Source organism: Salinispirillum marinum (assembly GCF_042650105.1).
GTDB lineage: Bacteria > Pseudomonadota > Gammaproteobacteria > Pseudomonadales > Natronospirillaceae > Salinispirillum > Salinispirillum marinum.
Genome location: NZ_JBHSAL010000001.1, coordinates 1,029,933 through 1,086,726, shown reverse-complemented (window position 1 = coordinate 1,086,726; position 56,794 = coordinate 1,029,933). Strand labels below are relative to the sequence as shown.

Here is a 56,794-nt window from a genome sequence, read left to right as displayed (position 1 = left end):
GCCACCACGGGCGGCTTCGACAGCTTTAACCGCTATGCGCGTCGGGGTGAGTCCGTTATTGGTGCCGATGGCTTGTACGATACCTTAATGACCACCAGCAGCGATGAAATCAGTGTGTACTATGGCCTGATCGCGGAATTCATCGAGTATCCTACGGATTATTCTTGGGTGAGTTTTCACATCAACCCGGCGGCTCGTTTCCATGACGGCACCCCGATTACCGCGCAGGATGTGGTGTTCAGTTTTAACAAATTCTTTGAGCAAGGCGTACCGCAGTACCGCTCCTATTATGAAGGGGTCACCGATGTAACGGCCGTATCCGACCAACAGGTGATGTTTCGCTTTGCGGAGCCGAACAAAGACTACGTTTCCAGCCTGGCCAGCACGGTCGTACTGCCGCGCCATTTCTGGGCCGAGCGAGATTTGGGCGAACCCTTAACCGAACCGCCGTTATCGAGCGGCCCGTACCGCATCAGTGATTACGCCATGGGCCAATACGTCACCTACGAGCGGGTGACGGACTACTGGGCCGCGGATCTGCCGGTGCGTAAAGGCACCAATAATTTTGATACCTTCCGCTACGACTATTACCGCGACAGCACCGTAGCGTTAGAAGCCTTTAAAGCCGGTGAATACGATTTCCGGCAGGAAAATGTCGCCAAACAGTGGGCCGAAGACTATGTTGGCCCGGCCTTAACTCGCGGCGACATTAAAATGGAAGAACTGCCGCATGAAATTCCGCAAGGCATGCAGGCCTTCTTGTTCAATACCCAAAACCCCCTGTTCCAGGATCGTCGAGTACGCCAAGCCATCAATCTGGCGATGGATTTTCAGTGGCTCAATCAGAACATCTTTTATGGCGCCTATTCTCGCAACTACAGTTACTTCCAAAACACCGAATACGAAGCCAGTGGCCTACCCTCCGAACAGGAGTTGGCGATACTCGAGCCCTATCGTGACCAACTGCCGCCCGAAGTGTTTGGTGAAGCCTATCGGCCGAACGTCACCGATGGCTCCGGCACCTTGCGCAGTGAAACGCGGCAAGCCTTGGGTCTATTGCGCGAAGCCGGATGGGAGCTACGCGACCAACGTTTGGTGAACAGCGAAACCGGCGAGCCGTTTGAATTTGAATTGCTGCTTTATACACCGACCTTTGAGCGGGTGGCCTTGCCCTTACAGCGTAATTTGGAGCGTATGGGCATCACCATGACCATTCGGGTGATCGACACCGCACAGTATTTGAATCGTACCCGCGAGTTTGACTTCGATATGGCGATGGGTGGCTACAGTGCAAATGCCTACCCGGCTTCGGGTATGCGCATTGCGTGGCGCTCGGATTTCATTGATTCCTCGTGGAACCGTGCCGGTGTGCAAGACCCGGTGATTGATGCCCTGATCGACGGCATTGTGGAAAATCAGGAAAACGAAGAAATGCTCAAAGCTTACGGTCATGCGTTTGACCGGGTGGCGATGTGGAATTTCTACGTCATTCCCAATTGGTACAATGATTCCTTCTGGATAGCGACCTGGGACAAATTCGATCGCCCCGCCATACGGCCTAAATACGCCATCGGAACGGAAACCTGGTGGCAGGACAACGAAAAAGCGGCCCGGTTGCGTCGCTGATGTGCCGGTATCGGGTGAGCAGCATAGGAGCGCGGTAACCGGATGGGCGCCTATATTGTCCGGCGTTTGTTGTTGGTGATCCCCACGCTGCTGGCGATCATCACGTTGAACTTCGCTATCATCCAAATCGCCCCCGGTGGCCCGGTTGATCAGGCCATTGCGGGTATGATGGGGATGGATTTTTTCAACGCCACTGACCGTTTTTCTGGCGGTGGTTCCGAAGTGCAACAAGCCACCACGCCCAGTGATGAACAAGGCACTCGCACGTCGCGCGGCGCACGCGGCCTGGACCCGGCGGTGATCGCTGAAATCGAGGCACAATTCGGTTTCGACAAACCCTTCTGGCAACGTTACGGCATTATGTTGAAGGATTACCTGACCTTTGACTTCGGTGACAGCTTGTTTCGTGCTCGTAACGTGATTGAGTTGATTGTGGAGCGCCTACCTGTATCAATTTCGTTAGGGCTCTGGTCGACGCTCATCATCTACATCGTATGCATTCCCCTCGGCATTGCTAAGGCCGTGCGTCACCATTCCAAGTTTGATGTGTGGACCACCTGGGTGGTGCTGGTGGGTTATGCCATTCCAGGGTTCTTGTTCGCAATCCTGCTGATCATCCTGTTTGCCGGCGGCTCGTACTGGAATATCTTCCCGTTGCGCGGTCTGGTTTCCATCAACTTTGCCGACCTGCTGTGGTACGAAAAAATCCTCGACTATTTCTGGCACCTGACGCTGCCTGTGCTGGCTATGGTTATCGGAGGCTTTGCCACCCTGACCATGCTGACCAAGAATTCCTTTCTCGATGAAATCAACAAACAGTATGTGATGACTGCGCGGGCCAAGGGTGCCACTGAGAAGCGCATCCTTTATCGGCATGTCTTCCGTAACGGCATGTTGATCATCATTGCCGGGTTCCCCGCCGCCTTCATCAGTGTGTTTTTCACCGGCTCCTTGCTGATTGAAGTCATCTTCTCGCTCGATGGTTTGGGCTTATTGGGGTATGAAGCTACATTGCAGCGTGACTATCCGGTGATGTTTGGCACCCTGTATATGTTTGGTTTGATGGGTTTGCTGATGGGCATCATCAGTGACCTCGCCTACACCTGGGTCGATCCTCGTATCGACTTCGAAGCGAGGTAAGCGGTATGGCCATGACCCCGATCAATCAGGAACGCTTGCGTCGTTTTCGCGCCAACCGCCGCGGTTATATCAGCCTTTGGCTGTTCAGTATCTTGTTTGGTATCAGCCTGTTTTCCGACTTCATCGCCAACGAATCGCCCATTATGGTGCGCTATCAAGGCGAGATGTTCTTCCCCGTCTTCAAGAGCTATTCCGAGTTGGATTTCGGGGGCGATTTCGACGTAACGGCGGATTACCGTGACCCCTTCATCGCCGACCTGATTGAAGCCGAGGGCTGGATGCTGTGGCCGCCCATCCGTTTCAACTACCGCACCATCAACTACGATTTACCGCGCCCCGCACCTGCCCCGCCGTCCGCCGAAAACTGGTTGGGCACAGACGACCAAGGCCGCGATGTGCTGGCACGCTTGCTGTACGGCACGCGTATTTCTATTTTGTTTGGCTTCACCCTCACTGTGCTGACCTCCATTGTGGGCATTGCCGTGGGGGCGTTGATGGGTTTTTACGGTGGCAAGATCGACCTCTTTGGCCAACGCGTGCTGGAAATCTGGTCGAGTCTGCCAACGCTGTTCATCCTCATCATCATTGCCAGCATCGTACAGCCCACGTTCTGGATATTGATGGGTATCTTGTTGCTGTTTGGCTGGATGGGCTTGGTGGGGCTGGTGCGTGCCGAAACGCTGCGGGTACGCAATTTCGAATATGTGCTGGCGGCCCGGGCCATGGGGTTGTCTGACCGTCGCATCGTGTTTCGGCATATTTTGCCGAATGCCCTGGTTGCTACCATTACCTTTCTGCCGTTTATTCTTTCGGGTTCTGTTACGACGCTCAGCGGCCTCGATTTCTTGGGGTTTGGTTTGCCGCCCGGCTCGCCGTCTTTAGGTGAGATGATCAACCAAGGTAAAAACAACATTCGCGCCCCGTGGGTTGGCGTGTCCGTGTTCGTGACGCTGGGTGTCATGTTGATTCTATTAACCTTCATCGGTGAAGCGGTGCGCGACGCCCTTGACCCGCGCCGCACCCGCTAAGGAAGCCCATGACAGACCTTCTATCCATTCGTAATCTCAGTATCGCCTTTGAACAGGGTGGCGAACGGCAGCGGGTTATTCACGAGGTGAACCTCAACATCCAGCGCGGAGAAACCCTGGCGCTGGTGGGGGAAAGTGGCTCCGGGAAGTCCGTCACTGCACACAGCATTGTGCGCCTGTTATCCAGCCCGCCCGCGTTTTATGAAAGTGGTGAGATTCATTTCCAAGGCCAAGAACTGCTGCACGCACCGGAAGCAGAGCTGCGTTTTCTGCGCGGCCATAAAATCAGCATGATCTTCCAAGAACCCATGACCAGCCTGAACCCGTTGCACAGCATTGAAAAGCAACTGGCCGAAGCGCTTTGGTTACACAGTGGCGGCGCGTGGAAAACTGCCCGCGCCCAAGCGCGCCCCAAAGTGTTGGAATGGCTGAACAAAGTGGGCCTGCGCGACGTCGAAAAACGCTTAAACAGCCTGCCGCACGAACTCAGCGGCGGTGAACGCCAACGCGTGATGATCGCCATGGCGTTGATCAACGAACCTGAACTGTTGATCGCCGACGAACCCACCACCGCGCTCGACGTCACCATTCAAGCGCAGGTGTTGGACTTGATTCAGCAACTGCAACGCGAACTCGGCATGGCCGTGCTGTTTATCACGCACGACTTGGGTATCGTGCGTCGCGTGGCGGACCGCGTTGCCATCATGCAGCAAGGGCGCATTGTGGAAACCGGCGACACCGAAGCCGTGTTCGAGCAACCGCAGCACGACTATACTCGTAAGCTTCTCAACGCCGTACCGTCAGGAACGCCCAGCCCAGTGCCAGCGGATGCACCGCTGATACTGCACACCGAACCGTTAAAAGTCTGGTTCCCGATGACGCGGGGCGTGTTTAAGCGTGTTTACGACCATGTGAAAGCGGTAGACGACGTACCCTTGCAGATTCGCGCCGGGGAAACGCTCGGCATCGTGGGCGAAAGCGGCTCCGGCAAAACCACCTTGGGCCGCGCCCTATTGAAGCTGGTGCCCAGCATAGGCGACATTCACTTGGTTGAAGGCGACGCCGAAACCGTCAACCTGCAAACACTGAACCACAAACACATGCGGCCCTTGCGCCGTAACCTGCAAATTATCTTTCAAGACCCGTTCGGCAGCCTGTCACCCCGCATGTCCGTAGGGCAGATCATCGCCGAAGGGTTAACCATTCATGAACAGCTCAGCGCCGACGACATAGACCAGCGCGTGATCGCCGCCCTGCAAGACGTACGGCTCGACCCTGCCACCCGCCACCGCTACCCGCATGAATTCTCCGGCGGACAACGCCAACGCATCGCCATCGCCCGCGCCTTGATCCTCAACCCCAAACTGCTGGTGCTGGACGAACCCACCTCCGCCCTCGACCGCACCGTGCAAATGGACATCATCGACCTACTGCGCCGCCTGCAACAAGAACGCCAGTTGGCCTACATATTCGTCAGCCATGACCTCGCCGTGGTCAAAGCTCTCAGCCACCGCATGATGATCATGTGCGCTGGAAAAGTGGTGGAAACAGGTAAGACAGAAGATGTGTTCAACAACCCGCAGCATGCATATACCCGGCAGCTTATTGCATCGATTGTGTAAGGAGTGGGTAGTAGAGAGAGGGGCGGTTAGCTAACCCGAATGACCACAGCTTTTTGCTTGTGCATGTGGAATTTTCTGCTGCGTGGGCAATATCGCAATTTCCCGACGTTAGTGTTGATCGTAATGACCACCAATAGCGAAGATATAAATGGATTTGTCATCGAATCGATATATTAAACGATCTTTCTGTGATATCCGCTTAGACCATAGGCCAGATAGGTTGTGTTTTAGAGGTTCAGGCTTTCCTGTACCTGTAGCAGGGTCGTTTGAACGCAACTTTTCCTTGAGCAATTTGCGCAAGGCCTTATGTAATTGTTTGTCCTTCTCGCGCATAGTCTCATACGCTTCCCAGGTGTTGCCTTCAAATACCAGTGATCTCATTCATCTGCTCTTCGGTTGGTATATAGCCTTCACTCCGGTTGTGGGTTTCAAGAGAGCTGGCAATCTGCTGCATGAGGCTCTGGTTTTGGAGAACATGTAGCGTTTCTTGCTCTCGCTCCCAGTCCTCGGCGCTCATAACAACAAAAGCCTCGCCCGCTCTACGAGTTACCTTGAGCGGTTCATGCCTGCTAACCACTTGTTCTACAACGCTTTTAAGGTTGTCTCTAAATTTGTTTACACTGATTGTATCCATAACGGCACCTTTATGTACGGATTATCCGTACAAGCTTACGATAAAAGCCTTAACAAGGCCAAGCACGGCGACGCCTTTTCTGTTGCGGTTCGACTTCGCCGTGGTCAAAGCCCTCAGCCACCGCAGGATGATCATGCGCGCCGGCAAAGTGATGGAAATGGGTAAGACAAAAGATGTGTTCAACAACCCGCAACATGCTTATACCCAGCAGCTTTTCGCTTGCGCGTGCGCGTTTTTCTGCTAAGTTCAATTGAGTTGATGCGTGTTTTTCTGGTGGTAACACGAAAATTCGCAAGAAAAACAAGCACTTGGGAATAATCCGCCCGTGTTTATGCGCACAGTGTCATGACGGCTAAATATGTTTACGCGCATGCGCGTTTTTCTAGGTGGAGCAGGCATGGAATTCAAAAAAATGCATTTATTATCAATGGGTTGCCGGGTTTTTGGGCTTTTGGCTTGCCAGAAAAACGTGCATGCGCAGAAATAAACTGTTAAGTTTTCGAGGAGAGAAGAAATGTCGCAAAGGTTATTATCCGGAGCTTTTCTCTTCTGGATTTTGATTCCCTCAGCTTTCGCTCTCACTGGAAACGAGTATCGTAACCTCGGTGATACAGAACGGTCTGCATGGGTCACGGGAGTCGCTGACGGTCTACTCACGGAACAGTTGATCCGTACAGGTGAGCAACCAGCACTTGCCAGATGCTTGGCGCAGTACACAACCAATCAAATTGTGGCTATTTTCGATAAGCATTTGGGCGAGAACCCTGAAAGCTGGAATCATCCGGCAGCGCTCTCTTTCAGGTTTAAATTTCATGGCCTCTGCAACATAGAGGACTAGAACTTAACCAGGTGGTCAATGGGACGCCTACTGCGCTGCGCTCCGTAGCCGCCCGTTACCACGGCGTTATATGCTAAAAGGTCGAACCTATGGGAAGCCTTAAAGAATCCTATTTAGAGTCAGACGAAGGCCGTCAGGAAAACTTGGCTGACGCTCTCGGCATATCTTGGGATGAGCTTTCGCAACTGGATTATACGGTAACGGAAAATATTTCAAATGAAGGGTTGCTATACGGTTACTTCATAACATTTAGTAGTAACTGCAGCGCAGAAATTCTGTCTAAAATAGCTGGCATTAGCAAATCCAGAACAATAAGTCTCTCTCCATGGATATTTGAAAGGAGCTATGAAGACCAGTACGCACTCGGTGCGATCGCGCAGAATATAGATCATCGTGCAAGTTTTTCAAATGAAATGGAATCGTCGGTTCGACTCCAAAATCTACAAATTGATGACCATGCGACAAGGCAGTTATTACTTCGCCAGACATTTATCTCGATTATTGGTGCGCTTGAAACTTTTCTTTCTGATACTTTCATTTCTAAAACACTTTCATCTGAGCACTACCTTCAACAGTTTGTCAGAAACCATCCGGAGTTCAAACAGCAAAAGATAAGTATCAGTGAGATTTACGATGTGTCAGTAAAAATTCAGGAGCGAGCCAAGACTGTCATGGTCAACACCATTTATCATAAACTACCTACTGTTAGAGAAATGTATACAGGTACATTCTCAATTGATTTTCCAAATATTTCAAATCTTCAGAAGTATATTCTTGTTCGCCACGATTTGGTTCACCGGAACGGGAAAACCACTGAAGGACGCTTAGTAAATGTCAACGACAAGCTTATTGATGAGCTAAGGAATAACGCGGTAACTTTTGTTGAAGAATTAACGAATAAGTTAGAGAGAGATTTTGACGATGATTTGCCTTTCTAGCTGCTTTACATATAACAATCCGCAGCAATCGCTCCCGTTGGTCGCTGGGACAGCCAAAACGCTGCGCTTATTTGGCCGCCCTTGTGCGGGGCGTTGAGGCTGTAAAAAAACTTCAGCCCTGTAGTCTCATGTATGTAAGGAAACAGGTTACGGGGCCCCGCCATGCCAAGTTCGTGCACTATGACTACAATCAGATATCAATGGCGGCTATAGCCGCTGCTGCGCTGCTGTATAACCGCTTAATGGTTTCAATAGTTATGTTTCTTTACCGCACCTGTTAACTGGTGCTATTAATGGCACCAATTCGTTGGCTAGGCAATCATTATGCAGGTGAAATTTTCCGAGGATGTCGTTCCTCTATCAGACCTTAAAATCAATCCCGGAAAGGTGGTTGGTCGAGCACAAGAAACGCATCGCCCAATCCTGCTTACCAGCCGTGGCCGCGGCATAGCTGTTGTGCAGGGGCTCGAGGATTATGAGAGAACTGCCGAGGAATTGCGGTTTGTAAAGGCGGTGGCACAGGGGCTTATGGATGTTCGCGAGGGCAACACCATATCGTTGGAGGACGCCAAGAAAACGTTGGGCATCAAGTAAATGGAATTACGCATCGCACAGTCCGCTATTGAGGACTTACAAGCAGTTCAGGAGTATTACAAAGAGCAGGATGTGCCACCTATCAGTGATGATTTCGTGGCTGCTATCCTAGAGCACTGTGAAATGCTTCAAATCCACCCTGATACTGACCGAGTTGTTCCTGAATTCAACATGGATCATATTCGCGAATTGATTCACGTGCCGTTTCGAGTTGTCTATCTCAGGCAGGCTAAAGAGGTTGTGCTCATACGAGTCTGGCGGAGTGAGAGGAAGCTCAAATTGCCAGCAAACGAAACATAACCATGCTATACCTGCGAAAGTATGTGTGCCGCCAAGAAAAGCCCGAATTCTAGAGTGAATAGGTGAGGAACGTATATGCTAGAACTAAGACCAAACTGTGAGTGCTGTGACAAAGATCTGCCACCAGAATCTTTGGAGGCGGTGATTTGCACGTTTGAATGCACGTTCTGTGTGAGCTGTGCTGAAACGGTACTGGACGGTCACTGCCCCAACTGTGGTGGTAACCTGGTGCAGCGCCCGATTCGACCGGCAGCTTTGTTAAAGAATAATCCGGCCTCTACCAAACGAGTTTTAAAGGAAAACGGCTGTGTAGCAGGTAGTGCGTAACAACACGCATCAGGCTCGGTTGATCAAAAACGGTTCTCTGAGCCTGGCATTAACGACATATTGGTGTCAGCACAGCCATTGGGTGCATTCTGTTGTGGCACTCAGGGTATAAACTGTGGTCAGTATTAGGAAGGAGCCGACCAATGAATGATTTCCCCACCACCGATACGCTTTACCATCACATCAGCGAGTTAGTGCAACAGGCACGTCAGCAAATCCAGCGCAGCGTCAACACTGCCATGGTGCACACCTACTGGCACATTGGCCGTTTGATTATCGAGCATGAACAGCAAGGCGACAGCCGCGCTGCTTACGGTAGACAACAGCTTGAGCAGCTATCCATCCGCCTGACTGGCGAATTTGGTAAAGGGTTTGATGCCCGTAACTTGCGTAATATGCGAGCATTTTATCAATGCTTCCCAATTTGGAACGCAGTGCGTCCCGAATTGAGTTGGACACACTACCGCGTGTTACTGCGGGTAGAAAATTCTGATGCTCGGGCATGGTATATGGACGAAGCCGCTGGTCAGCACTGGAGTAGTCGCGCCCTAGAACGCCAGATCGGCACCCTGTATTACGAACGCCTACTATCCAGCCGTGAAAAAGATCCAGTCGCCGCCGAGGCACAAGAGAAAACCCCACCATCGGCCTGATTTTATGCAGCGAACACAACCACACCGTCGCCCAGTATTCCGTGCTTAAAGACAGCCAACAACTGTTTGCCTCGAAATACCTCACCGTACTGCCCAGTGAGGAAGAACTGCAGCGCGAACTTGAGCGTGAACGGCGTATAATCGAACAACGAATAGAAGAACAGCGGGGCCGGTATTGTGGCTAAAGAACGTAGTAACAGCTTCAACAGACACCAGACTAAATACGAAGGTTAATGCCAACCATAGCCTATCCAGTATCGTTACAAACCTGATACAAAATGTAACCGATTACAGTTAATCGGCTATTTTTCCTCAGAAAACAGCCACTTACTACCCGCTTACTGCTTCAAAGAAACCAGTCCATGCGATAATTTGCGTATTTTACGTACACATCAGCTTGACCAGTCCTATTTTTATGAATACTCTCCTGTAACCGGTTACATAACAATAAAACAAAACACAGTAAGTCGGTTTTTTTAGCCCAGCATGTAACCGCTTACAGTAGGACAAACACCATGGCCACCATCAAAGAAGTTTCACGCCTTGCCAATGTTTCTGTTGCCACCGTATCGCGCGTGGTGAACGGCAATAAATGGGTGGCGGAAGAAACGCAAGAGCGGGTTCGGGCGGCCATGGCGCAGTTGGATTACACACCGAATAACGCCGCGCGTGCGCTGGCCACCAACAAAACCGACACCATTGGTATGGTGGTGGGCGATTTAAGCGGCCCCTTTTATGGCGACTTGATGTATCAGGTGGAACAAGAAGTACGTGCCTTGGGTAAGCACCTGATCGTCACCAGTGGCCACGGCAACTGGGACGACGAGAACGACGCCATTGAATTCCTGCTGCAACGTCAGGTTGATGCCTTAATTCTGCATGTAGACGCCATCAGTGACGAGGAACTGTTCACCTTAAGCCAGCGCACGGACTGCCCTATTGTGTTGGTGAACCGCTTCGTCCCCGAGCTGGCGGCGCAGTGCATTCATCTGGACAACGAGTTGGGCGGCCGCCTGTTGACCGAGTATTTGATTGCCCAAGGGCACCGCAACATCGCCTGCATTACCGGGCCGTTGTACAAGTCCGACAGCCGCGACCGTTTGCAAGGTTATCGCCAAGCGTTGGACAACGCTGGTATTGCCTACCGTGCCGAGCTGGTGGTGGAAGGTGATTACACCGAACCCGGCGGTAGCTTGGCGATGGAACGTCTATTGCGCCGCGATCAGCCAATGACGGCGGTCTTGTGCAGCAATGATTTGATGGCCTATGGCGCTATTCGCTTGGCCAAAAGCCAGGGCATTGCGGTGCCCAAGCAGCTCTCGGTGGCGGGGTACGACAACATTGTGATGTCTGCTTACATTGAACCGGGCCTCACCACCATGCATGTACCCATCGGACAAATGGGTGTGCAGGCCGGGCAGTTGGCAGTGGCATTGGCCGAAAAACGACCGCATGCCACACAACACCATTTTGATCCGTCGTTGGTCGTTCGGGAGTCTGTCAGTCCCCAAAAATGACCCATGACGTGCACTACGTTACGCAAGACCCATAAGCAAGACCGTAAAACGAAAACCATAAAAACGATAAAAACAACATGTAAACTGGAGGCATTCCATGAAACTGAAACACACCGCTGGCCTTGCGCTGGCTTCGTTCGCCCTCTCCGCTGGCGCGTTAGCCGCCGAATTGCGCATTGATGGCTTCCCGGACTACGACAGTCAACTGAACCGTATTTTGCCCGCTTTTGAAGCGGCAACGGGTCATTCCGTTGAGCAACTGATGAACAACCACGGCGACCACCACAACAAAATCGCGACCAATCTGGCCACTGGCCAAGGGGCCGGTGATGTGGTGCTGATCGACGTGGGCTTCGTCGGTTCATTTGTTGACCAAGGTGGCTTTGTTGACCTGACCGACCGCTTCGCCCCACACGCCAGTAACTACGCGGAATACGCCGTAGCACAAGGCAAGGGTGGTGATGGCCGTCAGTACGCTGTGCCGGTGGATTTGGGACCCGGCGTCATGTATTTCCGCCGCGACTATATGGAAGACTTGGGCTACAACCTGAGCGATGTGATGGCCTCGTGGGACAGCTACATTGACTACGGTAAAGAGCTGAAAGAAAAACACGGTGTTTTGTTGATCGGTAACGCCGCTGCCATTGCCGCCGCGTACATCAACTTTAACGTTGAACCCGGTAACGGCCTGTATTTTGATGCCGACGGCAATTCGATTGTCACCAGTGATCGCTTTGTACGCGCCTTCGAGTTGGCGAAAGAAGTCCGTGATGCCGGTTTAGACGGCAACATCAGCGAGTGGACGGAAGATTGGTACACCGGTTTCCGTGAAGGAACCTTTGCAACGCAAATGTCCGGTGCTTGGTTGTTGGGCCACTTGCAAAACTGGATGGCACCAGAAACGGCTGGTAACTGGGGTGTAAGCCACCTGCCGGGCGGAATCTACGGTTCTTGGGGTGGTTCTTTCCTGGGTATTCCTAAGCAGTCCAGCAACCCGGAAGCAGCTTGGAGCCTGATCGAACACATGATCAGCGCCGAAAACCAACTGGCCGGGTTCAAAAACATTGCCGCCTTCCCTGCCCATACTGGCACCTATGACGACGCCAGCTTCGATGAGCCCATCGAGTTCTTGCGCGGTCAGCAAGCTCGTCTGATGTTTGCGGAAATTGCCGAAAACGTCACGGCGGTTGAACCGCACAAAGGTGACTTGATTGCCCAATCGTTGGTTATTCAAACCGCGCTTGAGCAAGTGTTGAACGATGGTATGCCCATCGCCACTGCGTTACGCAACGCCGACGCGCAGATTCGCCGCCGCGTCCGCTAAGCCATAGAAAAGGCCATTCACTCCGCCGGTACATTCTGCCGGTGGTGGTCGGTGAATGGCCTGTTCCAGTATCGAATTCTTCGTTTATTTTCTCAGGATCTGGTCATGAGTAATCCCCTGACAATCCAATCCGCCACGGTACAGCCGAAGGCAACCAAACGGGAAACCACGTCGGACAAGCTCAAGCGCTTTGGCAGCAAGAGCACGCCCTACTGGTTTGTGTCGCCCTACATCATCATCTTTGGCGTGTTTGGGGTGTTCCCGATCTTTTTTATGGTGTTTCTGTCATTTCACCACTGGAATCCGGTCGCGGGGCTGAGTTCTATGCGCTGGGTCGGGCTGGAAAACTACGCGCTGGCCTTAACGGACCCGACGTTGTGGCAGTCGCTGTGGAATACCTTTGTCATGGCGATTTTATCGGGTGTACCCCAGCATGCGGTGGCCTTGCCGATGGCCTATCTCTTGGTGTCTTTGGGTGCACGGGCACGCCACTGGCTGACCACGGCTTACTTTTTACCGTACATCACGTCCACCATTGCGGTGTCGATGATTTTCTTCGTGATGTATTCGCCGCAAAGCGGCTTGATCAACCATTTATTGAGTGGGCTGGCCAACGGTGCGCTTACCGAATGGGCCTTCGGTTGGATCAATAACTTTATGCCCATTGCTTGGCTGCAAGAAAACGTGCTGATCCGTTACTCCATTTCTTTTGTGGTATTTTGGAAGTATGTGGGCTTTAACATCGTGATCTACACCGCCGGTCTGGCGACCATTTCCAATGATCTCTACGAAGCGGCGAAAATAGATGGCGCGTCGTCTTGGCAGCGCTTCCGCTACATCGCCATTCCGCTGATGCGGCCGTTCATCTTCTTTGCGGTTACGCTCACCATCATCGGTAACATGAACCTGTTTGAAGAGCCTTACGTGCTGACGCGTGGGCTGCAGACCGCTGCGACCAATGGCATGACGATCTCGAACTACCTGTATCGAGTGGCGTGGGAATGGCTCGATATGGGTTCAGCGGCCGCAATTTCCTGGGTGCTGTTTGTCATCGTGGGCACCCTGACCGGCATCTATTTCTGGCTGTTCGGTCGCAAAGGCTTGGAGGGTAATTAAATGCTACGCATACTTGAAAACGAACACTACCAGCGTGGCATAGACCTCAGCCTGAAGCTGATTTTATGGCTGGTGTTGCTGATGGGCGTGGTGATCACGGTGTTCCCGTTCATCTGGTCGGGAATTTTGTCCACCCATGACCGCACCACCATGTTCAGCACCACGCTGACCATCGCCTTCAGCGATCAGTTGGTGAACAATTACCGCCAACTGCAAGAAATCATGCCGTTCTGGAACGCCATGTACAACAGCTTGAAAGTGGCCGGTTTGGGCACGCTGTTTTCCTTGATGTTTTGCAGCATGGTAGGCTACGCCTTAGCGGTGTTCCGCTTTCGTGGCCGGAATGTGCTGTTCACGGTCATGATTTGCTCGATGATGATTCCGCCGGTACTGACGTTGATCCCCTATTTTATGGTGATCAACGCCATCGGCTTAACCAATACCCATATCGCGGTTTGGTTGCCCTTCACCATCAGCCCCTTTGGTATCTTTTTGATTCGCCAATACGTAGTGGCGTCGATCCCGCGTGACTTGCTGGAAGCGGCTAAACTGGACGGTGCTGGCGAGTTCAGAATTTACTGGAGCGTGGTACTGCCCTTGTTGCGCCCCGGTTTGGCTACACTGGCCATCGTGCAGTTCGTGATGTTATGGAATAATTTTTTACATCCGCTGGTCATCTTGAACAGTCAGGATATGCAGGTCATCACCCAAGCCTTGCGCAGCGTGCAAAGCATTCCCAACACGCCTTGGGGTGCCGTGATGTTAGGCACTACACTGTCTATTGTGCCCTTGCTGATTATCTATCTGTTGTCGAGCAAGCAAATGATTTCTGGCCTTACGTCGGGTGCGGTGAAATAACCGCACTTGGCCTGACCGCTATTCAACCCTTGGAGTATTTATGAGCTTTAACATTCCTGCCGATTCACCCATCCGCCAACCGTCATTTGTCTACGGTGTCGCTACCGCAGCCTTTCAAATAGAAGGCGATATTCACACCGATGGTCGGGTCGATAGCATCTGGGATGTGTTCTGCCGCGAGCCAGGCCGTGTGCTGAACGCCGACAACGGCGAACCCGCATGCCAGCATTATCGCCTGTGGGAACAGGATTTAGACCTACTGAAAGACCTGGGTGTTGACGCTTATCGTCTGTCCATCGCCTGGCCGCGTATCGTCCCTGCACGTGGTGAAGTGAATGAATTGGGCCTAGCGTTTTACGAGCGCCTGATTGATGGCTTAATCACACGGGGAATTAAGCCAGTGGTTACCCTGTACCACTGGGATTTACCTTACTATTTAGAAGAAAAAGGCGGCTGGTTAAATCGGGAAACGGCCTACGCGTTTGCGGAATACGCCGAAGTAGTGGTTGGCCGTTTAGGCAACAAAGTCACCCACTGGGCGACCTTCAATGAGCCGTTCTGTAGCTCTTTTCTGAGTTATCAGATTGGCGTACATGCCCCCGGCTACCAAGAACCAGCGTGGGCGTACACGGCGGCGCATCACCTATTGCTGGCGCACGGCTTAGCCTTGCCCATCATGCGCGGTCTGGCACCGGAAAGTGAACACGGAATTGTGTTGAACTTCACCCCGGCATACCCCGCTACCGACAGTGCAGCAGACCAAGCGGCGGCCGACCGGACCGACATCATTGATACCCATTGGTTTATCTGCCCGTTGTTGACCGGGGAATACTACGCCGGATACTTCGACCAGCACCCTGAACTCAAACCGGTGATTTTCCCCGGCGATATGGCGTTGATCAGCCAAACCGTCGACTTCATTGGCGTGAACTTCTACACCCGCCATGTCGTGCGTGACCACAACGACGCGTCAGAATTTGTGCCGCAAACCGGCGCCGAGCACACGCACATTGGCTGGGAAGTCTACCCCGAAGCGTTAACGTATCTGTTGGTCAAGCTGCACCAAACCTACGCCAACCTGCCGCCGATGTTTATTACTGAAAATGGTATGGCGGGCGATGATCACCTAACCGCCGACGGAAAGGTGAACGACGAACAGCGCGTACGCTACTATGAACGCCACCTGACAGCGGTGGGCGAAGCGATGAAACAAGGCGTCGACATGCGTGGCTACTTTGCCTGGAGCCTGATGGACAACTTTGAATGGGCATTTGGCTACAGCCAGCGGTTCGGCTTGGTGTATGTGGATTACGACACTCAAGAACGCACCGTTAAACGCAGCGGTGAACTGTATAAGGCCTGGATTGCGGAACAGCGCGGGCGGTAGTTCAAAACGGGTGAGCCTTTGCGGCTCACCCAAACTTTTTAGCTGTTAAAAGCCGTACTCAAGAACCGCGAGACCTTATGCCTCAATTGGCGCCAACGAAAACCCGAACACACTCCCTTTATCACGGCGACGGTAAAACACCTCTCCGCCGTGCAATTTAGCGACTTCGGAGACCAGATACAGCCCAATGCCTAAGCCGCTGATGTGCGTGTGTGCCTGGGCATTGGCGGCTCGAAAGAAACGCTCGAACAACCTGGGTTCACTCGCCGGGTCTACGCCTATGCCTTCATCCAGTACGGCAAATTGAATGGCGTTGCCATTGCCTGAAACCTGCAGGGTTACGGTGCCGCCTTCGGGCGAGTACTTGATCGCATTGTCGATCAGGTTTAACAGAGCTAACACCAGCCAGCGTGGGTCTCCGTCTATGTTGAGTTGGTGAAGTTGGTTATCCACCACCAAGCGGTGCCGGTCGGTCGTTAAGGCTAAGCTTGCGACATCGTGCAATAGCGCATCCATTTCAATGGTTTCATGTTGTAGCGGTTGGGTCAGTTGGCTCAGGCGATTTTCCGCTAGGGCGTTGTCCACCAGATTATTCAGCCGCGCTACCGCCACACGGGCCCGTTGTAGGCGTGGTGTAAGTGCAGCCTGTTGATCGGCGAGTTGCAATTGCATATTCGATAAGGCGGTTTCCAGTACGGCCAATGGCGTACGCAGTTCATGTGCCATGAGGTTGTAGAACCGCCGCATATCGGCCGTGCGTTCTTGTTCAACGAGCAGTTGTTGTTCGTCTTCGCGCAGTTTCAACAGCACGACCAGTACGGTAAAGGGAACTTGCAACATGGCGCTCAACGGCCATAGGTGGGTGGTCCAGAAATTCAGTGGCAGATACCCCAAATTGCGTAAGGCTTGCAGCAGTACCGCCAGCATGCCCGGTACAAAGGTGATCAATAGCAGCAGTGCGCGGTTTGGTTGCACCCGGATCATCGCAATGCAGGTCGTTATGGTCAGCAGCAACACGCTGAGCGCATACAGCATAAACATTGGAGCCAGCGTAGGGTACGAACCAAACGCGCTGGTTAGAAACCCGATCGCGGCGATAGCGATACAAAGATCAAACACCCGTGCCAGCCAAGGAAGCAATGAACCAATTTGTAAATAGCTGCGCACAAACAACAATAAAAACCCAGCCACAGAAAAGCTCGCTGTGCCCATGGTGTAGTCGGTTAATTTCGGGTGTTCGGGAAAGAGGTATTGCAGGTCAAAGCCATTCAGCGTGAAGATTACCCAGCCAAAACACAGTAAATAGGCGGCCACACTGTAAAAGGTGCCTTGTTGGGTCCAGAGTCCACTGAGTAAGCTGACCATAACGGCCAACACCACCAAACCGAAGACTACGCCATAAAACAAACTGGTGTTGAGTTGGGAGGTATAGAGCGCATCGGGTTGCCAGAGTTCAGCGTTTAGGGTGAGTGCACTGGTGGTCTGTATCCGCAGCAATAGGTCTATGCCGGTACTGGGAACCACCAGTGGGAAGATGATGGATCGACTTTCCAGCGGTCGTTGGTTGATGGCGACGTGGTCACCGGAAGCAAGCTGCTCTACGCGGTCATCGTCGTGTCGTATATACAGCGTTACTTGGTCTAGAAACGTCGGGTTTACCTGCAACCAGATGTCTTCTTCATTGCTTGCTGTTAACGAGAAACGCACCCACAAAGCGCCCGAGCGGTAGCCTAAACTCAGGCCCTGTGTTGCCGTTTGCCACGCCATGTCGTCGATGCCATTTGGCATGGGTGTATCGGTAGCCCACACCGCATCGGCATTTAACAGGCCGGTGGCATCGTACCGCCACTGGGCATGCGGTAACACCGATAGCCCGCGTTCCGATGTGATCTGTGACACATCAATGGCCACTTGTGCATTGAGGCTGCCAGCAAACGCCGATACCATAAGCAACAAGAAACAACAGCGAAATATGGACATGCCCCGCATTTTAGTCATTGAAGATCACCCGGACCTGCGCATTGAAATGGTCGATTATCTGAAATTCCTTGGCTTTGATACCACAGGTGCAGATTCCATCGCCAGTATGAATGCAGCGCTGAGCAAGCAGTGTTTCGATGTGGTGCTGTTGGATTTAGGCTTGCCAGACGGGGATGCGATGACCGAAATTGCCCCGCTGCGGGCGAAATTGGGCTTGGCCATTGGCATTATTATTGTGTCAGCGCGCGGTAGTGCAGACGAGCGCGTGCAGGGATTGGCCGCCGGCGCCGACCATTATTTGGTGAAGCCAGTACATTTGCCGGAGCTTTCGACCTTAATTGAGCGCCTATGCGAGCGTTTGCCACCGGAATCCGAGGGCTGGGTGTTGCGTAAAAGTCTGCATGAATTGCAGGCACCTAATGGCCAAACCGTCAGCCTGACCGGGGGCGAGTTTACCTTGGTCTTAGAATTAGCACAGGCGGAAGAAGAACTCAGCCGGGAACATTTATGCCGCCGTTTGCAGCCCGGTGGCGCGGTGACGGATACGCGGAAATTGGATACCTATTTCAGCCGATTGCGCAGTAAAATCCGTCAGCAATCGGCGATGGAACTGCCCATTCATGCGTTTCGCAATCGTGGCTATGCCTTGAGTGAACCGGTAAAAATTGTCCGTTAATGCCGTAAAGTCGAAGGCATTGCTTTACCATGGCGACATTCTGTTAATTCTGTGTGGATGATGACCCTCTTGCGACCTCTGATGTTACTCTTTGCCGCTTGTCTGAGTGCCGTTGCGGCGGCCCAACAATGGCAAAACCTGACCCTGTATAACCCGGCTGACGAACGCTTGTTTTGGGAAAGCCCTTCCATTGAGCAGGCTACCGACTTCACATTATTGGGTTATCAAGGTTATGACGCCTTCAGTCAATATGCGCGGCGTAGTCTGTTTACCAACAATGCGCTGGCACCCGCCCTGCTTGATGTTGGCATGTGGCTGTTTGTGTTGCCTGAGCCAAAACGCTGGATGCAAAACAGATGGCAGCAGGAATGGTTGCGCGACCAAGGCATTGCAAGCCGTTCGGAAGCCTACTATTACTGGTCGGAAGACCCCACCCGCAAAGCCTATGTTTATGGCGTCAGTGATGCGGCGTTGGCTGATGTTAAGGCGCATGACCCGGTGACCATGGTGCGCTTAAGCACCGCACGTTATGAGTCATCGTTTGTGCTGGGGCGGCAATACGCCGAAGACAGCTTTTTCAATCATGCGCAACCGCGCTACCGTTTGGCCAAGGCGCATAATGTGCTGTTTGACCTGTTCAATCTATATCAGTGCCGTGAAAACGGGCGTGATGACTTGCCGCAAAGCGAACCCGAGTTGCAACAGGATATTGTGGGTTATGAGTGCCGCAGTTGGGTGTATGACCTGCATCGCCCCGATGCCAACTATATTGAGCGGCCGCAACGTTATTTGCGTTGGGATGATTTAAGCCAAGACGAACAAGACTACCTGAACCAAGCCTTCTGGTTCAGTTGGTTGAATGTGGTCGATGGTCATCTATTGGCCGAGGTGCAGGAAGCCGAACAAAACCGGCTGAGCTTTCAACCCACTCCTTTCGGGCGCAGTTTCGGCTGGCATCATTTGCGCTATCAACGCGGTTTGAAAATGGCGTGGGAATTTTACCTGCACCAGAATCGTGAACGCAGTTTACCGGCGCTCAGTATCAGCATCATCGACAACCCCGCATTGGGTGGGTTGTTAACCTTGCGCGGGCATGGCTGGCAACAGCCGGACGACTTGCGGTTCGACAGCACGAGCGCCAACGAAGGCTGGGCGCTGGAAGCGAGTTTCAGCCGTGTGCTATTTGGGCCGCTGCGGGCACAAGCCGACTGGCACTACAAAACCGCCGGTTGGATGCCGGGCGTGCCGTCGCTTGATGAAGGGCATGCGTGGCAGTTCGGAATCGACGTACGCTTGTTTCAATAGGCTACTAGTAGAGCATCACCCGATCGGCCTGCATACGATACCCGGCCGTGCCTAAGTCATCGTCGTAGCGGGCGACATCGAACGCACCTTCGATGATCACCGGGTCATACAGACTGGGCAGTTCAAAGCCGTCGGCAATTTCCACATACACCATCTGATTGGCCGGCGGCGGCGGGGTATGAATACAGGCCCCAAAATAAGGCACCAATAGAAAGCTGTAAACCTTTTCGCCATCAAATTCTAGCGGCACAGCAAAGCCTGGCAAACGGCCTTTAACGCCTTGCAACGCTGGCTCGGCAGGCACTTCGGCCAAAAGCGATTGTAAGTCCCGATAGAGGCGCTGCGCTTCCGGATCGGCGTCGTCCAGCTCGGTGATGTCGTAAGATTCAAGATCAATGGCTTCCATGATGGGGTCAAAGGTAAAACCCGCTGGAATCAATTCATCCCAATCCATTTCTAAATAGGTGTCACCGGCGGGTAGAACATTACTTTTTTCCGTTACCGGCGCATCAATCACCGGCGCGATGGCCTGAGTGCTAGGCTCGATCGTTAATTCATCCGGGCGTAAATTGCCACCCGGTACGCCCTGCGCTTGCAGGGCACTGCCCGATACTACGCCAGAAGCACGCTCCGCTTCAGGGTCCGCACAGCCTGCCAAAAACACCAGCACAGAACACGAAAGTGCCATGGACCTTGCCGCCATCATGATATTTCGGTAGGTCGTCGGTGGGTACATGTGGCTCATCTAAGCTCTCCGAAAATGTGTCGTCATAGCAATATTTTAAAGACCACCGCCAGGTCAGGGAGTTCCCCGGCACGCCGTAAAGGCTGCTACCAGGTTGTCCATAAGCTGCAGGTAGTGGTCGGGTCCAGGTGTTATGTTCAGGCCGGTAGCGTCCAGTCGGGCAATGGGTACATCGAAGCCATCGGCCACCGTTTGCACCAAGCGTTCGGAATACTGCGCTTCGGCAAATAAGCAGCCAAAGGTGCCTTGCTGCAAACCGGTACGCATATCGTTGAGCGTGCGTAAGCCCGGCAATTGTTCCGGATTCAAGGTAACTGACCCAGCGTAGGGCAAATCAAACGCGCGGTCAAAATACTGGTAGCCATCATGAAACACCACATACGGTAGGGTAACGTCGGCCAGCGCATCAGCCCACTTTTGTTGGCGCGCGGCCAGCCGGGTCATGGCCGCTTGTGCGTTGGCTTGGTAGGTTGTGGCATTGGCAGGGTCGATCTCGGCGAGACGCTTTGCAATATATTGCAACGCCCGTTGCGCATTGTCGGGATGCAACCATAGGTGCGGGTCAACATCGTCGCCCTCGTGGCTATGCCCGTGGTCTTGAAATCGCGCAAGATGATCCGCTTGCCCGGCGTGACTATCTTTTGCGGTAAACACCGTACCGGCCGTACGATATTCATAGTGAATCAACGCTACTTGCTCGCTGGTCAAGCGCCACTGTCGATCTTCGGGTACGCGACGCAACAAACTCACCAAGCCGGTTTCTAACTGTGGCCCAAGCCAGATCACCCAGTCGGCATCCAATACCAAGGCGCGTTGCGAAGGGCGCAGCAAACTGTTGTGGGGGTCTTGCTGGGCTGACAACAGCAATTCGGGTTGCCAAAGGTCGCCACTGACTTGGCTCACCCAACTGTGTAGAGGTGCAATACTGACCACGACCTTCGGTGTGGCATGGGACGGCACCGCTAGCGCCGCCAAACTACTCAGCAGCAGCGGCAGGACAAGCATGTGGCGGGTAAACAAGTGGCGTAAAACGTGGGTCATGATTCCTCAATGGTTCATCAACAACATAGACCGCTTATACGGTAAGAACTTGGCAGTCGGCACAACGTCCACTGACTTCCAAGGTGGTGTGTTCAATCACAAAGCGGCGTTCAGCGGCTTCTTTACGCAGTGCGTCCAAGGGCAGATGCTTCGTATTCACTTCATTGACGGCGCCACAGCCTCGGCATACAAAGAACGCCGCGTCATGCCGATGGGGGAAGTCCGAACACACCTTAAAAGCGTTTTGCGAATCAATACGATGCACGGAGCCCGTTTTCAGCAAGAACTCCAAGGCACGATAAACCGTCGGTGGTTTGGCTTGCGGCATGCGTTGCTGCAAGAGATCCAGCAATTGGTAGGCGGTAACGGCTTGCGCTTGGTCCGCTAGGATTTCCAGCACCAATTGCCGGGTCGGGGTAAAGCGTTCACCCTGTTCGGCGCACCACTGCGATACTTTTTCAACGGTGTTCATAGACGGCCTGCAAGACAATTCGAGCTGGGTAGCCAAGGGGCCGACCCACAAAGTTTTGTTATATTATCACATTAAAAAACCCGTCGTCGCCTGTTGAGCGATGACGGGTTGGCAAGCAGGTCAGTGTGTGGGTTTCTTTGTTCGGGTGTTTGTCAGCAATGTGGACGCATTTTAGGTCGGGTCTACCAAACCTTGCGCCATCATGTGCAGTGCAGACAGCGACGGTATAAAGAAATATTCACCGCCCCGCGTTTCCACAAAACGGGGTATCTGTGTGCAAAAATGCGGTGGCCGATGCGCGTTGGGAATCATCATATGGCCGTTGCCAAAACCCGCGTCATTCATGGGTTGGTTACCTATTACCGGGTCGCGTTCATTGCCCAGCTTGAAGTCATTGCCGTAGTTTATCCACTGCTGTTGCACAAACTCAAACTGCCGTTCGATGTTGGCGTTCAGGGCCATGAACACAATGCCATGTTCGTCAGCGTCGGTGGTATCGGTGGGGCTGGTGCCATAGGGTAGGCCGCGCCGGAGTAAACGCCGCCGATTTACCAGCGCGCCCTTGGTTTGGAACGCACCGTCGTTGCCGAATTCCAAAGCGCCACGCGGGTTGGCTCGCCGGACATGAGCACCGACCGGGCAGCCGCTGCCAGAAAGGTCATTTTCGTAATTAAACCCCGTCAGCTTTTGCCGGAGCGCTGCGTATTCGGCTTCTAACTCCGCTTTCTTTGCCGGGTTGTCGGCTGTTTTTAGCGCTGCACGTACGGAAACCAACCGAGCAGAAAACGCATCGGCGTCGGCCTTGGTAGGAAACTCGGCCAGCGGTGCGCCATTGTGCCAACGCCCGACCATCTTGGCTTCGAGCTTTTCTTGCCCTGCAGGGAAGTTTTTTCCGGCCGTTGCGGTATAGCGCCGCCAGGTCGCGACGTTTTGGTGCAGCTTGCGGTACACCATGAAAGTACCATTGCGAGCCAAGGTGCTGGGTACCGGCGCTGCGGGATATTCGTACGCTTCATCACGATACCCTAGGACAAACTCGCCGGTTTCCAGTGGCTCCCAACCGGCCACGGTGGAAGGGTCTTCGCGTGTCGGTTTACCACCACCAATAACATGTACTGCGGGGCTGCCACAGCCTTTAAAGTAGGGGTCGGAAATGCCATCCACAAAACCGAAATGTTCTTTCGGCGTGACCTTGCCCTGCTCCGTTAACGCTCCGGCTTCTTGCCAGGGTAACAGGGTACCGTCACTGCTACGGTGGCCATTACGTACCACCACGGCGCCTTGCGTATGCTCAACATGGGACAGCAGCCAGTCGGTGCGCTGCGCCAGTGCGTCGCGGTTCCGAGCATTGATGGAAAGCCACGCATGCACCGGGCCATCTTGCCAGATGGGATCCCAGTGTTCGGGGGCAGAGGGGCCGTCATCACCCAATATATCCACCCGAGCTTTCATGCCCATTTGAAATTCTTCCGGAAACGCCGACAACGCCTTGCGCGGCAAACCGAGGGCTTTCAAGCCTTGATAGGTGAGCGCAATATTGAGCGTGGTTTCCGGCAATGGCACGGGCGCGGGTTCGCCCGGATCGGGCCAGGGTGCTGCCGTGGTCAGATGGGGTAACAGGCTGCCGAGCCAGCGCTGGGCGGCCAGGGTATCGGTAAATACTACAAAAAAATACCGCGCTACGGGGTAGCCATAGCGACCATAGCCTTTGGTGACATTGCCTTGAATGTCGTTCAGATCAAGATAGCTCATGAGTTTCATCCTTGTGTTGTGTCGGGGTGACCACACGGTTCAAACGGCTAGCACCGGGACGCCATGTTGGCCCTTCAAGTGCAGCGGGTTGATGCGCGTCGCACCAAGCCTGAAAGGCGGTCTGCAGCGCCGCACCGGACATGCCTTGATGCGTCATCACAAACTGGGTGAAGGTTTGGCGCAAATACAGGGCTTTTAATTGTTCGGCTAACGGGTCGCCTGTTGAACCATTGAAGAAGAAGCCGGTGGGCACTGCACAGCGCTCGGCGTATGCCGCCCACGTTGAGGCCGACACCACACTGTCAAAATCCCAAGCATGGGCATAGAGCTGGCGCAGGGTTGCTTCCATGTGTTGCCACTGCGACTGCAACCAGCCATGGCGTGGGCCATGAAACTGGGCAATGGTGACGAGATAGCGGTTAGCAAGATGGTCCTCGGCAGCCGGTTTTCCTTGATAGGCCACATCGTCCAACAAATACCAGCGTGCCAGATAGGTATTGGGCACCGCAGCCCAGGGGCTACGATGGTTAGTTTTCAGGGCTTGAAGTTGACGTCGAACGGCAAACGCATGGCTACAGCCTTCGCTGTTGATGCCTTCTTTAATGGGGGTGAACAGAATGAGATTAGTTGCGCCTTGGGCATGATCAGCCATGGTGATACGCTCCTTCGACGGTATTGCGCCCTGCCCGCCGCCATTGTCGTTCCAAGCGTTTGCGTTCCTGTACGGCCTGACTTGCTAATGAGACTATCGGTGTTTCCGCGACCAGGCCCAAGTCTTCTTGGCACTCGGTCAGCATCTTTTCATACAAAGCGGTGAATTCTTCCGCTGTGGCCGTTTTGGCCTGCTCCGCTAGGGTGATAATGCGCGGCTTTAAACGGCAGGCCGCTTTCACATCGTTACTGGCGGCAAGGGGATAGGCGCTGTAGTAGTGGTCGGTCCAAATTTGGTTGTGCAAAATGTATTCGTGAAAGGGGGTGCGGGGTACAGATTTGGGGTAGCCAATGTTCTTGTACCAGAGCAAATCCAAACCGGAGGGTATGGCCGTGGAAAACGAATCCACGTATTGCTCCCAGCTGCCATTAAAGTTGCTAAAAAACAGATAGTAGCTGTAGGTCAGTCTTTCGCGAGGCTGCTCGGCGTGTAACACCGGAAAATGCTTACGACCGAGGACAGCCCAACCGGCATAATGGATCAGTGAGAGGGTGATTAAACCGCGTAACTTACTGCTGAATAGACGCGTACCGGCCAACCAGTGAATGGCCCGCGTTACCCAGGTTTGCATGGGTTTCAGCGGCGTGATCACATTCATGGCATAAGCCTTCCCAGCGATGTTTGACATGTAACACTCCTTTTATTGTGCGCTAAATTTAAACGTTGAACTCCACTCTAAGGTGCACAGGAAAAGCCTCATCGCTGCGCAACATTTCTCCAGCCGCTCTGCGTAATCCTGACTGTTGCAACACGGGCAACAAGAGCGCGGCCATTTGAATATCGTTAATGTATTGCCCAAAGCAGGCGTGCAGACCCAAGCCGTAATCAAGGAAAATATGGTTGGGTCGATTGGGGTCGAATTTTGCGGGCGACTTCACCACTCGGCGGTCCCACATGGCTGACTGGGTCACGGCCAACACACGCTGTCCGGCTTTGATGGTTTTCTTACGCCATGCACTGGATCGTAAGGTTAAGTCATGCCGCGCCACACGATAGATGCCCGGCGCAAAGGGGTTGTGTCGTAACGCCTCGCGGAGAATGCGGTTGAGCCGGGGCAGGTCTTCATCCATTGCCGCACCTTGGGCCAAGGCCAACGCTTCGGGGTGGCTAAGCAAGAAGTCCAACGCCAAGGCGACGCTTTTGGCTGTGGGCGTAATGGCGCCCACCAAAATACCCATGATGTTGTTGCGAATAGCATCCGGCGCTAAATTAGGTTGCCCGGCCAGATGCAGGCTGAGGAGGCGGCCAATCACATCATCGTTTAACTGACGTTGCCGCAACCGCTGTTCAATGAGGCTATCGAGGTAGGCGCGCAGCAGCGTGGCATCTTGAATGGCTTGCCGTTCTTTGTCGGCGGAAATTCCCGGCACAAACAAATAATGAAACAGGCTGTGTGACCAATCACTCAGTTGCTGCGCATCCATCCCCAAAAGGCCAAGGTAATGGATCATCAGTCGCGCGGGCACTAATCGGGCGAGGTCGGCTACAGCGTCCAGCTCGCCGTTAGCGGTATTCACCACTTGATGACTGTTTTGTAGCACAAAAGGACGAATACGCTGGTCTAAATCTTCGCGGCGCATCGCCAGACGCATTTGCGCGATATCACTTTCATAGCGCGGCGAATTGCGCATGCCGAGGAAGAATTGGCCGTTATTGGTTACCACACTGACGCGGCGTTGGTAAGGCACATCGAAATCGTCATGCCGCCGCAATACTTCTTCGACATCCTGAAAACGCGTCACCATCACGATACCCTGCCGAGTCGTGAACGCTGGGCTAAAGGTACGCAAAAGGGCAAACCACCAATGTTGACGGCGCAATTTGTACGGATTGCTGGGGCCGCTGAAAGAGGCAGGCATATCTGCTGGGTCCAGAACCGTTGTATTCATGTGACGGGCTACTCCTTGACCACTAACGGGCATCTTATTGAATCAGCAAGGCATGAAAACCAAAAAGCGCTATGCCACTGTCCTTAACGGTTCACTCTAGCGCCATTTTCGACATTCGACAATCAAGAGCGGACACTTTTTGACCAAAGTCTATATTTGAACAGAGATATAGAGTCACCGTAGGGGTGGTTCACGAACCGCCCGCCTGAGCACTACTCGCGGGTCAAAAATTGGAGTAAGGTATCGCGCATTGTCCATGTCCTAACCAGCGCCCATGACAGACCAAGCACACACAACCGACACAGCATTCTCCGACCGCTTACGTGACCTCATCGGAACGCAGACCACCAGCGCCTTCGCACGCAAAGTTGGCCTGAGCGAAAGCCTGATCCGCAAATACCTCGCCGGTTCCGAACCCAGCCTCAGCAAAGCGAACCAAATTGCCCAGCGCGCCAATGTCTCGTTGGAATGGCTCGCCACCGGGCATGGCTACCTGTATCGGCAAGCCGAAGTGGTGGATTTAAAAGCGCTGGATATGGCGATGACCGCCACGCGGGATATATTGCATTTAGACACACTGTCTACCGACAGCGAACAACAAATGAAAGTCATGGTCGCCATCTACCAACATCTGCGCGCCACCAAACGCCCCGATGGGTACTTGGAACCCCGCGAGGCACTCAAGTTTGGGGAGTATGTGGCGACGGATTGTGATGAACCTGAATAAGCGTGACACCCAAGCTAGGCTTGGTTCAGGCCAAGCTCCCGTTGTAGCTTTTTCGTTAACCCCAAAGACACCAAACGGTAGGACTCCTTAAGGTAGTATTCAAGCAACTCGTGGGCGTCTTCTGGCACATCGTATTGCTGAATCCACTTCATACCCCGCGAAGCCAGATAAGGGGCAGGCCGGTATCCCGGTTCATCGCGCAAGATCTCGAAATCTAACTCCGACGTTTTAAACGAAAAAGCAGGCTTGTCCGTTTTCCCCCAACCGCCAATGGCAAATACTTTTCCGCCCACCTTCCACACATGAGCGCCACCCCACTGCACAACGTAAGTTGTGGCCGGAAGCGAACGGCAAAAATCATTGTATTCATCGAATGTCATGGCGGGCTCTTTCTTTTTTGATGAAAGCGGTCGACACAACGCTCCGTGGCGGAGTTAAGGCATTGCGGTCGACTTTAACGGAGTATGGCCTAATCTCCGATCTCAAGTAAACGTCAAAGTATTTGGTAAGCCTTCCTCTCTTCTCTGGGCGATCGCCCAAACTTTCTGCCGTATTCTCTCGAAAACTGCGCAGAGCTCTCGTAGCCAACGCCAAAGGCTATTTCAGACACTCTGACATTTGTCGTTTGCAGGTCGTCTCGTGCGCGTAACAGACGAAGATCTTTCTGATATTGAAGAGGGGTAGTTCCGGTAACGGCTTTGAAGTGTTCGAAAAAAGCTGAATTACTCATGCCAACCTGCTGTGCTAATGCTCCCACATCTAGCATTTTGGTCAAATGGGTCTGAATTTCTTGGGTTGCCTGAAAAATGCGACTGGCTGAACTTTCATGCCACATCAATTTTTGCAGCATGTCGGCATGCGGTCCTATCAAAAGGCGAGCATGAATTTCTCGTTTGGTGATGGGTGCGAGAAGTCTTCGCTCCTCTTTGTTAGACGACTGTTGGAGATAACGCGATAACGCATCTTGCATCCCGGCCGACTCATCCCACAAGGAGATTGAAAATCGGGCCGGATTAACTTGTTGGGACGTTGGCCGTAAATCCGATGCAAACGACCGCAAAATCTCAAAGTCGACAGGAAAAACAAGTGCAATGTATGGCTCTAAGCGCGTTGCTTCCGTGATCCGAGATATGATCGGTAGCGCGTGGCTGACAATAAGATACTGTCCAGTCCGAACGGTTATTCGTTTTGTATTGGTCCCGACTTCCTTTGCCCCCTGCAGTACGAGGCAAATCAAAGGTTGGTATTCATTGGCTTCCAGGTGAGATGGTCGCTCATGGCGTAGCAAATAAATTCCGCTTGGCTCATGAAGATAACCGCCATTGTGAATGTTCGCTTTATCAAGGAATGCGCCGACACAATTTAATAGCTTGGGATCAGTCACTGCGTACCTTCTGTTTTCTTGTTAACCATGTCAGTAGCTTAAAGGATATATATTAAAAATATACTTCGCTGGACTATTAGGCAAATATATTGGACTTATTATCAATAATATATTGAGTGTAGAGACTAACATGGTATTTGCACGACGATTTTCTTCTCGTCTCTCATTTAGGTAGAAAATATGAAAAACGTATTGATCACAGGTGTCGCAGGAGGGTTCGGGAAGCCCACTGCTCTGGCGCTCTTAGAAAAAGGCTACTCAGTAGCAGGCAGCGTTCGCAGTCGCAATGGCCGCAACGCGACAACCATTGCCGAGCTCGAAGCATCGGGAGTTAAGATCGTTGAATTTGACGTAACTGATAGTGCCAGCACTGAACTGGGTGTTCGCAAGGCGATAGATCAACTGGGTGGACTAGATGTTCTTTTTAACAATGCAGGTATTGGCGCTTATGGTATCCAAGAGCTTATGTCAGTTGAAGATATGATGCATGTTTTCGATGTGAATGTTTTGGGCGTTCAGCGGGTCATGCGGGCAGCGTTGCCGCATCTTAGAGCACAAGGTCGAGGCACGGTAATCTACACATCAAGTTTGATCGGTAGGATTGCAACGCCGTTTTACGGAACTTATTCAGCATCGAAATGGGCATTGGAGGCAATCGTTGAATGTTATCGAACGGAGCTTTCAGGCTTTGGCATTGAATCCTGTATCCTAGAACCTGGTGCGATGCCAACCGCATTTTTTGATGGTATGGTGACACCAAAAGACGAGGCGCGAGAGTCAGAATACGGAACGTTTGCTGAGTTGCCTGCCGTGTCTAAAACAGGGTTGGCCGAATTGCTAAAAGCAACATCTGAACAGCGCCCAGAACGAATTGCAGAGACGGTGGTAAACCTTCTTGGAAAACCGTTTGGTGACAAGCCGTTTCGTACGGTTGTTGACTATGTTGGCGTAGGCCCAGAGATCGAACGATACAATGCGGTTCTCCACGACGTAACCCGCAAGGTTTTAACCAACTTTGGCATGGAACAGATGCTTAACTTAAATTCCGAGGCGGGAATATCATGAAAACGATTCTTATAACGGGCGCTTCCTCGGGTATTGGGAAGGTGACGGCTCAGTATTTTCAAGCCAAGGGTTGGAATGTCGTCGCAACGATGCGAAATGTAGCAGGAGAAAAAGACTTAACAGAGCTGAACCATACGTTAGTTACTCGACTGGATGTTACAGATGAAGACTCAATACATGCAGCTATTGCCGAGGGCATTTCTAAATTTGGTAAAATTGATGCTCTCCTGAACAACGCTGGCTATGGCGCTTATGGTGCACTTGAAGCGTTTTCAATGGAGCGTATAAGGCGGCAATTTGACACCAATGTCATCGGCTTACTCAGCGTGACAAAGGCTATTCTGCCCCATATGCGAGAAAACCGCTCCGGGACCATCATTAACATTTCTTCTATTGGTGGACAGGTCACATTCCCATTGGGATCCCTTTACCACGGTACCAAGTTTGCTGTCGAAGGTATATCCGAAGCACTCCACTACGAACTTGAACCTCTCGGTATAACGGTAAAGATTGTTGAGCCTGGTATGATTAAAACGGATTTCGGAGGCCGATCTTTTGACTTTGCGATTGACGAAAATCTACCAGAGTATGCACCCACTATTGAATCCATGGGGCGACTGTTTGGTCAACTTGCGAATAACCCTTCTGAACCCGAAGTGGTTGCTAAGGTGATTTGGGCTGCCGCCAACGACACCAGTGATAGGCTGCGCCTTCATGCAGGTCTGGATGCAGAGTATCTGCTGGACAAAAGGAAACTGCAGAGTGATGCTGAATTCATAAGCGGGATTAAAGACCTTATGAAAAGCTGAAGTGTTTTATATTGAAAATTGTGACCTGTGGAGAGGGCTGACCCTTGATACCTCTTTAATGCTGTGGGCCAGCGACCTGCTTACGGTTTAGGTTATTGGTATTGGAGAAACCGGTTTTTGACACTTTTATTCACTCGCTTAACGCTGAACGTTCGACAGGACTTCGTCACAACCCGCGTCCAGTCCAGACCGATTGCCCGCTGATCGGATAGGACGAGCGCGGGTTTAGATTTCCGCCTGCGCGGAAATGACGAGATGTATGACGGGTCGGTCGTGCCCGACCCCTACAAACAACAGACGAGTATTTAAACCATCATCGCTTGCTTAACCGCCTCAGCATCCATACTGCTTCGGTCGCCGCTCAATACGATCTCGCCCCTATCCATCACCGCCCAGTCGTCGGCGAGGGCGTGGGCGAAGTCGAAGTACTGTTCCACCAGCAATATCGCCATGTCGCCTTGGCGGCGCAGGTGTTCAATAACGGCTTGGATGTCTTTGATGATGGAAGGCTGAATGCCTTCGGTGGGTTCGTCCAATATCAACAGTTTGGGGCGGGTGACTAGGGCGCGGGCAATGGCGAGTTGCTGCTGTTGGCCGCCGCTGAGGTCGCCGCCGCGTCGTTTTAGCATGGTGCGCAGTACGGGAAAAAGGTCGTAAATTTCGCCGGGTACGGAGCGCTGTTCGCGGGGTAGTACGGCAAAGCCGGTTTGTAGGTTTTCTAAAACGGTGAGCTGGCTGAAGATTTCGCGCCCTTGTGGTACATAGGCGATGCCGCGTTGCGCCCGCGCTTGCGGCGGTAGGCGGGTGATGTCTTCGCCTTGCCAGGTGATCTGCCCGGCGGAGGGTAAGTGACGCCCTGAAATAGCGCGCAATAAGGAGGTTTTACCCACGCCGTTGCGGCCCAGTAAACAGGTGACGCGGCCAACCTGTGCGGTAATGCCCACGCCGTACAGGGCTTGGCTGGCGCCGTAGCGCAGTTCAATGTTGGTGGCGGCCAATGCGGTGCTGGTGTCCATGTGCTACCTCCCTAGGTAAACGTCGATAACCTGTTGATTTTGTTGCACGGTGTCCAGCGAGCCTTCCGCCAACACGCGGCCTTCGTGCAGTACGGTGACCTTGGTGTTCAGGGCGCGAATGAAGTCCATGTCGTGCTCAACTACCACCACGGTGCGCGTTTTATTGATTTCTTTCAGCAGTTCGGCGGTGCGCATGGTTTCTTCGTCGGTCATCCCGGCGGCGGGTTCGTCCACCAGCAGCAATTTAGGTTCACTGATCAGCAACATGCCGATTTCGAGCCATTGCTTTTGTCCGTGCGAGAGTGCGCCCGATTGGTTGTCGCGTTGGTCGGTTAGGCGAATCAGCTCCAATATCTCGTCGATGCGCGCTTGTTCGTCGGCATTCAACCGATGCGTCAGCGCGGCAAATACGCCGCGTTTTCCGGCTAGGGCGAGTTCGAGGTTTTCAAACACGGTCAGCGGTTCAATCACCGTGGGTTTTTGGAATTTGCGGCCAATGCCCAAGTTGGCAATGGTGGCTTCGTCGTGCTTGGTCAAATCGACCGTTTGGTTGAACACCACCGTGCCGGAATCCGGGCGGGTTTTGCCGGTGATGACGTCCATCATGGTGGTTTTACCCGCGCCGTTGGGGCCGATAATGGCGCGCATTTCGCCGGGCTTCACCAGTAACGACAGGCTGTTCAAGGCTTTAAAGCCGTCAAAGCTCACCGACACGCCGTCGACGTACAGCAGGTAGTCTTGCGCAATGTGTTTTGGGTTCATGAGCGCTCCGTAACAGTCTGAGGCAATGACTCGGGTTCATCCACTAGCGGTTTTTGGCGCAGCCTCCAGCGCTGGTGCAGCGCGCGTTTGTGAAGTGAGCGAATCAGGCCCATCAACCCTTGCGGGAAGAACAGCGTGGAGACCACAAACAAGCCGCCGAGGAAAAACAGCCACACTTCGGGCAAGGCGCTGGTAAACCAGGTTTTGGCGTAGTTAACTACCATGGCACCGAGCGCGGCGCCGATCAACGAACCGCGCCCACCCACAGCCACCCACACCACAATTTCAATGCTTTTCAGCGGTGCGAATTCGCCGGGGTTGATGATGCCGACTTGCGGGACATAGAGCGCGCCTGCCAAACCCGCCAGCACAGCGGACACCACGAAGATAAACAGCTTGTAGTGCTCCACCCGGTAGCCGATGAAGCGCGCTTTGCTTTCGGCATCGCGGATCGACACCAGCACGCGGCCCAGTTTGGATTCGGTGATGAAGCGCCCGATCATAAAGCTCACCAGCAACAGCAGGGTGGTGAGCACAAAGAGCGTGACGCGCAAACCCTGCCCTTGTACGGAATAACCCAGCATGTCTTTAAAGTCGGTCAGCCCGTTGTTGCCACCAAAACCCAGTTCGTTCATAAAGAACGCCAGCATCAGCGCATACACCAAGGCTTGCGTGATGATGGACAGATACACGCCCGTCACCCGCGAACGAAACGCCAGCCAGCCAAACACATAGGCCAAGAGCGCGGGCACCACCATGGCCATCAACAAGGCAAACCAGAACATGTCGAAGCCGTACCAGAACCACGGCAGCTTTTCCCAACTGAGAAACACCATGAAGTCGGGTAAGTCAGGGTTGCCATAAACGCCACGGTCGCCGATTTGGCGCATCAAATACATGCCCATGGCGTAACCGCCCAAGCCGAAAAATGCACCGTGGCCAAGGCTCAAAATACCGCAGTAGCCCCACACCAAGTCCAGCGCCACGGCCAATACGGCGTAGCACAGGTACTTGCCGAGCAACGAGACGGTGTAAGTCGGCACGTGCAGAAAATGCCCTTCCGGCACCAGCAGGTTCAAAATCGGCACGATGATGGCAACAGCCAGCAAGCTGATCAGCATGCTGCGGCCAGCGGCGTCGCGCACCGAGGGGAAAAACAAATATCTAAGTGAATGCATGGCTTATCCCTCCACCGCACGGCCTTTCAGCGCGAACAACCCGCGCGGCCGTTTTTGAATAAACAGGATCACACCGATCAGCAGCACAATTTTGGCTAGTACCGCGCCCGTATAGGGCTCGATCAGCTTATTCGCTACGCCCAGACTCAACGCCGCGACCAGCGTACCCCACAAATTACCGACGCCGCCGAACACCACGACCAAGAACGAATCAATGATGTAGGCTTGGCCCAAATTCGGCCCCACATTGGTGAGCTGGCTCAAGGCCACTCCGGCGATACCGGCCACGCCTGAGCCTAACCCAAAGGTCAGTGCATCTACCCAGCCGCTGCGAATACCCATGGAATTGGCCATGGCGCGGTTTTGCGTCACGGCACGCATTTGCAGGCCAAAACGGGTATGGCGCAACACGAACAGCAAGCTGAGGAACACCATGATGGCGAAAATCACGATAAATAGCCGGTTATAGGTGATGGAGAACGCGCCATTAATCACCCATGAACCGCTCATCCACGACGGATTCGCCACCGCCTGATTCAACGGGCCAAAAATGCTGCGTACCGCTTGTTGCAGAATAAGGCTGATGCCGAAGGTGGCGAGCAGGGTTTCCAGCGGACGGCCATACAGAAAACGAATGATGCCACGTTCCATCAATACGCCCACGGCTCCCGCCACTAAGAACGCCAGCGGCACCGCTACCAGCAAGGAGTAGTCGAGACTGACCGGCAGGAACTTTTGCACCACAAAGGTAGTGTAGGCACCCAGCATCATCATTTCGCCGTGCGCCATGTTGATCACCCCCATCACACCGAAGGTGATGGCGAGCCCGATTGCGGCCAGCAGTAATACCGAGCCTAAGCTCAAACCAAAAAATACGTTGTCCATTTGGCGGAAGAAGCGCACACGCCCTTCGATTTTCTCCAGCACTTGCTCAACTTCAGCGCGCACTTGCGGGTCGGTTTCCGCAGCGGCGAGCTTGCTGGTCAGCGCATTGCGCACGTCGCTGTTGAGGGAGTCTTGCAGGGTGTTTAACGCGGCCAACTGCACCGGCACTGTGCCGTAGTTGAAGTCCAGCAAGGCGATGTTATGCAACAGTTCGCGCCGCACGGCTTCATTGGTTTCCGTTTCCAGTGCGGTTTCGATGAGCGCCCGGTTTTCGGGGTCAGCGGCACGCAGTAAACGTTGTGCGGCGTCTAAGCGCTGTGCATTACTGCCGGTGCTGAGGCGCATCGCGCCAAGCGTCACGCCTAAGGTTTGGCGTAAGGCGTTGTTTACCGAAACGGAGCGCACAGCGCGGCGGCCTAAGCCTTCTGTTACCTCACCGTTAAGGACATCGGTGACGGTGATACCGTCGTCGGTGGATTCGGCGAATACCACGCGATCAGGACTGCGCACGAAATACAGCTCGCCGTCATTCCACGCATTGAGAATATCCAACGCGCGGTCGTCACCCGACTGGGCCAACTCAGGCACAAGGCGTGCTTTTTCCGGAAAACCGGCTTCGATCAAGCGCAGCACTTGCGCTTCGAAGTCGTTGGCGTTTGCCGCCATGCTGGTTAACAGCACAGCCAGCAAAGATAATATTTTGGTCCAGCGTTTCATGATGGTCCTTTGATCAGATGTCATTAGCTTTGCGACTTATCAACGCGGGGTAAATTGGCTTCTGACTAAGGGGTTCCGTGGGGACGCTGTAAACCCGTCCATGGGCGCTCGGTTGCGGCCGTCCAGGCCGCAAACGCCCCACTTCACCCCTTAGTCAGAAGCCAATTTACCGCCGCTACACCCATGACAACCAGCTAATCAACTGGCTACGACGGGCGTGATGAGATGATCAATGGAGGAGAAAGGAGTTAGAAGCGTATGCGCCCCACTCTACCCATACCCCAACCTTCAGCCCACCGTCCGCGCTACCCATAAATTTGATGGGAGGTGAACGGCGTTGCCGAGCAACGCGAGGGGATGAGGGGGTGCGGGGCGTATGTGCCCCGGACGGGCACATCCGAGCGCCCATGGATGGGTTTACAGCGTCCCCAAACCCCCTCATCCCCTCGGGTTGCTTTTGTTACTACTCGTAGTTCTGACCAGAACACACGCTGGTTTCGATGTTGTAGTTACCGCATGAAATCGGCGCTGACCAATCCGCTACGATCTTCGCGCTTTCTGGCAAGAAGTTCGTCCATGCATCACCGATCACACCGCCCGCGGTTTGCCACACGGTCTGGAACTGACCATCCGCCTGAATCTCACCGATCAACACCGGCTTCGTCAGGTGGTGGTTGGTGTTCATCACCGCATAACCGCCTGTCAGGTTAGGCACCACAATGCCGTACATTGCCTCGCGTACCGCATCCACGTCGGTCGTACCGGCTTTTTCCACCGCTTCCGCCCACATGCTGAAACCGATGTAGGTCGCTTCCATCGGGTCGTTGGTCACCCGGTCTTCATCACCAATGAAATCCCACCAGCTTTCAATGAACTCGTCATTGGCATTACTTTCCGCGCTCATGAAATAGTTCCATGCCGCCAAGTGACCGACCAGCGGAGAGGTATCGAAACCGCTCAGTTCTTCTTCACCTACAGAGAACGCGATGACCGGAATGTCTTCTGCCGACACGCCCTGGTTACCCAGCTCGATGTAGAACGGCACGTTGGCGTCACCGTTGATGGTCGACACTACGGCGGTTTTCTTGCCGGTCGACCCGAAGGTGCGAATATCCGACACAATGGTCTGCCAGTCTGAATGACTGAATGGCGTGTAGTTGATCATGATGTCTTCGGGGGCTACGCCACGCGCTAAGAGGTAGCTTTCCAGAATACGGTTGGTGGTACGCGGGTAAACGTAGTCTGTACCGGCTAAAACAAAGCGTTCTACACCCAGCTCATCCATCAAATAGTCCACGGCGGGGATGGCTTGCTGGTTCGGTGCCGCGCCGGTGTAGAAGATGTTTTTCGAGCTTTCTTCACCTTCGTATTGCACGGGGTAGAACATCAAGCCGTTCAGTTCTTCGATGACGGGCAGCACAGACTTACGGGATACGGAAGTCCAAGCGCCGAAGATGACATCGACTTCTTGGCGTTCCAGCAGGTCACGAGTGAGTTCAGCAAAGCGTGGCCAGTCGGAGGCTGGGTCTACGACCACGGCTTCGAGCTGTTTGCCCAACAAGCCGCCAGCGGCGTTTTGTTGTTCGACCATCATCAAGACGGTGTCTTTCAGGGTGGTTTCAGAAATGGCCATGGTGCCAGACAAGCTGTGCAGTACGCCGACCTTGATGGTATCAGCGAGTGCAACAGCACTGCCGGAAGCCAATGCGATGGACGCGCCCAGTGTGGCGAGGTGTTTGAATGTCGGTTTCATAAAGCGTTTCTCCCTTGCGGTGTAATTTTATTGAGTCATTGAGTAGTGCACCCACTCTGGACTGCTGCCCGAATCATTAACTTCCTGTTCGGGTTCTTTATTAGTTTCTTCTCTTGGCTCCGATGAGTGGTTTGGGTGCCTCCGGCGCTCCACGGCAGGCCGGGAGTCGCGCCTTGAGGCACCCAAACCACTCATCGAAGCAATCCAACTTCTCCAAAAAGTGATCCTGAACGAGCAACAAGGTGGTACAGACACAACCACAGTTGGACTTGTTGATGCTCGTTCGGGATGGCCGCCGGGGTATGCCTAAAGGCGTGACTTTCGGCCTGCCGTGGAGCGCCGTAGGCATACCCCGGAGAGGCCATCCGGTCGAAAATACCCATCAACGTGCGACCACCCGCGCTTGATGCAGCATATGCACCGTAATCTTCTGCACTTCGGCTTTACTGACCGCGATGTGCGTTTTTAACAAATGCGCGGCGGTGTCTTCGCGGCGCTGCACAATGGCGCGCAAAATCGCGGCATGTTCGTTGTAAGTCGCGTCTATTCGATGCGTTTTCGTGAAATCTAAGCGACGAATAATGCGCAAACGCTCGGTCAGTTCTTCATGAATGCGCGTCATTTCCGTGTTACCCGTCGCGGCCACCAACTGGTTATGAAAGCGCTCGTCCAAGCCGGATACCGTCGGCCCGTCGGTTAAGCGCTCGGCTTCGGGCACCAACCAGATCGCTTTCAGCTCGTCAAACAACGGATTCGCGCCAGTTTGTTCACACAAGCGACGCACGGCGGCGGTTTCCAGCACAATGCGCACGTCGTACAGTTCTTCGAAATACTGGAAGTCGAAGGGTTTAACCTGCCAGCCGCTGCGAAACAACACATCCACGTAGCCATCGCGCTGCAAACGTACCAACGCTTCCCGAATGGGCGTGCGGCTGACGTTTAAGCGCGCGGCCAGTTCGTTTTCACTGAAGCGGTCGCCGGGCAAGAGGCGGAAGTCGAAGATGTCATTCTTCAACTCCGCGTAGACGCGGTCCGCAACGTTTTCGCGGCGCGGCTTTTCCGCTTCAGGGCGCACCAATTGCATCAGGCGTCTACCTCGCCCAACGCCAGAATGCTCGCCAGCGGATCACCCGCGTTAATCTGCCGCCCCGGTGCGCAATGCATGGCGCTGACGGTTCCAGCGACCGGCGCATGCACGGGGAATTCCATTTTCATGGCTTCTACGATCAACAACGGATCGCCTGCGGCGACGGTGTCGCCCGGTTGCACCAGACATTTCCAGATATTCCCGGCGATGTCGGCGGTGACCAATTCGCCTTCGTGGTCAGTCACATCCGGTGGGGCGTCTTGTGCCGCTAAGGTTTCCAGCGCTTGCGCTTCTGATACCTTCCAGTGCGCAACTTCTTTTTCATAAGCGATCTGTTGCTTGGCCCGAAACTCGGCAATATCAGCTGCATGTTCGGCTAAAAAGGCCTGATGCGTGGCGAAATCGAAGGTTTCTTCCTCGATCACGATGCGGTGACGACCGGCGCGGAAATCGGCGCGCAACTGCGTCAATTCGTCTTCGGTCACCGGGTAGTACTGCACTTGGTCAAAAAAGCGCAGTAGCCACGGTTCACCGGCGGCGAACTGTTGGTTTTTCAAGTACTTGTTCCAAATCGGCAGGGTACGCCCGACCAACTGATAGCCACCGGGTGAGTCCATGCCATAGATGCACATGTACACGCCGCCGATGCCGACGGTGCCTTCCGCAGTAAAGGTCCGCGCCGGGTTGTATTTTGAGGTGAGCAAGCGATGGCGCGGGTCGAGCGGAACGGCACAGGGCGCACCCAAGTACACGTCACCCAAGCCCAGCACCATGTAACGCGCTTGGTACAACACCTCGCGCACTTGCTTGCGGCTGTCGAGGCCATTAATACGCTGCATAAAATCGACGTTATTAGGCAACCACGGTGCGGTGTCACGCACTGACTGACGGTATTTGTCCACCGCATCCAACGTCGCGCTGTCCTCGAATGCCATGGGCAGATGCACCACGCGACTACGCACTTTAAGCTGATCGCTCGGTGGTAACTGGTCTTCCAAATTCAGCAGAAAATCGACCAGTTGGTCTTGCGGGAAGGTCAGGGCGTCATACCGTAATTGCAGCGAGCGCACGCCGGGGGACAGCTCAAACAAGCCTTGCGGTTTGTCCGAATTTATCGCGTCCATAAGCGCATGAATGCGCATTCTGACACTAATATCGAGGACGTTCGGGCCATATTCCAGCAAGATGTATTGGTCACCCGCTTGTCGATAGCTGACCGATGGGCGTGTGGCGGTTTCCGGTAAATAGGCCAACAAGGTGGCGGAAAGGTCGTCGCGTGCCGACATATCGGGCGCTATTAACGGCACCTCTACCGGCGCGGCCAACGTCTGGATAGCCAGCACTTGACGGTGCTGTAGTGATACCGCCGTGGGGTAGTCGATGGGCACGAAGCGGATGGTGTCACCCGGCTTCACCTGACCTACCTTCCACAATTCAGCTTTGGCGATGGTCACCGGGCAGACGAAGCCGCCCAAGCTCGGGCCGTCTTTGGTCAGAATAACCGGCAGGTCGCCAGTGAAATTGATGCTGCCAATGGCGTATTCACAGTCATGAATGTTCGACGGGTGCAGCCCGGCTTCGCCGCCATCGGTGCGGGTAAATTCGGGCTTAGGGCCGTTCAAACGAATGCCCAAGCGGTTCGAGTTGTAGTGCACCTCGAAATCGCTGCCGAAAAAGGTATCCATGGACGCTTGCGAGAAGAAATCCGGCGCGCCGTGCGGACCATAAAGCACGCCAATTTCCCAATGTGTGTCGTAACTTGGAATCAGGGCCGGGTCGGCTGCCATTGGGGCGCTGATGGGTTGCGGTGTGGTGCAGGCGGGCAATTCCGCTTGCGATACGGGCAGCATGTCGCCCGCCCGCAGTGGGCGACCACCATGGCCACCGAACTGACCCAAGGCGAAGGTCGACCGGCTGCCCAGATATTCCGGCACATCAAAACCGCCGCGCACGGCCAAATACGTCCGGCAGCCGCTGTGAGCTTTACCAATGATCAGCGTTTGCCCGGCTTTAACGTCAATCGGTGTCCAGAATGCCACTGGCTCGTCGTCCAGCATGGCCGATGTCGGCGCGCCGGTTAAGGCGATGGTCGCGTCTTGATGAAAGCGCAAGGTGGGCGCAATGATGGTGCATTCCAAACCGGCGGCGTCGGCGTGGTTACCCACAATGCGGTTGGCGAGCTGAAACGCGAAATCGTCCATCGGGCCAGACGGCGGCACGCCGATGTCCCAGTAACCCACGCGACCGGGATAATCCTGCACCGTGGTGTAGGTGCCGGGCTGCAATACTTCGATCACATGCGGCTGGAATACAAAGGATTCCAACGCCCGCGTAGACACATCACCCACCCGAAATTCCGGTGTGCTGATGACTTGGCGCAAATAGTCCAAGTTGGTGGCAATGCCACTTAAACGGGTTTCGTTCAACGCCGCCTGCATTTTTTCTAAGGCTTCTGCGCGGTCACGGCCGTGGACAATGACCTTGGCGATCATCGGGTCATAATGCGGTGATACCTCGCTGCCGGTCTCGACCCAGGTGTCGACGCGCGCCAAATCCAACGGCCAATGCACGTCCGTCAATTCACCGGGTGAAGGCTGAAAGCCTTTTACCGGGTCTTCCGCGTAAATCCGTACTTCCATCGAAGCGCCTTGTGGCACGGGCAGATTGTTAAAATCTGGCGTTTGACCTGCCGCGATCTGTAACATCCACGCGACCAAATCCAGCCCGGTCACCTGTTCGGTTACGGGGTGTTCTACCTGTAAGCGGGTGTTCACTTCCAGAAAGAAGAAGTCGTCGCGCTGGGCGTCATAAATGAATTCGACCGTACCGGCGGAGCGATAATTCACGCTTTCGCCGAGGCGTACTGCGCAGTCCAACATGGCTTGCCGCGTTTCAGCAGGCAAATTCGGTGCAGGCGTTTCTTCGACAACTTTTTGGTTGCGACGTTGCAATGAGCAGTCGCGTTCACCCAGCGCTACAACATGACCGTTACCGTCACCAAACATCTGTACTTCGACATGGCGCGCTTGGGCGATAAAGCGCTCCAAAAACACACCACTGTCATTAAAGAAACTTTGCCCGAGGCGCTGTACAGAAACGAAGGCTTCGCGCAGGGCGGTTTCATCTTCACAGCGCGTTAGGCCGATACCGCCGCCACCAGCGGTGCTTTTGAGCATGACGGGATAGCCGAGTTTTTCCGCCGCAACAAGGGCATCTTCCAGCGATGCCAGCAAACCGGTACCGGGCGCCAAGGGCACGCCAGCCGCTTCGGCGATTTCACGCGCGGAGTGTTTGAGCCCAAACTGGCGCATTTGCAGGGGTGTTGGCCCCACAAAGACAATGCCTTCGGCTTCGCAGGCTTCGGCAAAATCCGCATTCTCGGAGAGGAATCCATAACCGGGAATAATGGCCGTGGCTCCAATGCTTTTAGCAGCAGCCAGTATTTTACCCACATCCAAATAGCTGTCCGCCGGGCTATTTCCACCTAAGGCGATGGCTTCATCTGCCAGTTCGACATGCAGGCTATTGCGGTCGGCATCGGAATAAACGGCAACGCTGCCAATGCCCATTTCCTTCAATGTGCGAATAATCCGCACGGCGATCTCGCCGCGATTGGCGATTAATACTTTATTCAATACATTAGATTTCATGCGGGTTTAACCTCCATTTTCACTACCCAAATAACGTCATCTCGCAATGGTTTGGAGCGAAGGGTTGCCCTTCCGCGGGACGCCGTGAACCAATTATCAGGCGCATCCATACGCCTGACCCTTCGGGCTCCCTTCGGTCGTGCAAATTCGTTCCAGACGAATTTGTCCATGGAGGCTCGATGCGCACGTCCTGTGCGCACACGCCCGCTCCAAGCCAACCCTGCGCTCCAAACCGATAGCCCGTGCCTTACAAGAGCTATCGGGGCGTTGTCGCTGATTGAAGTTTGACTTGATGAAAGGTATTGACTGCTTAGGGTGGGGTCAGCTGCAAAGGGGGCGTATGCGGCCCGGACGGCCGCATCCGAGCCAGCAGGGATGCTTTCACGGCGTCCCCCGTGGAGCTGACCCCACCCTAAGCGGTTAATGCCGATCGATGGTCGAAATGGTGAGCCGCCATTGGTGGGTCCACGGCGTCCCCCGAGGAGCCCAGTGCTCTGCTCGACGGCACCGCCGGACTTCATCGAAAAGGAGGAGTTCATGCTTTTGCCTTCTCGGCTGCTTTCTCAGCCAAATAGGCCCGCCAGCCGCCGAAATCGGTGATGTCGGTGGCATCTGCTAAGGCCCAGCCTTCGCAGATGAAGCCTTTGACGGTGCGGCCATCGGCGAGGGTGAGTGAGCCGATGCCCAAGGGTGCGGGAATGAGGCCGACGAACGAGCCGAAATGCTCGATGGGCATGTCCCATAGCTCCACGATGATCGACTTGCCCGAGCCATCAGTCACATGCTGCAAGCCGGGCTTTGGTGGCGTGGTGTTTGCCAGCGCGAACAAACGATAAGAAGGCGCCGTGAGAGTTTCTTCCACCAGTACCGCTTGACGCTCGGTGAGCTGGCTGTTTAACGGCATGCCCGTTAAGTGAGCACCCACGACGGCCACACGTAAATAGCCGGGCGCGACCTCGGGTGAGATCGGCGTAGAGGCCGGGACCGATTGATTGGTCGCGCCCAGCGTAAGCGTTTGCGTCGCCAGCCATTGCTGGGCCAATGTTTGCAATGCTTTGTCGTGCCAGGCCCGACCAATCAGCGTCACGCCGAAGGGTAGGCCATCGCTGCGGAAACCGGCCGGTATGGCAAGGGCGCACATATCGGCCAAGTTGACGAAATTCGTGTAGGTGCCTAATTCACTGTTGCGGTTTACCGGCTCTTCCAGCAAATCGGCCAAGGTAGGAAAGGTTGGCGCCGACGGTACTAACAAGCCCGATAGCGGCGCCATTATCTGCTCTATTGTGCGACGTAACTCGGCGCGCCGGTATTCTGCTTTAAACGCGTCGGTGGCGCTGAATTTCTTCGCCTGCTCGATAATGCCGCGTACCACCGGGTTCATTTCTGACCCATGGTCACGCATGAAAATCTCGACCGCCGCATGGCGTTCAGCCACCCATGGGCCATCGTACAACAGTGCTGCCAGTTCGCTGAACGGCGAGAAATCAATCGGCACCAGCTCCACATCCAAATCAGACCACTGTGCCAAGGTGCTTTCCCATGCATCTGCGCTTACGGAGTCGCCATAAAACTGTGGGCTTGCGGGAATGCCCAAACGCGGGCCCTGGCTAAAAGAATTAGGGCGTGCCGTGGGCGCTTGCCGACTGTAGGCTTCAGCAGCGTCATACTGCGCGGCTAGTTCAAACACCATGCTGGCATCGTCCAGCGTTAGCGCAAAAATCGACACCACATCCAATGACCGACATGCCGGGACCACGCCGCGAATGCTCATGGCGCCGCACGTGCCTTTCAAACCGATGATGTTGTTCAAGCTGGCGGGAACACGGCCCGAACCAGCAGTGTCCGTGCCCAAAGAAAAAGGTACGAGGCCCCGGGCGACTGTAGAGGCCGAGCCAGAACTGGAGCCGCCGCTGATGTATTCCGGCTTGAAGCTGTTAGGCACTGCGCCATAGGGTGAGCGGGTGCCCACTAACCCGGTGGCAAATTGATCGAGGTTGGTTTTACCCACCACAATGGCCCCGGCGGCTTTTAATAAGGCCACGGTGTGCGCATCGGCTTTCGGTTTATACGCATAGGCTGGGCAGGCGGCAGTGGTCGGAAACCCGGCCACGTCGATGTTGTCTTTTACAGCGAAAGGCACACCATAAAGCGGTAAGCGGGATATATCGCCACTGCTTTGTTCCAGCTTCAACGCCAGTTCGACCAGTTGCTGTGATAGTTGGTCAGGCGTGGCAATGCTGATCCACGCCGGGTCTTGCGGATCTAAATGGCCGACCAACGCGGAGAGTAAGTGGTCCGGCGTGGTCCCGTTGTGATAAGCCGATTGCCATTGTGGCAATGTCCAGGCGAGCGTGGTTAGCATAGTGAAGAAAGTTCCATACCATCTTGTATACAAGTGGGTATAGCAGGCGCTGTGCCAAGAATTCATGGCGGTAAAAAATAGGAAGAATTACGAGGTATTTCAGTGGGTTATGAAAATTACTAAGCCATGAGCACAGGCTGATACACAGCGAGGCATGCACCAGCATGAAGCCACTTGGCCTTCATGTGGTGCGTTTTCAGTGGGGATTAAGCACGCCAAAGGTATTTACCCACCTGTGCCAACCGAGGGAATTCATCACGTGCGCGATGTCCTGTGCCAGAGGCGCTCGCAGTACCATGGGTTCGCCGGTAGTCGGGTGGTCGAGTGACATTTCAGTAGCGGCCAATAGAAGGCGTTGTACGCCGAAGGCCTTGCCGAAGAAATGATTGTGGGTGCTTTTGCCGTGTTTGGCATCACCAATAATGGGGTGGCGAAGGTGTTTCATGTGACGGCGCAACTGGTGTTTACGGCCCGTGCGTGGGTGCAGTTGTACCAGGGCATAACGGCTGGTGGGGTAACGATCCACGGCCACGGGTAATTCCACGGTGGCGAGCCGGGTGAAATCGGTCACGGCGTCGCGCATTTTGAGTTCACCACCACGATAGCGCGGGTCGTCGGCCATATCACGCAACGCATAATCAACCGTGCCTTGGTCATCTGGCCAGCCACGCACGATGGCGATATAGGTTTTGCGCAGGTTATGCGCCATCATATCCTGCCCCAGGCGAGAGGCAATGTCCGGATTGCGCGCAAAAATGAGCAGCCCGGAGGTCGGGCGGTCCAAGCGATGAATGGGGTAAACATGCTCACCGCCGTTCAGGGTGCGCGCATATTGCAGGGCAAATTCGGTTTCGTGCTTATCAATCGGGCTACGGTGCACAAGCAGCCCGGAAGGTTTGTGCACCACCAATAAGGCATCGTCTTGGTACAGAATATGTAACGGGTTGTGGTTGGTTGCAATTGGCTCGTTTGGGTGTTGCGTCAATGCGTTTCGCCTTTCAATACAGTCATCTTCATTTGATTACGCCCGGCAGCTTTGGCTTTATACAAGGCTTGGTCGGCCAATGGGCCAAAATTCATCAACCGTCGCTCATGTCTAACTTAAATTTGAGCGTGCGTTCCTGAATGCCCATTATGCTACCACCAGCGCCAAAGTTCGGGTCGAGGGTGCCAGCCAGTCGACGATTCAACGTCGCTTCTCCTCTGCAACTGTCAAACGGATCTTCGTCGGCAAAGTGGCTATGCAGGTTTAGGTTGTAACTACCTGAATCCGGGATTCCTCGTGTAAATACGATGAGAGAGCTGCTACTGCCTTGCCTACAGGTTAGCGTATAACTCAACTGCATTGTCGATCTTGGTTGGCTTGGTTCCCAGTGTATGGGTATTTTGTCTTTGTAATTATAGGTCTGGTTTTGTTCAGAGGTGATGTTGAACGGTTCGGGCAGTGCCGTCGTAGAGGAGGGTGCACTGGTATCTTCCTCCCGATTAAAGCTCACTACAAATTCCGTGTTGTGATAAACCTCGGGTACTTTAGCTAGATAATATACGGAAAACAGATCAGTGTGTTTGGAAAGTCTATAACTCCTGCCATTCGCACGCACGGACAAAGTGTCACCTGAAGATAGCTCTATGTTGGTGCCACCAAACCCGCTACCCGCACGTAATGTTACTTTAACATCTGCGCTACCACCCCAGGCTCCTTTTGTGACTACTGTCATGGTGGCCGCTATGCCTTTTGTTTTTATATTTTCCGACTCTGTCTGAGCCAAGCACCCTTGAAGGGTCGCGAGAAGGAACAGCAAAGCAATACATAACGTCCGTGTTAAAGTCATAATTTGTCCATTTATGATTAAATGTGTGATCAGTGTAACGGCTGTATCAGCGCAAAGAAAATGCCTTTCAATGATTTTTCAAATGTACTTATTAAATTTATGACTCGCCTTTCAATACAGTCATCTTCATTTGATTACGCCCGGCAGCTTTGGCTTTATACAAGGCTTGGTCAGCCAACGAAATCAGGTCGTCACGCCGTGTTTTAATGGCGGGTAAGGCAACCAATAGACCAATGCTCATGGTCAACGGGCCAGCCACGTCCGGGTGCTCATGCGGTAAAGCAATGTCGCGCAGTCGGCGCAACGCTCGATTGGACGATTGTATGGCTTCTGCTTCATCGTTGTGTGGCAGAATGATCGCAAATTCTTCGCCGCCATAGCGTGCCACCAATTCACCGCTGCGTTGGAATTCCTGACTCAACACCTGTGCGACTTGGCGCAGTGCATCGTCACCGGCCAAATGGCCATGATGATCGTTATACAATTTAAAATGATCAATATCGACCAGCAAAAGCGACAGCGGATAACCTTGCCGCACCGCGCGTTGCAGTTCTTTTTGTAAGGTTTGATCAAAAGCCCGGCGGTTGAACACACCGGTCAAACCGTCCAGCATGGCTAATTGCTCCAGTTCCTGATTGGCTTGCAATAGATTCTGCTGCGTTTGGTTGAGCGATTGTCGGTAAGCTAAATTTTGCAGGGCGTGTACGATCATCTCACCGACCAATTTTAGGCGTCGGATATCGTGTGTTAACCAATGATGCGTCCGATGTACGCGGTCGAACCCGATAAAACCAATGAGTTCATTGGCGTATTCCAGCCCTACACACAGAACGGCTTGTATGTCCTCGCGTTCAAATTCATTGCGCTCCAAGACGGCTTCAGGCGGTAAGTGGCTTACATCGTCAATCGCCACGATCCGCTGCTCGCGCAAATGACGAAAGAACCAGGGCAGCGAGCGTTCGGACAGGCCTTGTAAATCCTCTTTGTGCGATGAAATACCACCACGCACCCATTCATGCGTATTGCTGCATGAGTGGTCATTATGAAATTGAAACAGATACGACCGGTCGACGCCGCTGTATTCGCCCAGTACGGCCAGTGCCGCCTGAATCTGTTCGTCGATATCGTCGGCATCAACGTGAATCAGCCGGGCGGAAACCTTTGCTAACACTTCATCAAAACTGGTGGCGCTTACCCCATCGACCGCCAAATTGACTGGGGCAATAACGACGGTCATGATGCTGGGCACACCATCAATGGTAGCTTGCGCGTAGGCCGTGATATCCAGCAAAACGTCGGTATCTTCACGCTGCAAAACATAGCGTGTGGTGCGCAGGGTGCGCCCCTGTAAGGCAGTGAGCAGTGGGTTCAGGGTAATGGGTAGCAGACGTTCGTCATGGCGCCATTGCAAGCGCGCACAGTCATCGTACCAACGGCTGCCCAAGCCATGATGGACGCGCAGTAATTCACGCGCGGCGGTATTCATGTTAACAGCATCGGTGCTCATATCGCGCCATAGGACGCCAACCGGTAATCCGGCTAGGATTGCGCTACCACATGAATCGTCCATACCCCCTCCGTATTGGCCAGGACACTGACTGAGCATGATGCTTAATCGGTGACAGAATACTGTCGAACTGGTCAGTCAACTTCAGTAAAGCAGATTTTGTGCCGATGTGCAGGATTTTGTCTCCCAAGGTGCTTGTTCCGCCCACTTTGTCCGGTGGTACGCGCTACATAATCCAACCCGCCACCTTGGCCTGCGCGCGCAGCCAGTGCCGTAACATGGCAATGCCTGGTTCGTGCTGGCGATGGGTTTTGCAGGCAAAGTGAAAAACATCGCCGGTGATCAGGGCATGAAATGGCAGCTTAACAAGATCGGTATCTTGCGCCGGCTGGAACATATAGTCGTTGGTGAGCACTATGCCTTGATGATGGCGGGCGGCTTCCAGTGCTAACAGCATGTGGCTGAAATGCTGTAGTCGGGCTTGTTCGGGAAGGGTTTCCCCGGCGGCGGCGAACCATCGACGCCAGTCTTCGCTGCGCTGGCCATAAATACTGTGCACCGACAGCAAAGGATAATGCTGCAAAATATGCGGGCTGATACCTTGCGCATCGTCCGACCAGTCAAATTGCGCCCAATCATCTTGCATGCGTTGCCATAGAGTGCGGCTACAAACGGCAAACAATTGTTCAGTGTAGAGGGCTTCGGTGGTGAACCCGCGGCTGTCCGGCAGTAAGGTAATGAAACAGTCGGCCACGCGGTCAGTCAGTTGTGGCGCTTCGTTCATCATTTCTAACGCGAGGTCGAGCGTGGGGTGTTGCCGTTGTAAATCCGGCAGCCGAGGAATGAGCCAACGCACGGCAAAGGAGCTGAAAAGTGCCAAACGGACAGACAGCGTTTCTTGTCCCTGTACTTCTACTGTGGCGCGCTGAATTTGCGCCAGCGCCGGTGCAATGGCTTCATAGTACGCATAGCCGACGTCGCTTAATTCCAAGTAGCGGCCTAAGCGGCGAAACAGGGTTTCGCCGAGAAAGTCTTCGAGCAGTCGGATTTGGTGGCTGACGGCGCTCTGGCTGATGTGCAGTTCATCGGCAGCCTGTGAAAAGCTGTTGAGGCGCGCGACGGTTTCAAACGTTGCCATGGCTTTCAATGGGGGGTATTTCATTATCTAAAAATCTAATAATCATTAATTAAAGATCATTATACACAATAGTGAGTCAGGGCTAAGGTAGGGCTTTAAGGTTTGTGGGGCCTAGGGCGATATGAGAGGACATACGGTAGGCAGCGCGATTGCGCTGTTGGTTATTGGGAATGCCCTGGCCGTGGTGTCGGATGCGTTGATCAAATGGCAGGGTACTGACTTACCCATCTTTCAGTTTATTTTTGTGCGTATGTTGATCACGTTAGGCTTGCTGCTACCCCTCATTCAGCACGTCGATCACCGGCGCTTGTTCGCCGGATGGCCATTGCATGTGTTGCGTTCGCACATGGGCTTTTTTGGTATCTATTGCATGATTGTGGCCCTGACCACGTTGCCTCTGGCCACGGCCAATGCGCTGTTCTATGTTGCGCCGATTTTGGTCATGGTATTTTCCGTATTGGTGTTTGGTGAACGCTTACGAGGCATCAGTCTGTTTGCGGTGATCAGCGGATTTGTGGGTATTGCGGTGATCTTGCGCCCCGTTGAACTGACGTGGGGCGCATTGAGTGCCTTAGGCGTCGCTTTGTCGTTGGCATTGACCGTGGTGTTGGTGCGCAAACTGCCCACGCATCAAACCATGGTGCATACGCTATTTATGACGCAGCTGCTGGGCTTGCCGACCGCCGGAGTGCTGGCGTGGTTGGAGGGTGCACCGTGGCAGGCCGATATACTCTTTACGGCCTTTGGCTCGGCGTTCTTTATTCTGGCCTATAACATGACGGTTCTACTGGCCTACCGCCATGTGCCTGCCAGCGAAGTCACCAGTGCCGAATACACGGGTTTGCTGTCCGCGTTACTGGCGGGCTGGTGGTGGTTTCAGGAAGTACCGGACCTCTGGTTCGTGTTGGGTTCAACGCTGATCATTGGGCCACTCGTCCTAATTAGCGTGCTGGAAAAACGGCGGACTCGTGTGCCAATCCGCACTGCCGGTATCAATCCGTAGGACGAGATTGCGTTCTGCGCAGAGGGTCAGTCAAGGCTGGAAAAATACCGCACACAGTTCTTACCGGCTCGTTTCGCTAGGTACATGGCTTGGTCCGCATGTCGAAGCAAGGTTTCAGCCGTACTGCCATCGGCGGGGAATAGCGTTACGCCCATGCTGGTGGATACTTGCGTACTTTGGTCTTGTATGTTCACCGGCTCACCAACGGTGGCGAGGATACGTGCCAAGGTTTGTTCGATTTCGGCTTCATTGTGTAATTCGCCTAGCAGCAAGACAAACTCATCACCCCCTAAGCGCGCTAAGGTATCTTCTTGGCGAATGCAGGCGGCCATGCGTTCAGCCAGCACCGTCAACATATGGTCTCCGGCGTCATGGCCAAAGTCGTCGTTCACGGCTTTGAAGCCGTCCAAATCCATCATAACCACGGCCAGCAAGGTGTTTTGGCGTTGGCTACGTGCAATGGCTTGTTGCAGGCGGTCCAGCAATAGCCGCCTATTGGGTAACCCGGTCAGGGCATCAAAGTGCGCCATGGTTTGCAGTGCTTCTTCCTGTTCCTTGCTGGTCGTGATGTCCATGTTAGTGCCTAAAAACCGGATAGGAGTGCCGGTGCCATTGCGCAATACGCGCCCGCTGGTCTTTATCCAGCGGATTTCACCATCGCCGCGAATAATGCGGAACTCATCTTCCAATATTTCTTTTCTTGCTAAAGCGCGCTGTGTGTTCTCCATCGCCCGCTCACGGTGTTCAGGATGGAGGGAATTTTCCCATAGCAACGGGTCTTGCTCCAGAGCACCTTTGGCATGGCCATACAGCTCGTACATTTCATCGTTCCAGGTACGCTCACCGGTCAGGACATCGTAATCCCATATACCAATTTTCCCCGCCTGCGTCGCTAAATGAAGGCGCTCAGTCAACAGTGACATAGCCTCGTGCTGATCTTGCATGGCCTCTTGTGCGGCTTTCAGTTCATCAACGTATTGGCGTGCTTCATCGCCGCTGCGTAACCCCATGGTCATGCGATTGAACGCGGTGAATACTTCGGCCCATTCCGTTCGTTTGAGCTTGGGGTCGATATCCAGTTGGTGCCAGTCCTTCAAAGCAATGCGCCGTAATGCCTGCACCAGATTTTGTAGTGGCTGCAAAACCGAACGGCGTACGGCCCAATGGAGAATAAGGTACAGGGATCCGAAGGTCAGACCAAACAACAACAAGCCCACGAATACGGTTTGCCATATTACTTGCTGCACACCTTGCAGGCTCCAACCGAGTTCGAAGGCGGCAAAGGTCCGTTCTTGAAAAGGTTCGCTGACGGGCAGGCTCAAAATATACAGGTGGCGCGATTCTGACGTCGTGTCGCCATAAGAAAAGATTTCCTGGCCTTGGTCATCCACAATCCGCGCATAGACGAATTCATCATCAATGTTCAGGGCGCGAATTTGGCCTTCGTAGATTTGTCGATCAAAGACCCATAAGGGTTGGGCGATGGCCGCAGCGGTCAAGAGGGCGATGGCATCGGCCTTGGTCTTGAGGGCGGACAATTGGCTGTGGTACTGAATCCATCCATTCAGTAACTGAATACCCAGCAGCACCATGGCCAGAACCGGAAACGAACGCACCAGCAACCGGCGCGATAGGGAAAGCGGGCGCGGTGATTCCAGACTACTCATGGTGAGACCTGAACTGCAGGATTCGACAATTGCGACACCTGTTGCAACCACGCATGTACCGCTTGCGCAGTGGCACTGTGCGCTGAACGCGCAATGATGTGGTGTTGATATTCCTGGTCGATTTTTTCAGACACTAATATTTGTGAACGCAGGAGCGGGTTTTGCGTAAAGGCAGCCAGCAAATAGGCCTCACTGACCACGGCAACATCAGCGCGGCCTTGCACAACCAATTCCACCAGGGCATCTTGCGAATTCACCAACACCATGTTGAAGTTTTCCCGCAGCCAGTCAGCGTCATTGACGTAGTCCGCAAACGCGTAATGATAGCTGAAAATTCCGGCCATTCGCCGTTGCGTTAGGTCATTAAAATAGCTTTGATTACGACCCAATGCCTGACGCGCAATGTAGATTTCCCGATCATCAAAAAATAGAGGTAACGGCGTACTGTAGATATCCACCTTTTCCCAGCCCCATATCGGGTTTTCAAAAAGCATCATATCGAAGTGTCCCGCCGAGAAATCATCAAAACGACGAGCTGGGGAAGTAAGAAACAGCTCAAATTGGTATTCGTCCTGCATAAGGTTCAATTGCGCAATTAATTCCAGAGTGATGCCGCTGACCGGTTGGTCGTTGCTGATGTTCAGATAGGGTGGGAAGTCATATCCGCCGATCACAACAGGCTGTTGTGCCGATAGCCCGCTCAGTAAACTCATACCCAGCACGAGTATGACACCGAACCGTCGCACTTTTGTTACTGTCGGTTGGTTGAACATCATAGGCAGCGACCACACCACATTGAAACGATACCTGTTAGAAAGAGATTAGCACAAATGATCTGCGTTACTGGCATTGTCGCCCAAAATAGCGCTGCGCCAAAGCGTGGTTTTTGCGTCCAGTGAGAGCGCCGCATGGGCTGGACTGGTCGATGGTAGTCGTGACAGTGAAAGCTGACGGTCAATTCCCGGTAAAACGTGGCGCCGAAACAGCTGCTCTGCGGTTGCCCCGTTACAGAACACACGATGCAGTGCCGGGTGTCGTGCAAATAACGCCGAAAAGTCATTGGGTACGGTGCTGGCTGGGTCAATGGCCGCATCCAGGCTGCCGGGCCGATAACAGGAGGCCAATACATCCCATACCGCGACGTTCGCGGCCTGTAAAGCGGCGACTTTTTGAGCATAGGGAGCATTAGAATCGAAATTGAACAGCGATCCCATGATCGGCCAGAACGCATTACGTGGATGCGCATAATATTGTTGCGCATCTAACGACGCCACACCGGGCATACTGCCCAAAATCAGTATGTTTGCCTCGTCAGGTTCAATGGATGGAAAGCTGGCGACGATCAAAACCACACCCGCCAGAGCGCCGCCGTGAGAATACCGGCTGCAATGGCGAGCAACGCCTTGCGGGTCAGTAACATCGTCAGAAAGGTCGCGACCAACGCCAAGCGGGCCGCGTTGTCGCCTGCCGCCGCGGCCGGGGCCACAATTGCCACCAACGCAGACCCCGACATAGCTTGGATAAAGCGTTCAGTGCGTGGCCCGATGGAGAGTTGCGCCAGAATGGCGATGCCACCGATGCGTGTAAGGTACGACACGATAGCCATAAGCAGGATCAATATGACGCCGGTGGTCGGGGTTAATGCCAGGGTCATACCGCATCCTCCTTTTTGACCGTTGATTCCCCGCCCAACAAAACACCCGCCAAGCCACCCGCCAGTGCACCAAAAATCACATGCAGATTGGCGGGTAAGGTGTAGTAACCCAAGACGGCCACGGCCGCCGCAATCGCCCAAGGCAGGAACAGGTGTCGCTGCGGTTCACCACTGATGATCATTGCCAGCAGAAAACAACTCATGATCACATCCAAACCATAGCGTGAAGGTTCCGAAAAACCACTGCCCAGCAAGACGCCACCTACTGTACCCACCATCCAAGTCAACCAGAGTGCCATACCGCCACCAACCAGAATGCCGACATCCCTAACGCCTTTTTGATGGTCGGCGTACGACATAGCCCAGTTCGCATCACTCAATAAAACCAATGATAGATAACGCTGGCGGGCGGGTAGATGGCGCAGCCAAGGGTACAAGGAAGCGCTCATCAGCAGATGGCGGCTGTTTACCGCAAAGGTCACCATGACCAGTGACAAAACCGCCACTTCGGGTTGCCATAAATCCAAGGCGGCGAACTGTGCCGCCCCCGCGAACACAATGCCACTCATGAACAGAATTTCGAAGCCGCTCAGCCCTTTTTGTGCCGCCGCCACGCCAAACGCCACACCAAACATCACTACAAAGGTGGCCAGCGGTAGCATGCGAAAAAAACCTTGTTGAATGCCCCTCAGAGTGAGGGTTGCCAGCGGTAATTGGGTCATAAACTGCTCAGAAAGACGATCCGGGTTCTAGCAAAAACGCTTCTTCTTCCGAGGTAGAAGTGCGGCCCAGAATAGCGTTACGGTGCGGATAACGCCCAAAGCGGTCGATGATGGCTTTGTGGCGCATTTCAAAGTCTAGATTGTAGGCCAAGTCTGGGTGGCTAAACAGTTTTACCGCCGTTTCATGGATGACCGCCGATTCACTGTGCATAAACGGCATGTATAAAAAAGATCGATGCGACACCGACGGCAACGCGTCATCGCAGCGTTGCGCAATGGCTTCTTGCGCCAGTATCAGCGCCATTCCATCGGCCGAAAATGCCCCCGGCTGATCACGGTAGATGTTGCGCGAAAACTGGTCGAGCACCAGAATTTCTGCCAGTCGACCAAGGGCATCAGAACGCCAAGGCGATAGCTCGCCCTGCACTGCCGCCCGGTGTACTGCACCAAAGCGCCGCGCAATTTGCTGGTCCAGTTCCAGATTCTTGGTGAACCAGTCTTTCGGTATCAGTTCAGTGAACCAAAAATGCAAAATATCCTGTGGCGATGACATGTTCGTACCTGCATCATCAAAATGAATAGGCTTTATAGCAGAAGTTGCTGATGGATGCAGGGCTAAGTTTAGGTGCCCTGCAGTGCACGCGGAATAGAAAAGATGGACTGCGGACTCAGATCCAGGTTTTCAATGAGCGCCGCAAAGTTTTGATACACACCCAGGCCATAAAGCAGGTACAACGCTAACGCGATTATGATAAATATTTCCTTATAGTACTTGCGCAACGCACGGCTCCTTTTAGCTTTCATGGGGCGCAGAGTACACTTTCTTTGAACGTTGTTCTAGTTTGTACGCTGCACCAGTTCGTGTAGGTGTAGCGCGTCTGGTTGTTCAGCGGGTCTATGACCCGCTCCACCTCACCAAAGGCGTTGTGGTGCACGTCGGTGCGAGCATTATTACGGTCAATCACGGCCTGTACGCGGCCGGCGGCGTCACGCTCGTAGGCGATGGGTTGTTGGTAGGCATCGCGTTGTTGCACGACGCGGCCTAGGGCGTCACGTACTTGCGTTTGCGTGTTGCCGTTGGGGTCGGTGCTGCCGATGGGTCGGCCCAGAGCGTCGTAATGGTATTCGGTGTGCCACGCATAACCTTGGCTTACTGATTCGGCGTCGTAATGAACGCTGACTTGGTTGTCGGGGGTGTATTCCAGTACTTGGGTGTCGCTGTTGTGGTCGGTGTAGCGTACGATGTTGTCGGCGGCGTCGTATTCTCAGTGTTCGCTCAGGCCTTCGGGGTAGAAGATAAAATGTCCTGCGATGCTTTAACTGCGCATCGCAGGACAGGGGCGAATTGTTAAAGAGCAGTGACCCCAATCGGCGAGGCATCATCCAAAATCACAGACACCTTAAACATTAGCTGACTGTGATTGAGCTCGCGCACTAATAGCTCTTGAATTAAGCTTCCATGCTTTTTTCAATCAAGATTGCCAACTTTTCTAGGGCGTCATACACAATCTTGCTGGTCATGGAATCAAGTTTTCCATTGTTTTTTTCTAACGCATAGGTATTAGCAGATTCCAGATCAACAATTAGATAAGTAAGTTCACGCTCCCAGTCATCTTTAGTTTCCGTCAATGAATCACGTAAAAATATTAAATCTCCAATCAAAGACTGCAAACTTAAATCACCTACTTGATATGAGGCTACTTGCTCACGCATTTTTTTAAGTTGGCGTATATTGTATGCGTTCATATTACCTTCGCCCTAGAAATGCAGCTATTACGTCGCCATCGTCGGTGACAACTTTGAAAGTTATTCGGATCTGAATTCAGGATAATGAGAAAAAAGTCATTAACCACTTCCAATAACGTACCGCTTCTTAGCATGATCCTTTGTAATGCGCTGTAGAGTTGGAGGACCTCCACCATGCATATGACTATATGGGTACGTTAATTCCCAATAACTACCATCATCAGGATTTATGTATAAAGCAGACCAGTTATCTCCATCTACGGCAACTTGTTTGAAATAGGAGTCAATGAGCCATTGTATGCGCTCGCAAACGGCATCTTGTTTTAAAGTGCCTCTTTTTTCTACCCAGCTTCCGATCAAACTGGTTTCATCGGTGCTTAGCTTTTTGCTCATGGTATAACCCTCGTGCTAGATCCATCCGGAATTGCACCATTAGGTATTACAAACTCTCTCGCTCCACCCGCTGTTCGTCCGCCACCGATAAATCCAGGATCAGTTCTATTAACTGGAGAGGCAATACCGGAACTCGGAGTTTGAAATTCAATAACTCTAAAACCAGTAGGACTCTCAGGAATCGTTAATCGTTCAGCAATCTGGCTTGCGTTGAGCCCACGAATGTCAGATGCCGCTGTCACAAAAACATCATCCGCTCCAGGTCTACCTAGGGTGTCAGAGGCACGAGTAATTGGATTATCAGGTACAACTCTAGCTAAAGTGTCGGGTATAGGATTGCTTAACCCCGCCGAAACACTCCCCGCTCTTGTGCTCTGCCTTAGCAAAGCCCCTGTGCCAAGAGTCAGCAGGTCTGGTGCCATGTAGGTAGCCGTTCCTGCTAACGGACCAAAACGATCCGCTATCGGGTCTGCGAAGAAATGCAACCCCTCATCCACCTTTGCTGACACGCCTCCCAAGGTCTGCACAGCAGCCTGACCTTGGGCGCTCCGGGGCTGATACGTATACTGAGCCTGAATACCCTGAATGACTGCAGTGGCCGCGTCAAGATCCCCGGTCAGCGCATAAGTGCCTAGCCCAGCAAGGCCAGCGCTGACAGACGACGCGGCGCCCGTACTCAACACCAACGCGGTCTCGGCAGCACCTATTGCGGCTGATTTGACAGAGCTTCCTAAATTACTCCAGAACCAGCCACACAACCCCATCGGATCCACCCACCGTAGCGGGTTGCCACTCACATAACCATACGCCATCTGTTGGCTGGGGTCACGCAGCAGTTGTTGGGTGTTTAACGTGGTGCTGGCTAACAGCTGATGCCGTGCACTTTGTGGCAAGGCGAGTTGGTTAAAACTGTAGTAGTCGGGTTGTAACCAGCGCCCCAGTTGGGGGTTGTACCACCGTGCATCCATGTGGATGAGGCCGGTTAAGTTGGTTTCATACTGTCCGGTGTAGAGGTAAGGCACCAGGTGGCGTTTGGGGCTGTGGCCGACGTGGGTTCTTGTCATCTGTTCGTGTGAGTAACGATGCGTGAACCCGTATGCCTCGCCCTGCGGGGTGTAGTCCCACCGGAAGGCGTTGCCGGCTTCGGGGCCGGTGATTTTCACGGTGCTGCCCAGATGGTCTTGGTGGAAGTAGCCGGTTTCAGCGTAGTTTTGCGCAAAGCCGGTGACGCGGAACTCATCGTTCTGCCATTGGTGGACGTTT

At 53.6% G+C, this 56,794-nt stretch carries 57 protein-coding genes (2 of these 57 only partly in view); 22 read left to right on the top strand and 35 right to left on the bottom strand.

What is annotated here, in order from left to right:
* The 4 genes in view from ACFOSD_RS05070 to ACFOSD_RS05055 are tightly spaced (at most 42 nt apart) and all read left to right on the top strand, a layout consistent with a single transcriptional unit that may run on beyond the window.
* Nucleotides 1-1,626: the 3' portion of an extracellular solute-binding protein gene (locus ACFOSD_RS05070; RefSeq protein ID WP_380692837.1), read on the top strand. It extends 219 nt beyond the left edge of the window; 1,626 of the gene's 1,845 nt are visible here — the last part of the coding sequence; its start codon lies off the left edge, out of view; the stop codon is at nt 1,624-1,626.
* Between the two features lie 42 nt (nt 1,627-1,668).
* Nucleotides 1,669-2,766, top strand: a complete 1,098-nt coding sequence (locus ACFOSD_RS05065; protein ID WP_380692839.1) for a microcin C ABC transporter permease YejB — start codon at nt 1,669-1,671, stop codon at nt 2,764-2,766.
* Nucleotides 2,767-2,771: 5 nt separating this feature from the next.
* Nucleotides 2,772-3,794, top strand: a complete 1,023-nt coding sequence (locus ACFOSD_RS05060; RefSeq protein WP_380692841.1) for an ABC transporter permease — start codon at nt 2,772-2,774, stop codon at nt 3,792-3,794.
* A gap of 8 nt (nt 3,795-3,802) precedes the next feature.
* A complete protein-coding gene (locus ACFOSD_RS05055; RefSeq protein ID WP_380692843.1) occupies nt 3,803-5,416 on the top strand; it encodes an ABC transporter ATP-binding protein in 1,614 nt (537 codons plus the stop codon).
* A 108-nt stretch (nt 5,417-5,524) separates the two neighbouring features.
* On the opposite strand, the gene ACFOSD_RS05050 is transcribed toward ACFOSD_RS05055, so the two are convergent.
* Together ACFOSD_RS05050 and ACFOSD_RS05045 are read right to left on the bottom strand one after the other, a co-directional pair.
* Entirely contained in the window at nt 5,525-5,749 is a 225-nt protein-coding gene (locus tag ACFOSD_RS05050) for a Txe/YoeB family addiction module toxin (RefSeq protein ID WP_380707559.1), read from the bottom strand.
* Nucleotides 5,750-5,777: 28 nt separating this feature from the next.
* Nucleotides 5,778-6,050: a type II toxin-antitoxin system Phd/YefM family antitoxin gene (locus ACFOSD_RS05045; RefSeq protein WP_380692847.1), complete on the bottom strand. Its 273-nt coding sequence runs from the start codon at nt 6,048-6,050 to the stop codon at nt 5,778-5,780.
* A gap of 927 nt (nt 6,051-6,977) precedes the next feature.
* On the opposite strand from ACFOSD_RS05045, the gene ACFOSD_RS05040 reads away from it, so the two are divergent.
* The 11 genes from ACFOSD_RS05040 (at nt 6,978) to ACFOSD_RS04990 (ending at nt 15,902) form a co-directional block, all read left to right on the top strand.
* Nucleotides 6,978-7,826 carry a hypothetical protein gene (locus ACFOSD_RS05040; RefSeq protein ID WP_380692849.1) on the top strand — a complete coding sequence of 283 codons (849 nt, stop codon included), beginning with the start codon at nt 6,978-6,980 and terminating at the stop codon, nt 7,824-7,826.
* Between the two features lie 324 nt (nt 7,827-8,150).
* A complete protein-coding gene (locus ACFOSD_RS05035) occupies nt 8,151-8,420 on the top strand; it encodes a type II toxin-antitoxin system Phd/YefM family antitoxin (RefSeq protein ID WP_380692852.1) in 270 nt (89 codons plus the stop codon).
* The gene (locus tag ACFOSD_RS05030) at nt 8,421-8,720 is read left to right on the top strand and encodes a type II toxin-antitoxin system RelE/ParE family toxin (protein ID WP_380692854.1); all 300 of its coding nucleotides are present in this window, start codon (nt 8,421-8,423) and stop codon (nt 8,718-8,720) included. It begins immediately after the preceding gene.
* Between the two features lie 75 nt (nt 8,721-8,795).
* The gene (locus ACFOSD_RS05025) at nt 8,796-9,047 is read left to right on the top strand and encodes a DUF1272 domain-containing protein (protein WP_380692856.1); all 252 of its coding nucleotides are present in this window, start codon (nt 8,796-8,798) and stop codon (nt 9,045-9,047) included.
* Nucleotides 9,048-9,190: 143 nt separating this feature from the next.
* Nucleotides 9,191-9,700: a DUF1016 N-terminal domain-containing protein gene (locus ACFOSD_RS05020; protein WP_380692858.1), complete on the top strand. Its 510-nt coding sequence runs from the start codon at nt 9,191-9,193 to the stop codon at nt 9,698-9,700.
* Nucleotides 9,691-9,885 (top strand): hypothetical protein, encoded by a 195-nt coding sequence (locus ACFOSD_RS05015; protein WP_380707557.1) that lies wholly within the window; start codon nt 9,691-9,693, stop codon nt 9,883-9,885. The genes ACFOSD_RS05020 and ACFOSD_RS05015 overlap by 10 nt, the downstream gene beginning before the upstream one ends.
* A gap of 330 nt (nt 9,886-10,215) precedes the next feature.
* A complete protein-coding gene (locus ACFOSD_RS05010) occupies nt 10,216-11,217 on the top strand; it encodes a LacI family DNA-binding transcriptional regulator (RefSeq protein WP_380692860.1) in 1,002 nt (333 codons plus the stop codon).
* A gap of 97 nt (nt 11,218-11,314) precedes the next feature.
* A complete protein-coding gene (locus ACFOSD_RS05005) occupies nt 11,315-12,541 on the top strand; it encodes an ABC transporter substrate-binding protein (protein ID WP_380692863.1) in 1,227 nt (408 codons plus the stop codon).
* A 105-nt stretch (nt 12,542-12,646) separates the two neighbouring features.
* Nucleotides 12,647-13,657 carry a carbohydrate ABC transporter permease gene (locus ACFOSD_RS05000; RefSeq protein ID WP_380692865.1) on the top strand — a complete coding sequence of 337 codons (1,011 nt, stop codon included), beginning with the start codon at nt 12,647-12,649 and terminating at the stop codon, nt 13,655-13,657.
* Entirely contained in the window at nt 13,658-14,515 is an 858-nt protein-coding gene (locus tag ACFOSD_RS04995) for a carbohydrate ABC transporter permease (protein WP_380692867.1), read from the top strand. It begins immediately after the preceding gene.
* Nucleotides 14,516-14,555: 40 nt separating this feature from the next.
* The gene (locus ACFOSD_RS04990) at nt 14,556-15,902 is read left to right on the top strand and encodes a GH1 family beta-glucosidase (protein WP_380692869.1); all 1,347 of its coding nucleotides are present in this window, start codon (nt 14,556-14,558) and stop codon (nt 15,900-15,902) included.
* 75 nt (nt 15,903-15,977) lie between these two features.
* Here the strand turns inward: ACFOSD_RS04990 and ACFOSD_RS04985 are convergent, their stop codons facing one another.
* Nucleotides 15,978-17,882, bottom strand: a complete 1,905-nt coding sequence (locus tag ACFOSD_RS04985) for a sensor histidine kinase (protein ID WP_380692871.1) — start codon at nt 17,880-17,882, stop codon at nt 15,978-15,980.
* Between ACFOSD_RS04985 and ACFOSD_RS04980 the strand changes: the two genes are divergently transcribed.
* Together ACFOSD_RS04980 and ACFOSD_RS04975 are read left to right on the top strand one after the other, a co-directional pair.
* Nucleotides 17,881-18,558, top strand: a complete 678-nt coding sequence (locus ACFOSD_RS04980) for a response regulator transcription factor (RefSeq protein WP_380692873.1) — start codon at nt 17,881-17,883, stop codon at nt 18,556-18,558. The two genes, ACFOSD_RS04985 and ACFOSD_RS04980, sit on opposite strands and share 2 nt — an antisense overlap.
* An 81-nt stretch (nt 18,559-18,639) precedes the next feature.
* A complete protein-coding gene (locus tag ACFOSD_RS04975) occupies nt 18,640-19,863 on the top strand; it encodes a hypothetical protein (RefSeq protein ID WP_380692875.1) in 1,224 nt (407 codons plus the stop codon).
* Between the two features lie 4 nt (nt 19,864-19,867).
* Here the strand turns inward: ACFOSD_RS04975 and ACFOSD_RS04970 are convergent, their stop codons facing one another.
* The 7 genes from ACFOSD_RS04970 to ACFOSD_RS04940 all read right to left on the bottom strand — a co-directional run bounded on the left by ACFOSD_RS04970 (nt 19,868) and on the right by ACFOSD_RS04940 (nt 26,474).
* Entirely contained in the window at nt 19,868-20,608 is a 741-nt protein-coding gene (locus ACFOSD_RS04970; protein ID WP_380692877.1) for a DUF3299 domain-containing protein, read from the bottom strand.
* A 54-nt stretch (nt 20,609-20,662) separates the two neighbouring features.
* A complete protein-coding gene (locus tag ACFOSD_RS04965; protein ID WP_380692879.1) occupies nt 20,663-21,649 on the bottom strand; it encodes a zinc ABC transporter substrate-binding protein in 987 nt (328 codons plus the stop codon).
* Nucleotides 21,650-21,683: 34 nt separating this feature from the next.
* Nucleotides 21,684-22,121, bottom strand: a complete 438-nt coding sequence (locus ACFOSD_RS04960) for a transcriptional repressor (protein WP_380692882.1) — start codon at nt 22,119-22,121, stop codon at nt 21,684-21,686.
* A 171-nt stretch (nt 22,122-22,292) separates the two neighbouring features.
* Nucleotides 22,293-23,873, bottom strand: a complete 1,581-nt coding sequence (locus ACFOSD_RS04955; RefSeq protein WP_380692884.1) for a Dyp-type peroxidase — start codon at nt 23,871-23,873, stop codon at nt 22,293-22,295.
* Entirely contained in the window at nt 23,860-24,525 is a 666-nt protein-coding gene (locus ACFOSD_RS04950; RefSeq protein ID WP_380692887.1) for a hypothetical protein, read from the bottom strand. Before ACFOSD_RS04950 ends, ACFOSD_RS04955 begins: the two co-directional genes overlap by 14 nt.
* Complete coding sequence (locus tag ACFOSD_RS04945) at nt 24,518-25,213, bottom strand: hypothetical protein (RefSeq protein WP_380692889.1); 696 nt, start codon at nt 25,211-25,213, stop codon at nt 24,518-24,520. Before ACFOSD_RS04945 ends, ACFOSD_RS04950 begins: the two co-directional genes overlap by 8 nt.
* A 28-nt stretch (nt 25,214-25,241) precedes the next feature.
* Nucleotides 25,242-26,474, bottom strand: a complete 1,233-nt coding sequence (locus ACFOSD_RS04940; RefSeq protein ID WP_380692892.1) for a cytochrome P450 — start codon at nt 26,472-26,474, stop codon at nt 25,242-25,244.
* A 274-nt stretch (nt 26,475-26,748) separates the two neighbouring features.
* Here ACFOSD_RS04940 and ACFOSD_RS04935 point away from each other — a divergent pair, with 274 nt between their 5' ends.
* Entirely contained in the window at nt 26,749-27,201 is a 453-nt protein-coding gene (locus ACFOSD_RS04935; RefSeq protein ID WP_380692894.1) for a helix-turn-helix domain-containing protein, read from the top strand.
* A 14-nt stretch (nt 27,202-27,215) separates the two neighbouring features.
* Here the strand turns inward: ACFOSD_RS04935 and ACFOSD_RS04930 are convergent, their stop codons facing one another.
* Nucleotides 27,216-27,581 (bottom strand): MmcQ/YjbR family DNA-binding protein, encoded by a 366-nt coding sequence (locus ACFOSD_RS04930; RefSeq protein WP_380692896.1) that lies wholly within the window; start codon nt 27,579-27,581, stop codon nt 27,216-27,218.
* Nucleotides 27,582-27,694: 113 nt separating this feature from the next.
* Entirely contained in the window at nt 27,695-28,585 is an 891-nt protein-coding gene (locus tag ACFOSD_RS04925; protein WP_380692898.1) for an AraC family transcriptional regulator, read from the bottom strand.
* A gap of 180 nt (nt 28,586-28,765) precedes the next feature.
* Between ACFOSD_RS04925 and ACFOSD_RS04920 the strand changes: the two genes are divergently transcribed.
* Nucleotides 28,766-29,650: an SDR family NAD(P)-dependent oxidoreductase gene (locus ACFOSD_RS04920; protein WP_380692900.1), complete on the top strand. Its 885-nt coding sequence runs from the start codon at nt 28,766-28,768 to the stop codon at nt 29,648-29,650.
* On the top strand, nt 29,647-30,459 hold the full coding sequence (locus ACFOSD_RS04915) for an SDR family oxidoreductase (protein ID WP_380692903.1): 813 nt from the start codon (nt 29,647-29,649) through the stop codon (nt 30,457-30,459). The genes ACFOSD_RS04920 and ACFOSD_RS04915 overlap by 4 nt, the downstream gene beginning before the upstream one ends.
* 305 nt (nt 30,460-30,764) lie before the next feature.
* On the opposite strand, the gene urtE is transcribed toward ACFOSD_RS04915, so the two are convergent.
* From urtE to ACFOSD_RS04855, 12 genes are all read right to left on the bottom strand, one after another.
* On the bottom strand, nt 30,765-31,475 hold the full coding sequence (gene urtE, locus ACFOSD_RS04910; protein WP_380692905.1) for an urea ABC transporter ATP-binding subunit UrtE: 711 nt from the start codon (nt 31,473-31,475) through the stop codon (nt 30,765-30,767).
* A gap of 3 nt (nt 31,476-31,478) precedes the next feature.
* A complete protein-coding gene (urtD, locus tag ACFOSD_RS04905) occupies nt 31,479-32,237 on the bottom strand; it encodes an urea ABC transporter ATP-binding protein UrtD (RefSeq protein WP_380692907.1) in 759 nt (252 codons plus the stop codon).
* On the bottom strand, nt 32,234-33,415 hold the full coding sequence (urtC, locus tag ACFOSD_RS04900) for an urea ABC transporter permease subunit UrtC (protein WP_380692909.1): 1,182 nt from the start codon (nt 33,413-33,415) through the stop codon (nt 32,234-32,236). The genes urtD and urtC overlap by 4 nt, the downstream gene beginning before the upstream one ends.
* A 3-nt stretch (nt 33,416-33,418) precedes the next feature.
* Nucleotides 33,419-35,017 carry an urea ABC transporter permease subunit UrtB gene (gene urtB / locus ACFOSD_RS04895; RefSeq protein ID WP_380692911.1) on the bottom strand — a complete coding sequence of 533 codons (1,599 nt, stop codon included), beginning with the start codon at nt 35,015-35,017 and terminating at the stop codon, nt 33,419-33,421.
* A 463-nt stretch (nt 35,018-35,480) separates the two neighbouring features.
* Entirely contained in the window at nt 35,481-36,770 is a 1,290-nt protein-coding gene (gene urtA / locus ACFOSD_RS04890) for an urea ABC transporter substrate-binding protein (protein ID WP_380692913.1), read from the bottom strand.
* A gap of 382 nt (nt 36,771-37,152) precedes the next feature.
* Nucleotides 37,153-37,854 carry a GntR family transcriptional regulator gene (locus ACFOSD_RS04885; RefSeq protein WP_380692915.1) on the bottom strand — a complete coding sequence of 234 codons (702 nt, stop codon included), beginning with the start codon at nt 37,852-37,854 and terminating at the stop codon, nt 37,153-37,155.
* Complete coding sequence (gene uca, locus ACFOSD_RS04880; protein ID WP_380692917.1) at nt 37,854-41,507, bottom strand: urea carboxylase; 3,654 nt, start codon at nt 41,505-41,507, stop codon at nt 37,854-37,856. The genes ACFOSD_RS04885 and uca overlap by 1 nt, the downstream gene beginning before the upstream one ends.
* 535 nt (nt 41,508-42,042) lie before the next feature.
* Complete coding sequence (atzF, locus tag ACFOSD_RS04875; protein WP_380692919.1) at nt 42,043-43,869, bottom strand: allophanate hydrolase; 1,827 nt, start codon at nt 43,867-43,869, stop codon at nt 42,043-42,045.
* Between the two features lie 196 nt (nt 43,870-44,065).
* Entirely contained in the window at nt 44,066-44,854 is a 789-nt protein-coding gene (locus tag ACFOSD_RS04870) for a pseudouridine synthase (protein ID WP_380692921.1), read from the bottom strand.
* A 94-nt stretch (nt 44,855-44,948) separates the two neighbouring features.
* Nucleotides 44,949-45,701, bottom strand: a complete 753-nt coding sequence (locus ACFOSD_RS04865; protein ID WP_380692923.1) for a hypothetical protein — start codon at nt 45,699-45,701, stop codon at nt 44,949-44,951.
* 97 nt (nt 45,702-45,798) lie between these two features.
* Complete coding sequence (locus ACFOSD_RS04860; RefSeq protein WP_380692925.1) at nt 45,799-47,271, bottom strand: GGDEF domain-containing protein; 1,473 nt, start codon at nt 47,269-47,271, stop codon at nt 45,799-45,801.
* A 163-nt stretch (nt 47,272-47,434) separates the two neighbouring features.
* Nucleotides 47,435-48,370 carry a LysR substrate-binding domain-containing protein gene (locus tag ACFOSD_RS04855; protein ID WP_380692927.1) on the bottom strand — a complete coding sequence of 312 codons (936 nt, stop codon included), beginning with the start codon at nt 48,368-48,370 and terminating at the stop codon, nt 47,435-47,437.
* A 97-nt stretch (nt 48,371-48,467) separates the two neighbouring features.
* Between ACFOSD_RS04855 and ACFOSD_RS04850 the strand changes: the two genes are divergently transcribed.
* Entirely contained in the window at nt 48,468-49,349 is an 882-nt protein-coding gene (locus ACFOSD_RS04850) for a DMT family transporter (protein ID WP_380692930.1), read from the top strand.
* A 26-nt stretch (nt 49,350-49,375) separates the two neighbouring features.
* Here ACFOSD_RS04850 and ACFOSD_RS04845 read toward each other — a convergent pair whose 3' ends face one another.
* The 8 genes from ACFOSD_RS04845 to ACFOSD_RS15745 form a co-directional block, all read right to left on the bottom strand.
* Nucleotides 49,376-51,016 (bottom strand): diguanylate cyclase domain-containing protein, encoded by a 1,641-nt coding sequence (locus tag ACFOSD_RS04845; RefSeq protein ID WP_380692932.1) that lies wholly within the window; start codon nt 51,014-51,016, stop codon nt 49,376-49,378.
* A complete protein-coding gene (locus tag ACFOSD_RS04840; protein ID WP_380692934.1) occupies nt 51,013-51,729 on the bottom strand; it encodes a substrate-binding periplasmic protein in 717 nt (238 codons plus the stop codon). Before ACFOSD_RS04840 ends, ACFOSD_RS04845 begins: the two co-directional genes overlap by 4 nt.
* Nucleotides 51,730-51,837: 108 nt before the next feature.
* Complete coding sequence (locus tag ACFOSD_RS04835; protein ID WP_380692936.1) at nt 51,838-52,368, bottom strand: DNA-deoxyinosine glycosylase; 531 nt, start codon at nt 52,366-52,368, stop codon at nt 51,838-51,840.
* Nucleotides 52,359-52,670: an AzlD family protein gene (locus ACFOSD_RS04830; protein WP_380692938.1), complete on the bottom strand. Its 312-nt coding sequence runs from the start codon at nt 52,668-52,670 to the stop codon at nt 52,359-52,361. Before ACFOSD_RS04830 ends, ACFOSD_RS04835 begins: the two co-directional genes overlap by 10 nt.
* The gene (locus ACFOSD_RS04825; RefSeq protein ID WP_380692940.1) at nt 52,667-53,392 is read right to left on the bottom strand and encodes an AzlC family ABC transporter permease; all 726 of its coding nucleotides are present in this window, start codon (nt 53,390-53,392) and stop codon (nt 52,667-52,669) included. The genes ACFOSD_RS04830 and ACFOSD_RS04825 overlap by 4 nt, the downstream gene beginning before the upstream one ends.
* Nucleotides 53,393-53,399: 7 nt before the next feature.
* Nucleotides 53,400-53,945, bottom strand: a complete 546-nt coding sequence (locus ACFOSD_RS04820) for a DUF924 family protein (protein WP_380692942.1) — start codon at nt 53,943-53,945, stop codon at nt 53,400-53,402.
* 68 nt (nt 53,946-54,013) lie between these two features.
* Nucleotides 54,014-54,172: a hypothetical protein gene (locus tag ACFOSD_RS04815; RefSeq protein WP_380692944.1), complete on the bottom strand. Its 159-nt coding sequence runs from the start codon at nt 54,170-54,172 to the stop codon at nt 54,014-54,016.
* A 20-nt stretch (nt 54,173-54,192) separates the two neighbouring features.
* Entirely contained in the window at nt 54,193-54,426 is a 234-nt protein-coding gene (locus ACFOSD_RS15745) for a hypothetical protein (RefSeq protein WP_449329087.1), read from the bottom strand.
* Nucleotides 54,427-54,561: 135 nt separating this feature from the next.
* On the opposite strand from ACFOSD_RS15745, the gene ACFOSD_RS04805 reads away from it, so the two are divergent.
* Nucleotides 54,562-54,744 (top strand): hypothetical protein, encoded by a 183-nt coding sequence (locus ACFOSD_RS04805; RefSeq protein WP_380692946.1) that lies wholly within the window; start codon nt 54,562-54,564, stop codon nt 54,742-54,744.
* A gap of 97 nt (nt 54,745-54,841) precedes the next feature.
* Here the strand turns inward: ACFOSD_RS04805 and ACFOSD_RS04800 are convergent, their stop codons facing one another.
* The 3 genes from ACFOSD_RS04800 to ACFOSD_RS04790 form a co-directional block, all read right to left on the bottom strand.
* Nucleotides 54,842-55,138, bottom strand: coding sequence for a hypothetical protein (locus tag ACFOSD_RS04800; RefSeq protein ID WP_380692948.1), 297 nt, complete (start codon nt 55,136-55,138; stop codon nt 54,842-54,844).
* 99 nt (nt 55,139-55,237) lie between these two features.
* Nucleotides 55,238-55,531 (bottom strand): Imm27 family immunity protein, encoded by a 294-nt coding sequence (locus ACFOSD_RS04795; RefSeq protein WP_380692950.1) that lies wholly within the window; start codon nt 55,529-55,531, stop codon nt 55,238-55,240.
* Nucleotides 55,528-56,794: the 3' portion of a polymorphic toxin type 10 domain-containing protein gene (locus ACFOSD_RS04790; protein ID WP_380692952.1), read on the bottom strand. The gene runs 944 nt beyond the window's last position; the window shows 1,267 of its 2,211 coding nt (coding positions 945-2,211); its start codon lies beyond the right edge, outside the window — the gene reads right to left on this strand; its stop codon occupies nt 55,528-55,530. Before ACFOSD_RS04790 ends, ACFOSD_RS04795 begins: the two co-directional genes overlap by 4 nt.

Excerpts from the sequence above, each read along its gene's own strand:
- ACFOSD_RS05065 (WP_380692839.1), top strand. The coding sequence starts at position 1,669 with ATGGGCGCCTATATTGTCCGGCGTTTGTTGTTGGTGATCCCCACGCTG.
- ACFOSD_RS05000 (WP_380692865.1), top strand. The coding sequence starts at position 12,647 with ATGAGTAATCCCCTGACAATCCAATCCGCCACGGTACAGCCGAAGGCA.
- uca (WP_380692917.1), bottom strand. The coding sequence starts at position 41,507 with ATGAAATCTAATGTATTGAATAAAGTATTAATCGCCAATCGCGGCGAG.
- ACFOSD_RS04915 (WP_380692903.1), top strand. The coding sequence starts at position 29,647 with ATGAAAACGATTCTTATAACGGGCGCTTCCTCGGGTATTGGGAAGGTG.
- ACFOSD_RS04795 (WP_380692950.1), bottom strand. The coding sequence starts at position 55,531 with ATGAGCAAAAAGCTAAGCACCGATGAAACCAGTTTGATCGGAAGCTGG.
- ACFOSD_RS05030 (WP_380692854.1), top strand. The coding sequence starts at position 8,421 with ATGGAATTACGCATCGCACAGTCCGCTATTGAGGACTTACAAGCAGTT.
- ACFOSD_RS04990 (WP_380692869.1), top strand. The coding sequence starts at position 14,556 with ATGAGCTTTAACATTCCTGCCGATTCACCCATCCGCCAACCGTCATTT.
- ACFOSD_RS05055 (WP_380692843.1), top strand. The coding sequence starts at position 3,803 with ATGACAGACCTTCTATCCATTCGTAATCTCAGTATCGCCTTTGAACAG.
- ACFOSD_RS04920 (WP_380692900.1), top strand. The coding sequence starts at position 28,766 with ATGAAAAACGTATTGATCACAGGTGTCGCAGGAGGGTTCGGGAAGCCC.
- ACFOSD_RS04800 (WP_380692948.1), bottom strand. The coding sequence starts at position 55,138 with ATGAACGCATACAATATACGCCAACTTAAAAAAATGCGTGAGCAAGTA.
- ACFOSD_RS05040 (WP_380692849.1), top strand. The coding sequence starts at position 6,978 with ATGGGAAGCCTTAAAGAATCCTATTTAGAGTCAGACGAAGGCCGTCAG.
- ACFOSD_RS04805 (WP_380692946.1), top strand. The coding sequence starts at position 54,562 with ATGAACGCTGACTTGGTTGTCGGGGGTGTATTCCAGTACTTGGGTGTC.
- ACFOSD_RS05060 (WP_380692841.1), top strand. The coding sequence starts at position 2,772 with ATGGCCATGACCCCGATCAATCAGGAACGCTTGCGTCGTTTTCGCGCC.
- ACFOSD_RS05025 (WP_380692856.1), top strand. The coding sequence starts at position 8,796 with ATGCTAGAACTAAGACCAAACTGTGAGTGCTGTGACAAAGATCTGCCA.
- ACFOSD_RS04975 (WP_380692875.1), top strand. The coding sequence starts at position 18,640 with ATGTTACTCTTTGCCGCTTGTCTGAGTGCCGTTGCGGCGGCCCAACAA.
- ACFOSD_RS04830 (WP_380692938.1), bottom strand. The coding sequence starts at position 52,670 with ATGACCCTGGCATTAACCCCGACCACCGGCGTCATATTGATCCTGCTT.
- atzF (WP_380692919.1), bottom strand. The coding sequence starts at position 43,869 with ATGCTAACCACGCTCGCCTGGACATTGCCACAATGGCAATCGGCTTAT.
- ACFOSD_RS04845 (WP_380692932.1), bottom strand. The coding sequence starts at position 51,016 with ATGAGTAGTCTGGAATCACCGCGCCCGCTTTCCCTATCGCGCCGGTTG.
- ACFOSD_RS04930 (WP_380692896.1), bottom strand. The coding sequence starts at position 27,581 with ATGACATTCGATGAATACAATGATTTTTGCCGTTCGCTTCCGGCCACA.
- ACFOSD_RS04995 (WP_380692867.1), top strand. The coding sequence starts at position 13,658 with ATGCTACGCATACTTGAAAACGAACACTACCAGCGTGGCATAGACCTC.
- ACFOSD_RS05035 (WP_380692852.1), top strand. The coding sequence starts at position 8,151 with ATGCAGGTGAAATTTTCCGAGGATGTCGTTCCTCTATCAGACCTTAAA.
- ACFOSD_RS04865 (WP_380692923.1), bottom strand. The coding sequence starts at position 45,701 with ATGACTTTAACACGGACGTTATGTATTGCTTTGCTGTTCCTTCTCGCG.
- ACFOSD_RS04885 (WP_380692915.1), bottom strand. The coding sequence starts at position 37,854 with ATGCAATTGGTGCGCCCTGAAGCGGAAAAGCCGCGCCGCGAAAACGTT.
- ACFOSD_RS04935 (WP_380692894.1), top strand. The coding sequence starts at position 26,749 with ATGACAGACCAAGCACACACAACCGACACAGCATTCTCCGACCGCTTA.
- ACFOSD_RS04860 (WP_380692925.1), bottom strand. The coding sequence starts at position 47,271 with ATGGACGATTCATGTGGTAGCGCAATCCTAGCCGGATTACCGGTTGGC.
- ACFOSD_RS04950 (WP_380692887.1), bottom strand. The coding sequence starts at position 24,525 with ATGGCTGATCATGCCCAAGGCGCAACTAATCTCATTCTGTTCACCCCC.
- ACFOSD_RS05010 (WP_380692860.1), top strand. The coding sequence starts at position 10,216 with ATGGCCACCATCAAAGAAGTTTCACGCCTTGCCAATGTTTCTGTTGCC.
- ACFOSD_RS04980 (WP_380692873.1), top strand. The coding sequence starts at position 17,881 with ATGCCCCGCATTTTAGTCATTGAAGATCACCCGGACCTGCGCATTGAA.
- ACFOSD_RS04855 (WP_380692927.1), bottom strand. The coding sequence starts at position 48,370 with ATGAAATACCCCCCATTGAAAGCCATGGCAACGTTTGAAACCGTCGCG.
- ACFOSD_RS04820 (WP_380692942.1), bottom strand. The coding sequence starts at position 53,945 with ATGTCATCGCCACAGGATATTTTGCATTTTTGGTTCACTGAACTGATA.
- ACFOSD_RS05045 (WP_380692847.1), bottom strand. The coding sequence starts at position 6,050 with ATGGATACAATCAGTGTAAACAAATTTAGAGACAACCTTAAAAGCGTT.
- ACFOSD_RS05005 (WP_380692863.1), top strand. The coding sequence starts at position 11,315 with ATGAAACTGAAACACACCGCTGGCCTTGCGCTGGCTTCGTTCGCCCTC.
- ACFOSD_RS04965 (WP_380692879.1), bottom strand. The coding sequence starts at position 21,649 with ATGACCCACGTTTTACGCCACTTGTTTACCCGCCACATGCTTGTCCTG.
- urtD (WP_380692907.1), bottom strand. The coding sequence starts at position 32,237 with ATGAACCCAAAACACATTGCGCAAGACTACCTGCTGTACGTCGACGGC.
- ACFOSD_RS04985 (WP_380692871.1), bottom strand. The coding sequence starts at position 17,882 with ATGTCCATATTTCGCTGTTGTTTCTTGTTGCTTATGGTATCGGCGTTT.
- ACFOSD_RS04945 (WP_380692889.1), bottom strand. The coding sequence starts at position 25,213 with ATGTCAAACATCGCTGGGAAGGCTTATGCCATGAATGTGATCACGCCG.
- urtA (WP_380692913.1), bottom strand. The coding sequence starts at position 36,770 with ATGAAACCGACATTCAAACACCTCGCCACACTGGGCGCGTCCATCGCA.
- ACFOSD_RS04850 (WP_380692930.1), top strand. The coding sequence starts at position 48,468 with ATGAGAGGACATACGGTAGGCAGCGCGATTGCGCTGTTGGTTATTGGG.
- ACFOSD_RS04960 (WP_380692882.1), bottom strand. The coding sequence starts at position 22,121 with ATGAACACCGTTGAAAAAGTATCGCAGTGGTGCGCCGAACAGGGTGAA.
- urtB (WP_380692911.1), bottom strand. The coding sequence starts at position 35,017 with ATGAAACGCTGGACCAAAATATTATCTTTGCTGGCTGTGCTGTTAACC.
- urtE (WP_380692905.1), bottom strand. The coding sequence starts at position 31,475 with ATGGACACCAGCACCGCATTGGCCGCCACCAACATTGAACTGCGCTAC.
- ACFOSD_RS04940 (WP_380692892.1), bottom strand. The coding sequence starts at position 26,474 with ATGAATACAACGGTTCTGGACCCAGCAGATATGCCTGCCTCTTTCAGC.
- ACFOSD_RS05020 (WP_380692858.1), top strand. The coding sequence starts at position 9,191 with ATGAATGATTTCCCCACCACCGATACGCTTTACCATCACATCAGCGAG.
- ACFOSD_RS04840 (WP_380692934.1), bottom strand. The coding sequence starts at position 51,729 with ATGAGTTTACTGAGCGGGCTATCGGCACAACAGCCTGTTGTGATCGGC.
- urtC (WP_380692909.1), bottom strand. The coding sequence starts at position 33,415 with ATGCATTCACTTAGATATTTGTTTTTCCCCTCGGTGCGCGACGCCGCT.
- ACFOSD_RS04955 (WP_380692884.1), bottom strand. The coding sequence starts at position 23,873 with ATGAGCTATCTTGATCTGAACGACATTCAAGGCAATGTCACCAAAGGC.
- ACFOSD_RS05050 (WP_380707559.1), bottom strand. The coding sequence starts at position 5,749 with ATGCGCGAGAAGGACAAACAATTACATAAGGCCTTGCGCAAATTGCTC.
- ACFOSD_RS04970 (WP_380692877.1), bottom strand. The coding sequence starts at position 20,608 with ATGAGCCACATGTACCCACCGACGACCTACCGAAATATCATGATGGCG.
- ACFOSD_RS04825 (WP_380692940.1), bottom strand. The coding sequence starts at position 53,392 with ATGACCCAATTACCGCTGGCAACCCTCACTCTGAGGGGCATTCAACAA.